Source organism: Streptomyces sp. IMTB 2501 (assembly GCF_001953885.1).
Taxonomy (GTDB): Bacteria; Actinomycetota; Actinomycetes; order Streptomycetales; family Streptomycetaceae; genus Streptomyces.
In genome coordinates this window covers 56,349-112,330 of sequence record NZ_MQUS01000031.1, presented here as the reverse complement: position 1 = coordinate 112,330, position 55,982 = coordinate 56,349, and the positions used below count along the sequence as shown (strand labels likewise).

Sequence of the window (55,982 nt, the reverse complement as noted above, 5' to 3'; positions counted from 1 at the left end):
CCGAACAGCCCGTCGTCATCGACGGCCATCCGGTGACCTTCTGGGAGGGATTGGCCGACGGCGACACGTACGCGAGTACGCGAGAGATGGGTGAACTGCTTCGGCGGCTCCACGAATTGGAGCCGCCGAATTTTTCGCTCCCCGAACTCCGACCCTTCGAGAAGGTGAACCAGCGGTTGCAGTGCGCTGCGATCCCGTCGGACACCCGGGCCTATCTCACCTCTCTGGCAGATGAGTTGGCGAGCGAGTACGACCGGCTAGCGTTCGCCTTGCCGACCGGTCACCTGCACGGAGATTTCAACGTTGGCAACGTCCTGCGGGATGCTGCGGGAGACCCGAAGGTTATCGACCTGGACGGCTTTGTGATCGGTCCGCGTGAGTGGGACCTGATGCAGACGGCCATGTACTACGACAGCTTCGGGTGGCATACAGAGGCCGAATACGCCGAATTTGTGGACGGCTACGGCTTCGACGTCCGGAAATGGTCTGGGTATTCCGTCCTGCGCAGCGTGCGCGAACTGCTGATGGTCACCTGGCTTTCCCAGAACGCTGGCACGAATCCGCGCGCTGCCGAGGAAGTTGAGAAGCGTGTCGAGACGCTGCGCTCGGGAGGCTCGCGCCGCGACTGGGCACCGTTCTAGGACTGTTCGTCGACCTGTCGCCAGAGGCGGAAGCCGCGGGCTTGTTCCGCGAACACCCGGAAATCCGCGGCTCGCTTCACGTCGTCTGTGATGCGGCCCTGAAACTCCCGTACATACTGCACGCAGCGCGCAGACTTCAGCCCTTCTCCGAGTTGCAGCGCATTGAGCGCGATTTCGAAGCCACGGCCGATCTCGCCCTGACCTAGGTACGAGTCTGCCTGCACCATGGTCGCGAAGAAATCGCTTCGGGTATTCAGGCCGTCCCCGACGATGGATCCTGCTCCCCGCTCCGTCGCCTGCACGGATCGTCCCAAGTCGCGGAAGCAATGGCCGATCTCGGCTGCAAGTTCAACCTCGTCGAAGTATGCGATGTACGCAGGATCGCTGTCGGCTGTCCGCTGGCTGAGCTTGCGTTCCGCCTCAACTAGGGCAAGGTCGCAGCCCCGATCATCGCCAAGTCGGGCAAGGGCCCGAGCCTCCATTGCGATGTGATGTGCGGCCATCGTGGGCCCCAGGCTGCCGGCGGGTCCTGTGTACGCCGCACGCGCCAGGGTTGCAGCGTCCTGGTACCGGCCGAGGAAGGTCGCCTGATGGCTCATCGCGGACAGGATGCTGCTACCGAGCAGGCGGTCGCCAGCCGCCTGAGCCATACGCAAGCCCTGAATGAAGTACCGCTGCGCGATGCCGTGTAGGCCGCTGTCGTACGACATGAATCCGGCGAGCAAGAGAGCTTCGGCTACGGCTGAGTGGAGTTGCTTGCCGACGGTGTCGGAGTACTTCCCGTCCAGCATCGGACGGACGTCCGTGTGAAGGTACTGAATCAGCGCCCGTCGGGCGTGGCCGCCGCCGAACTTCCCGTCAAGCATGCTGAACGCGTCGGCGGTTGAGCGCACCATCTCGATGTCAACCGCGCCGATCGCCCGGTTGCCCAGTCGCGTTAGCTCTCGGTCCGGAGGGGCGACGATCCACCGGAGGGATGCCGTGTTCCATGCGGCAGAGTCTGGGTGCGCTCGGACCAGAACCTCAGCCTCAGCAAGGTCGGCCCGCCATAGGTCGGTCACGGTCTTGGCTGTGGCTTCGGGCTTGTCTGCGAAGTCCAAGCCCAAGTCGGGTTGTACGGCAGAAACTGCCGCGTCGCCCATCCCGATGTCGTCGATGGTGAGTCGGCGCCCCAGCTTGCGCCCAATCGCATCGGCGATGAACTGCGGCATGTTGCCCCGCGGGATCGAGCCGTTGAGCCACCTGCCGACGTACGTGTGATCGCAGGTGACGTCTTCGCTTGATCGAGTGCCAGCGGCGATCACCGCGCGAGCAAGCGACTTGTTCGAGAAGTCAGCTTCCTGCATGAGCGCGGCCAGCCTGGCGTTCCGGTCTGCCATCGAACCCCCATGAGCGGCCGAAGTCCCAGCTTGACTCAACGTCACTCTACGCAGGTCAGGCCTGAGGTGCAGGGGGTGGGCACATCGGAGTGCACGAGTGCACCCCCAAGTGCACGCTCCCGAAGTGCCCTCCGCTTGGCGACAGTTGAGTCACCACCGCGAAGCAGGCGGTTCCGAGATCGAAAAAGCCAGAGCGCTTGACGACCCGGGATCGATCTGTCAGCGTGAGTGGTAGGTAATACACACCACGCATTGAGCGGGTGTGCAGCACCGATGTACGTCCGGCGGGTCCTGTGGCTTTGCAGCTACGGGAGCTCCTTCGAGGGGTTACCGCGCTCGTCGGAAGCGTTCGTTCCTTGACAACTGAATGGGGATCACGCCGCCTCTCCTCGGCCAAGTAGGCGGTCACGCGGGCTCCGTCCCGCGTGAGGTACAGCGCAACCCAACCTCTCGCAGCGCTCCGGCGCTGTGGCCCCGGTTTAGCCGTGAGGCGGCAGATCGAATCTGCCCCGGGGCGCTTCCCCGCCGCAGTCGCGGCCGGGGGATTCCGGAGTGGCCGTCGTCTCGCCAAAGGCCTGCGGCCCCTTCCGGCTCTCTGTCCCTCCGACTGAGGAACGCCCATGAATCAGAACGACCTCAACGAGATCGGTCACCGCATCGCGTCGGCCGCAGCGCAGTTCGCCCCTGGCCACCGGCCGACCGCCCATCAGGTGGCGGACGCCGCCGCGATTCTGCACGGCATGCTTCAAACGGCCGAGACCTACGGCGTGACGTTCGCGCACTTCGACGGCGTCGCCGACTTCCCGCGCATGGTCATTCAGCTCGTTCAGACCCGCGACGAGAGCCGGTGACCGCCGTGCACGCCGCCACCTTCGCCGCCGTGTTCATCGCCCTGTACGTCGCACACAGCGTGGGCGATCACTGGGTGCAGACCTCCCACCAGTCCGCGCACAAGGGCCGTCCCGGCTGGGTCGGCCGCCTCGCGGACACCCGGCATGTCGCCACCCTGACGCTCACCAAGGTTGCCGTCCTGTTGCCGGTCGTCTGGCTGCTGGACCTGCACCTGTCCGCGCTCGGCACCGTGCTGGGCTTGGGCGTTGACGCGGTCACTCACTGGTGGGCGGATCGCCGCAGCACGCTCGCCTGGCTGGCCAAGGTGACCGGTAAGGGCGAGTTCTACCGGCTGGGCGCCCCGCGCGCCGGCCGCGACGACAACCCGCACATCGGTACCGGCGCCTACGCCCTTGACCAGTCCTTCCACCACCTGTGGCTCCTGGTCGCCGCGCTCATCGTCGCCACCGTCTGACCCCGCATCACCGCCCCGGCATCTCGCCGTGAGGGCGCCGGATCGAATCCGGCCCGGGGCACTCACCCCGTCGCGCTCTGCGGCCGGGGCCCCGGAGCGGTCGCCGTCTCGCCAAAGGCCTGCGGCTGCTCCGCCTTCCCGTCCCTCCGATTCAGGAGCATCCATGCACACCTACATCGGCGGCCATCAGGCCGTGAACGACCTCGATTTCGTCGAACTCGCCCTGGGCACCCCGCTCGAACTCTGGCTCGGGGTGGACGGCGAAACCGCCGAGGAGCGAGCCGCCCGGCTGGACGCCGCGCGGGACATCCTCGCCGACAACCCGACCCTTCCCGACGACGTTAGCCGCATCGCCGCCGAGGCCATCGAGGCCTACGCGCCGGAGCTGTTCAACGTCCTGCCGCTGCCGCGTCCCACGCGGCGCCGCCGGAGCTCCCGGAAGGGGGCCGCGGCATGACCACCGTGACCGAGACGGAGACTGCACGGCCTGCCGTGCCTCCGCTGTCGAAACCTGAGCTGTGGCTGTTGGGTGCGGTCGCCGTGTTCGCGGCCGGGGTCGGCGGGCTGGGCCTGGCGTCCTCGTTCGAGGCGGTGTCGGCCGCGGGTGCCCGGTGGGGGTTCGCCTCCCCGTGGATGCTGCCGGTCGGTATCGACGTGGCCATTCCGGTGTTCACCGCGGCGTTCCTGCTGCTGATTCGCACGGACATGCCGTTGGGCTGGGTGCGGTTCGTGCCGTGGGCGCTGACCGGGGTGACGTGCTGGCTGAACATCGCGGCCGGGCAGTCGCTGTCCGCGAAGGTTGCCCACGGCACGATGCCGCTGCTGTGGGTGGTCCTGTCCGAGGTCGCCGCCCACGTCTACGCCTCCCGGATCGGCGCGGTGACCGGCCGGCGGATGGAGAAGATCCGGCGTTCGCGCTGGCTGCTCGCCCCGCTGTCCACCTTCGCGCTGTGGCGGCGCATGACCCTGTGGGAGATCACCTCGTACGGGGACGCGCTCGCCCGGGAGCGGGAACGTCAGCTGGCCCGCGCGCAGCTGCGGCAGCGCTTCGGCCGTCGGTGGCGCTCCAAGACGCCCCGGCCTGAGCGGGTGCTGTTGAAGCTGGGTGAGCTGGCCCCGGCCGCTGACGAGATGCCGCCCGTGCCGCCGCAGGATGCGGAGCCGCCGAAGCCGGAGGCGCCCAAGCCGCCGCGCAAGCGCACCAGCAAGGCCAAGCCGAAGACCGGCAAGGCGCCGCGGACCCCGGCGGAACTGCTCGCCGAGGCGCGCCAGGTCACCGCCGACTGGAGCGATGACGCGATCAACGCCGAGGCGCTGCGCACCACGCTGCACTGCTCGGCCGCCAACTCCCGTGTGCTGCGGGACCTGTTGCTGACCGAGCGGGCCGACGGCCGACGGCTGCACCCCATCGACGACACCGACGAGGGCGAGGGGGCCGCGGCATGAACACCCTCGCCACGGTCCTGCTGTCGGCGCTGCCGCTGGCCGCCGGGTGGGCCGTTCACGTGTGGTGGCTGCGAGGCTGCCTGAACACGGCCCGGCGTGACCCGCTGACCGGATTACGCACCCGCGACGGCTTCACCCGCCGCGCCACGGCCCTGCTCAAGGACCCGCGGGCAGTCGTGGTGCTGGCCGACGTCGACAAGTTCAAGCACATCAACGACACCCACGGGCACGCCGCGGGAGACGTCCTGTTGAAGGCGACCGCCGACCGGCTCGCCCACCACGTCGGCCGCTCGGGGGTCGCCGGACGGCTCGGGGGCGATGAGTTCGCCGCAGTCCTCATCGACGACCACGGCACCGCGGCCGACCTGCTCGCCGTGCTGCACGGTGTGCTGGCCCGGCCGGTCGACGGCCAGGACCCCGCCGTCCGCACGACCGTCTCGCTCGGCTGGGTGCGCGCCGCGGACTTCCCCGCCGACGACCTCTCCGGGCTGCTGCGGCGGGCGGATGAGGCGATGTACGCGGCCAAGCAGGCCCGCGCCGGAACCCGCCGCGCGGGGCTCGGCTGGCTGTTCGCCACCGTCACCGGACGCCGCGCCGGCCGGACCGGCGCCCGCACCGATGCGCCCGTGATCGAGGTGGCGGCATGACCGCCCCGCGGATCGGCTCGGTATGCACCGGATACGGCGGCCTGGACATCGCCGTCCAGGCAGTGTTCGGCGGGTCGTTGGCATGGGTGGCGGACAACGACCCCGGAGCCGCGCTCATCCTCGCTCACCACCACCCGAAGGTGCCCAACCTCGGGGACATCACCGCCGTCGACTGGCACGGCGTCGAGCCGGTCGACATCTACATCGGCGGCTATCCGTGCCAGCCGTTCAGCACCGCGGGCAAACGGAAGGGAACCTCAGATGCCCGGCACCTCTGGCCGCACATCGCCCGCGCCCTTGGGGTTCTACGACCCCGCCTCGCGGTCTTTGAGAACGTCGCAGGTCACCTTTCCCTCGGCTTCGACACCGTGCTTGGAGACCTTGCCGCCCTCGGGTTCGATGCGGACTGGTGCTGTGTACGCGCGAGCGACATCGGCGCCGCACACCAGCGCAACCGGCTCTTCTTCTACGCCTGGCCTGCCGACTCCGGCGGCCCGGGACTGGCGCGGGGGTGGGCAGAGAGGACAACTGCCCACCGCCGTGGCGCTGTTGCCGACGCCATCGACCTCGGAGAACACGGGAGCGGGGCACGCGGCACAGGGCGGGATGAACCTGCGGCACGTCGTCTCGCTGCTGCCCACCCCGCGGGCGTCGGCGAACGAGAACCGGCAGACCAAGCGCAGTCCCTCGCAGGAAGCGGGCAGGCACGGCAAGAGCCTGGCCGCGGAGGTGGGGGAGCTGCTGCCGACGCCGACCGCGACGGACGCGAAGAGCAGCAGCGGAGCGAACCCGGCCTGGGGACACGGCGAGACGCTGACGGACGCGGCCCGCAGCGTTGGGGGCCGTACGCCGCGGCGGTCGAAAGGTGGGCGCAGGTCATCGGCCGCCCCGCCCCCCGGCCAACTGACGATCTGGGACGGCTGAACCCGCCGTTCGTCGAATGGCTCATGGCCCTGGACGACGGCCACGTGACCGCCGTGCCCGGCCTGTCCCGCACCGCCCAGCTCAAGGCGCTCGGCAATGGCGTGGTCTGGCCGCAGGCCGTTGCCGCCCTGCGCATCCTGCTCGCCCGATCCGAGCCTGAGGCGTGGGGGAGGGCCGCGGCATGAAGTCACAACCTCTGGTCGGCGCCGCCGTGTTCACCGCGGTGATGCGCGCGGCCGGCTACCGCTGCCAGTGCGAGGGCCAGTGCGGCAACGCGCACGCCAAGGGCGACGGCCGGTGCCTGCACGAGCACGACGGCTACACCAGCAAGCACGGGCGCCGGGTGCGGCTGATGGCCGCCCCCGCCGACCCGCTCGCCTCGGACGTCGCCGCCGCCCGCCTGCCCGCGGGCGAACTGCGGGCCTGGTGCCCGGACTGCCACACCGCCGCCGCCCGCCGCGCCCGCGCCACGGCGCCCGTGGACGACGCGCCGGGCCTGTTCGACCTGTAACCCCATCTGCTCCCGGCGGGCCCTGCAGCCCGCCGCCAACACGCCATCCCCGAGGAGGGGTTGACCATGGCCAAGCCCAACACCAGCCGTCTGGACCGCGAGATCCGGCTGACGGAACGCAAGATCCAAGCGGTGCAGAAAGAGGAGTTTTGGCCGCTGACCGGTGCGGAGCGTCGCAAGGTCAGGGGTGCCCTGGTGGGCGGCTCCTACCGGGTACTGCGCGGTAAGAGCACCGGTCGCGCCGAACGCGCCCTGGAAGAGGCCTGGAACGCCGTCAACACCCGGCTGGGCGCCGAACTGGCCGCGCTGCAGAAGGAGCGGCAGCGGATCGTGGGCGAGGCCGCCGCCGAGAAGGCCGCCAAGAAGTCCTCGGGGTGGTGGTGATGTTCCAGGCCGGTGACATCGTCCAGGTCGTCTCGTGTGAGCGGGATTCCCGCCTGGTGGGCAAGCGCGGCCACATCATCGACGAGGAGCCGCCGTTCAACGGCGTCTGGTCGGTGCACGGCATGCCCGGCATCCTGACCGCCAACTCCGGCGGGTTCTACGCCCACGAGCTGCGCAAGGTCGGCCACGACCCCAGCAAGGCGCCCAAGCCCCGCAGGGAGTCGAAGTGGTGGTGAGCATGGACCGCCGCTGCCCCGCAGCTCACCCCGAGGACCCGACCGACTGCGTCGGCCCGGTCGTGGTGACCGTGCTCGACGCGGTCAACGCGGGCGCCGACGGGTGCGAGCACCACGGCGCCCGGCTGCTGGCCTCCCTCGACGGCGGACGCGTCTACGCCCTGCCGGACGCCCCGGCCGGTGCCGCGATCCGCGTCTTCAAGGCGGCCGACGGCATCCGCCCGTTCTGCTGGGTCGACGGCCCGCGTACCGAGCCGTCCCAGCTCAGCCACGCGGAGAACCGCGAGCGGCACGGCCGCTGACCCGCACCGCGCGGCATGCAGCCCCGGCAACCACGCCGTGAGGGCGCCGGATCGAATCCGGCCCGGGGCACGCACCACCGGCCCGGCCGCACAAGGCGAACACACTGTTCGCCCTCGTACGGCCCATCTGGGCTGACCCTCTCTCCATACGGGCCCGACCGCTCACCTCCTACAGCGTTCGGCCGGGCCCACCTCCCGCAGATCCGGAAGGACTCTCAGTGAAACACCCCGACGACGACAACGAACTCTTCAACCGGCTGGAAGCCGAGATGGCCGACCCCGGCACCCCCGCGCGGGGTGACGTGGTCGACCTCGACAAGGCACGCACCGCCCGGGGCGAGTCGGCCGACTCGACTGCCGACCGGTCGGCCGACTCCCGAGCCCCCGAGTCGCCCGACTCGCAGCCGACCGAGTCGGGCGAGGGTGGGCCGACTCTGGTCGACCAGAAGGTGCCGACGGTGTCGGGCCCGGGTCTGGTCGACCGCATCAAGAACTCCAAGCGGCTGGACGTCTTCCCGGCATGGACGAAGTCCCGGACGGAGTTCACCGAAGCGCTGGGCTGGCTGGCCGGGCACGTGGGCCACACCATCGCCTTCCACGCGGTGCGCGTCCCGTTCCTCTACCTGCCCAAGCTGGTCTGGCGCTCCCCGCGCGGGGCGCTCAATCTCCTGGGCCGGATCGGCCGTTGGGCCATGGACGCCGAGGGTGAACGCCTGCGCCAGTACACCGCCACGAGCGAGCAGGTCGACGAGTACCTGAAGCTGTCGAGGCAGCGCGACCGCCGGGTACGGCTGCGGACCATCCTCACCATCCTGGGCGGCATCGTCGCCCTGGGTATCGGCCTGTTCCTCGTCTTCGGGGCGCAGCCGATGACGCAGGTCATCGCCGCAACGCTGCTGGTGCTGGGCTGCGGAGTGGCCGGGGCGCCGGCCGATGCGCCGCTGGCCACCCGTGCGGTCATCAAGACCGAGGTGCAGAAGCTGACCAGCGACATCGTGGTCAAGGCCATGGCGTCCATCGGCATCGGGCAGATTGCCTCCGCGGTCGCCAAGGGGCAGGACGGCATCCGGTTCGTCGCCCCGATCACCCGCGAGGGGCCCGGCTGGCGCGCGGACATTGACCTGCCCTTGGGCGTGACGGTCGCCGACGTGGCCGACCGGCGCGCTCGACTCGCCTCCGGCCTGCGCCGCCCGCTGGGCTGCGTGTGGCCCGACGCCGACCCCAACGAGCACGAGGGGCGCCTCATCCTGTGGGTGGGGGATAGGGACCTGTCCAAGACCGGCATCGTCAAGTGGCAGCTGGCCAACGCGCGTCGGCACGACATCTTCAAGCGCAACCCGTTCGGCATCGACCCGCGCGGACGCGCTCAGTCGGTGCCGATGATCCAGCACAACATCCTGATCGGCTCGCTGCCGGGCCAGGGCAAGACCGCCTCGGTGCGGGTGCTGGCCTGCGGCGCCGCGCTGGATCCGTCGGTGGAACTGTGGCTGCACGAGAACAAGGGCACCGGCGACCTGGACTCCCTCGAATGCGTCAGCCACCGGTTCGTGTCCGGCATCGACGACGATTCGATCAAGTACGCGGCCGACTCGCTGAAGCTGCTGCGGGCGGAGGTCATGCGCCGCGCGGCTGCGATCAAGAAGCTGCCGCGGGACCTGTGCCCGGACAAGCGCATCACCCGGCAGATCGCCGACAAGCGCTCCCTGAAGCTGTGGCCGCTGGTCGGCGTGTTCGACGAGTGCCAGAACCTGTTCGCCCACCCCAAGTACGGCAAACAGGCTGGTGAGGACGCTGAGTTCATCATCAAGCTCGGCCGCGCGCTGGGGGTCATCCTGGTCCTGGCCACGCAGCGCCCGGACAAGGACTCGCTCCCGACCGGGATCAGCGGCAACGTGTCCATCCGCTTCGCTCTCAAGGTCGCCGGGCAGGTCGAGAACGACATGATTCTCGGCACGTCCGCGTACAAGAACGGCGTGCGCGCCACCTCGTTCCGCCCGGAGATCGACGCCGGTAACGGCTACCTCGCCGGAGCCACCGCGCTGCCGGTCGTGGTCCGCACCGCCTACCTGGACGACAACGCCACCCACGCCATCGCCCAGCGCGCTCACGCGCTGCGCAAGGCCGAGGGCACGCTGTCCGGGCACGCGCTCGGGGAGGAAGCCGAGAGCACGACCGGACCGTCCTACGACCTGCTCGCCGACGTCGCCGCCATCGTGCCGCCGACCGAGGAGCGGGTGTGGAACGAGCGGATCGCCGCCCGGCTGGCGGAGCTGCGGCCGGAGGTCTACGGCGGCTGGAAGGGCGAGAACGTCACCAGCGCGCTCAAGCCGCACGGCATCAAGACCCGCGACGTGGCCGGGACGACCGACGACGGCACCCGCACCACCCGCCGCGGCATCACCCGCGCCGACCTCCTCACCGCGATTGCGGAGCGTGACGAAAAGCGGGGTGCCGCCTAACCCAGCTCGGTGCTACCGGTAGCAGCCACACCTGCTACCGGTAGCACCCTCGCTAGCACCCCATATCGCATCTGATCTGCGAGCTAGTAAATAGCACCCCACCTGCGGAAACCCCGAAAACCGCCTGGGAGGGCCCCTCGTGACCCCCATAGTCCTTGCTGTCGCCTGCCTGATACTCGTCACTCTCGGTTACGCAAGCGTGTGTGCGGGCAGCCCGTTCGGCACCTGCCGCAAGTGCCACGGCTTCGGCTTCGCCACGACCACCGACCGCAAGGGACGCCCCAAGCGCGGCAAGACGTGTCGCCGCTGCAAGGGCCGCGGCAAGCGCGTCCGCGTCGGTCGCTGGCTCTACAACCGCGCCGCGCGGATCTACCGCGAAGGCACTCGCTGACCACCCCATCGACTCATCCAAAGGAGACCCGCCGGCATGGCCGTGACCATCTCCCTGCTTGTCATCTTCGGCGCTCTGCTCGTCATCCTGCTGCGCTCCCGCGCGCTGGGCTTCGGCTCCGCGTTCGTGGCCGCGATGTTCGGCTTCTACCTCGCCACCAGCGGCGCCGCCCCCACCGTCAACCACCTCATGCGCGCCCTCGTCGACGCGCTGCCCAACCTGTGAGGAACGCCGTGAACGAACCCCTCGTCGCCCGGCACTGGCTCACCATCGCCGCGCCCAAGGCCGCGCCCGCCGTCGCCACCACGACCGTGCTCGCGCTGGCCCGGATCTGGAACGCCAACGGCGCCGAACACTCCGTCGGCAACGCCGCCCTCATGACCGTGCTCGCCGCCGGGGCCGCGGCGGGCGGCGCCACCCTGGCCCGCGCCGGAGAGGGCGTGCTCGCCGCCGTCGGCTACGCCGCCTCCGGCAGCCTCGCCCTGGCCGGGGTCGCCGGATACGCCGACGGTCTGCCCCTGCCGCTGCTGCTGTGGGCGCTGGCCACCGTGCTCGCCTACTGCTTCGCCGCCCGCCACTGGCGCCAGGACCGGCGCGACGCCCTCGACCACGAGCGGCACATGGCCGAGCGGCGCGAGGAGTACGCCCACGTCGAGCGCGTCGAAACCCTCCGGGCCACCACGCAGGTTGAGGTGGCCCGCGCGGGCGCCGCCTACGCCGAACAGCTCGCGCAGGCGCTCGTCACCCGCGCCACGCTGCCCGGCTTCGACCCCACGGCGCTGGAAGCCGCGGGCCTGCCGGAGCTCCCGGCCGCGCGGGGTGAGCGGTGAGGTTCTACCTGACCACCCACAAGCGGCACTGGGTGCGGCTGACCCGTGTGCCGCTGTTCCTGAAGTCCGAGCACTTCGCCGCCGCGGTCAAGCTGCACCCGGCACAGGGCCCGTACGCGGTCGACTCCGGCGGGTTCACCGAACTCCAGCGGCATGGCCGCTGGACGCGCGCCCCGCGCCAGTACGTGGATGACCTGCGCCGCATATGGGAGTGCGTAGGCCCCTACGACTGGGCCGCACCGCAGGACTGGATGTGTGAGGACCTGATCATCCACGGCGGCACCGCGGGCCCGCTCACCTTTGCCGGGACTCGCCTGAGCGTGCGCGAGCACCAACGCCGCACCGTGGCGAACTTCCTGGAACTGCGCGCCCTCGCCCCCGAGTTGCGCATCATCCCCGTCCTGCAAGGCCGCACCATCGCGGACTACGAATGGTGCGCCGAGCGGTACGCGCGGGCCGGTGTCGACCTCGCCCGTGAGCCCGTGGTGGGGCTCGGGTCGGTGTGTCGGTTGCAGTCCACCCGCGAGGGCGCCGCGATCGTCACCGCCATGGCCGCGCGCGGACTGCGCCTGCACGGCTTCGGCTTCAAGACCCTCGGTCTGGAACAGGTCGGCCACCTGCTCGCCTCCGCGGACTCCGCGGCGTGGAGCTACCACGCCCGCAAGCGCCCGCCCATGCCCGGCCACACGCACAAGAACTGCGCCAACTGCCTGCCCTATGCCCTGCGTTGGCGCGACCGCGTCCTCAACGCCCTGCCGCCCTGGCACCAGCCCCCGCTGTCCTGAGAAGGGAGATCCAGCGTGTTCGAGATCCGCGTCATCTGCCCGCCGGGCGACGCCGACCGGATCAGTCAGGCACTGGCCGCCGCGTTCGACACCGGCCCGGCACGCCAGTACCCCACCCGCGACCGCAAGCGGCTGCGGCTGTACGTCACCGCCGACCACCGCACCTCCGGCACCAACCCGACCAACACCGAAAGCGAGTGATCCACATGTCCGTGGGAGAGACCCCCATCACCATCGTCGGCAACCTCACCGACGACCCCGAACTTCGCTACACCCCCTCCGGTGTGGCCATGGCCAAGTTCACCGTCGCCTCGACCCCGCGCTCCTACGACAAGACGTCGGGCCAGTGGCAGGACGGAACGGCGATGTTCCTGCGCTGCACCGGATGGCGGGAGCTGGCCAACCACATCGCCGACACGCTCGGCAAGGGCACGCGCGTGGTCGTGGTCGGCCGCCTGCGGCAGCACAACTGGGAGACCCCCGAGGGCGAGAAGCGGTCCATGCTCGCGCTGGAAGTCGACGACATCGGCCCGTCCCTGCGCTTCGCCACCGCCACGGTCGCCAAGGCGCAGCGCAACGGCGCCGCCCCGTCCGGCCCGGCCAACGACGCGTGGAACACCCCCGCCCCCGCCGGAGCCGCCCCGGCCAACGGCGGATGGGGCACGCCGGCCCCCGGCAACGAACCGCCGTTCTAGATACGCCCGGGGTGGGTGCCGTCTCGCCAAAGCCTGCACCCACCCCGGCTACTCCCGTCCCTCCAAGGAATCAGGAGAGCTACCAGCATGACGCAACCGCGCCCCTCCGACCAGCTCACCTCTGCGCTCGACGCCGCGTCGCGGGGCTGGCACGTCTTCCCCCTCATCCCCGGCGACAAGCGCCCCGCCGTCGCCGACTGGGAGACCCGCGCCACCACCGACCGCGAACGCATCACCCGGTGCTGGACGCACGCCCCCTACAACGTCGGCATCGCCACCGGCCCCTCCGGTCTGGTCGTCGTCGACCTGGACGTGCCTAAGGGCCCGAACGACACCCCGCCGCCCGCCTGGACGCACCCCGACATCCACGACGGGGTGGGCGTGCTCTTCGCCCTGCGCGAGCGCCACGGCGACGACGCCCCGCTCGTCGCGTGCGAGCCGCACGACGGCTTCGCCGAGCTGCTGCCCGCCGCGCACATCGTGAAGACTCCCAGCGGCGGCACCCACCTCTACTACGCCGCCCCTGAGGGCGAGCCGCTGCGCAACACCGCGGGCAAACTCGGCTGGAAGGTCGACACCCGCGCGGCCGGCGGCTACGTCGTCGCCGCGGGCAGCATCGTCAACGGCCGCCCCTACACGACCGTCTACGCCGCGCCTGTGGCCGCGCTGCCGGACTGGCTGACCACCTTGCTGCGGCCCGCCCCGCTGCCCCCGCAGCGCCCGGTCACGGTCCCGCTGACCACCCACGACCGGCGCGGCAAGTTCCTGAACGCCGCGCTCAACGGCGAGTTGGCCCGCGTCACCAACTCCGGCGCCCACCAGCACAACAACGCCCTGTATTACGCGTCCGTGGCGCTGGGTCAGCTGGTCGCCGGGGGAGAGCTGGACGCATACGAGGTGACCGAGAAGCTCACCGAAGCCGCGCTCAGCGTCGGCCAGGGCGAGCGCGAGGCACGCCGCACCATCGCCTCCGGCCTGCGAGCCGGAGCCAACCGCCCCCGGCAGGTCGCGGCATGAACAGCAACCCCATCCCCCCGCCCCCAGACGAGCCCGACAAGGGCCGCAACCCCATCCCCCCACTGCACCTCTACTCCGTGCCCAGCGACCCCGAGGCGGCCCCGCGGGAGCTGCCGAAGCGGGAGCGCCCGCGCACCGCATGGACCGCGGATCAGCTCATGGCCGCCGACTTCCCGGAGCCGAAGTGGGCCGTGCCCGGCATCCTCGCCGAGGGCGTCAACCTGCTCGCCGGACCCCCGAAGGTGGGCAAGTCCTGGCTGTCCCTCGGCCTGGCCCTCGCGGTCGCGGCCGGCGGGCACGCCTTCGACACGCTGCCGGTCGACGGCGGACCCGTGCTCTACCTCGCCCTGGAGGACACCCCGCGCCGTCTCCAGACCCGCATGGGCAAGATGCTCGGGGGACAGGCGGCCCCGGCCGGGCTGACGTTGGTCACCGAATGCCCGCCCTTCCCCCAGGGCGGCAGCGACGCCATCGCCAACTGGCTGGAGCGCAACCCCGACGCCCGCATGGTCGTCATCGACGTGTTCGCCAAGATGCGCGGCCCCGCCCCGCAGGGCGTGTCCGCCTACGACGCGGACTATGTCGCCGTCGGCTACGCCAAGCGGATCGCCGACCACTACGGCATCGCCGTGGTGCTCGTCCACCACGTCCGCAAGGCAGGCTCGGACGACTTCCTGACCGAGGTGTCCGGCACCAACGGCATCGCCGGAGCCGCAGACGCCACCCTCGTGCTCAAGCGGGCACGCGGGCAGGCAGACGGCATCCTGCACGTCACGGGACGCGACGTCGACGAAGCCGAGTACGCCCTGAAGTTCCAAGCCGCCTCTGGTGCCTGGCAGATGCTCGATGGGCCGGTGACGGACCACACCATCGGCGACACCCGCGCGGCCATCCTGCGGCACGTCCGCGAGAACCCCGGGGTCCGGCCGCGGGACATCGTCGCCGCGCTGCCGGACGTCGACGCGGACACCGTCCGCCGCTACTGCTCCCGCATGGCGGAGGTGGGACAGCTCACCAAGGGCGCTGGAGGCCGCTACTACGCGGACACCCCACCCCCGGAGGTGTCCTAGGTGTCCGACTGTCCGATTACCCCCTCTGACCTGCATGAACAGGCCGGACACCCCCAAACCCCCAGTGTCCGACTGTCCGACTCTCGGCCCGCCAACGAACCCTGGAAGGGAGCCGAACGTGGCGCGTGACCAAATGCTCACCATCTCCGAAGTCGTCGAGGAAATCGGAGTGCCTCTGTCGACCTTCCACCGGTGGCGTCAGCTGAGGAAAGGCCCGAGGGCAATCAAGCTCCCGAACGGCTCCGTACGGATACGTCGCTCCGAACTGGACCGATGGATTGCCGCGTTGGAGGAAACCGCGTGAACCACGGCACGACCGGTGGAACTCAGGGCGCTCACGGAAGTGAGCGCCCTGGCGCCAACAAGGAACGCGTCTTCTCTAATGACGTACGCGTATGGGGCATCAGCAAGGTGAGAAGTAAGAGCGCCCCATATCAACTCCGTTGGGCTGTTGCGGGCAAGCGTTGCTATGCATCGTTCGCCACCTTCACGCTTGCCGATAATCGCCGTTCAGAATTGCGGCAAGCCATGCGAAAGGGCGAATCGTTCGATGTGGAATCAGGCTTGCCTGAGTCGGAAATCCGGCAGGCGGAAGCGGCGGCTGCTCAGGCTGAGCAAAAGCCGGATCCCACTTGGTGGGAGTTCTCGCGGGAGTTCATGAAGCGTCGTTGGCGTACAGCAGCGGCAAAGACGCGAGAGGGGTTCGCCGACAGCCTTGCGTCTGCGGCTCTGGGGATGATCGGCGACAAACCAGATGCCCCGGATCTCCGGATCGTGCGGCGGGCCGTGAGGTGGGCTGTCGTACCGGCTCACGAGAACGAGGAGCCCCCGGCGGACCTGGAGAAAGCGTGCGCGTGGCTCGCGGCGAACTCCCTCCCTCTCTCGGCTCTGAGGGGAACCAGCATCGCTGAGGACGTCCATTACCGGCTGGCCTACAGGCTGGATGGAAAATTGGCTGCCAAGGACACATACAAGCGTCGTCGGCGCGGGTTCAACGCGGCCATGACCTACGCGAGCCAGAAGGGTTATCTGGATGAAAACCCGATCACCGGCTTGGAACGTTACGCCACTGCGGGCCGTGGTGCGGTGGATCCGCGTGTACTGATGAACGCAGTGCAGGGGCGGGAGTTCCTTGCCGCCGTCTCGTATGTGGGATCGGTGCACCGAAACCGGGGAAGGCGTCTGGTCGCCTTCTTCGGCTGCATCCTTTACGCCGCAATGCGCCCGGCGGAAGTCGTGGGGCTACGGCTGGACGACTGCCACTTGCCGGAAACGGGATGGGGCGTTCTCACTCTTCGGGAGACACGCCCCGTGTCGGGCAAGAAATGGACCGACTCAGGTGAGCGGCACGACAAGCGGGGGCTGAAGATGCGGGACCCCGAGACGGACCGGCCGGTGCCGATTCCGCCCATCCTCGTGGCGTTGCTCCGGGCGCACGTGAAGGAGTTCGGCACCGCGGCCGACGGCCGCGTGTTCCAGAACGAGCGGGGCGGCCTGGTGGGGACGTCCAGCTACTGGCGCGTCTGGGAGGAGGCTCGCCCCTTCGCTTTCCCGCCCCACAAGGTGGCGTCGCCGCTCGCTGGGAAGCCGTACGACGGCCGCGCCACGTGCATCACGGACTGGCTCCGTTCCGGCCTCCCGGTCGCGGAGGTGGCCCGCCGCGCGGGCACGTCCCCCGAGGTCATCGACCGCCACTATGCGGGCTGTCTCGACAACAGTGAGGAGGAGGACAACAGGAAGATCGAAAAGGCGATGGGGTGGGGGCCGTCGGACGCCGCGTGAGCCGTGCGTGGCTCACGCACTCCTCACGCACAATCAGTGAGAGAGAGTGAGAAAGGGCGGGAGTCAGTGAGACTGACTCCCGCCCTTTTCTGTCGGCATCCGCCCTGGTCAGACCGTGGTTTTGGGTCTCTGACCGGCGAGTGCCCCCGGCAGGATTCGAACCTGCGCACACGGCTCCGGAGGCCGTTGCTCTATCCCCTGAGCTACGGGGGCGTGTCGGCTGCGGAGCTCTTCGCTCGCGGCGACGGGTAGAACACTAGCAGGTCCGCAGGGGTGATCAGGAACCCGATTTCTTTGGCGGGCAACCGGGCCGGCCCCCGTGCCGGGCGGAGTGGAGCCGTTGTGCGGGTGGGGCGGGTCCGCTCCGTGGGGGGCGGTTCCCCTGTACGGGGTGGAAGTGGGGAAAACCCGGACGCGGTGGCTGGTCCCGACCTACTCTCGAGTTGTGCCAGGCGCCTCGGGTCGGGTGCTTGTTGTGGACGACAACAAGGTCATCCGGCAGCTGATCAGGGTCAATCTTGAGCTGGAAGGGCTCGAGGTCGTGACCGCGGCCGACGGTGCCGAGTGTCTGGACGTGGTGCACCAGGTGCGCCCCGATGTCGTCACGCTCGACGTCGTCATGCCCCGGCTGGACGGCCTGCGTACCGCCGCGCGCCTTCGCGCCGATCCCCGTACCCACCATCTGCCCCTCGCCATCATCAGCGCGTGTACGCAGTACGAGGTCGACACCGGCCTCGACGTCGGCGTCGACGCCTTCCTCGCCAAGCCCTTCGAACCCGCCGAACTCGTCCGGCTCGTCAAGCAGCTCATAGAGCGCGGGAGCGGTGAAGACGGCGGAGGCGGCGAGGACGGGGGACAAGGGCATCGAGGCGGAGGCGGGGGTGGGAGCGGCGGGGGCGGGGACAGTGACGAGGGGTCGGGGGGCGGGGGCGTCGGTGGGGTCTCCGGCGGAGTCTCCAACGGCGTACCTGGGCGGATTTCGTCCGGCGGTTAGAGCCGGTGGCCAGGTCGGGTAGTTGGGGCCAGGGGTCAGGGCCGGTGGTGGTGTCTGTCGCCCCCGCCCCGTCCCACACTGAGAACCACTTCGTCTACCCACCCCCACCCTCCCCTACGCTTGTCCCGTGACCCCCGTCGAGCTGTCCCGCACCGTGTTGCACGCGGTGCGTTGTGCTGTGGATGACGGGGAGCTGAGTGTGACCGTGCCCGAGCGGGTCGTGGTGACCGAGCCGGGGCCCGGGGGGTGCGGGGATTTCGCCACCAACGTGGCCCTGCAGCTCGCCCGGCCGGCCGGGCAGCCGGCGCTGCGGGTCGCCGAGGTTCTGCGGGCCCGGCTCGTCGGCGCCGACGGTATCCGCGACGTCGTCGTCACCGGGCCCGGCTTTCTCAACATCAGCCTCGACGCGCAGGCCGATCCCGTCACCGGGCTCGTCCAGGAGATCCGGGACCGCGGTGCCGAGTACGGGCACGGTGACGCCCTCGCCGGGCAGGTCGTCGCGCTGCGTGTGCCGTACGAGGTCCGGGCCGAGGTGGTCGCCGACGCCGTCGTACGGATCGTCGCCACGCAGGGGGCGCGAGGGACCGTCGAGCACGGTGAGCCCGTCAATCTGCGGCCCGTGCCCGCGCCCGAGGACCCCGCGCCGCTCGGGCCCGACGCCGCCCAGTGGGCCCTGCTTCACCCCGCCCCGCACGACCGGCCCCGGATCACCGCCGATCACCTGGTCCAGCGGGAGGGCAATCCGCTGTTCCGGGTGCGGTACGCCCATGCCCGCATCCGGTCCCTCAGCCGCAACGCCGCCCGCCTGGGCTTCACCGCCGAGCCCGGCCCGGTCCACATCGGCACAGGCAACGGCGCCATCGATGCCGGCGCCCCCGGCAAGACCGGTACCGGCGACACCCCTCACCCCCTCCTCACCCCCCTGGCCGACCACCCCCGCATCCTCGCCGCGGCCGCCACCCACCGTGCCCCGGACCGGCTTGCCCGGCATCTCGTCACCGTCGCCGATGCCGTGCTGCCCTTCCTGCCCCGTGTGCTTCCGTGCGGCGAGGAGAAACCCTCGGCCGCCCACCGCGCCCGGCTCGCCCTCGCCGAAGCCGCCGGGACGGTGCTGGCCGGTGGCCTGTCCCTGCTCGGCATCGACGCACCCGAACACCTCTGAGGGCCCTCGCGAGAGACGCCCCGGAGAGAGACAGAGAGTCTGAGAGTCACCGTCATGAGCCGTTCCGCCCACCCCGCCGGGCCCCGTCACGCCGACGTCCTGACCGAAGGGCACTACGCTGCGCCGCCCGCCGACCTCAACACCCTCGACCCGAAGGTCTGGGCCCAGACCGTCGCCCGTAACGCCGATGGTGTCGTCACCGTCGGCGGTGTCGACGTGAAGCGGCTCGCCGAGGAGTACGGCACCCCCGCCTACATCCTCGACGAGACCGACTTCCGGGCCCGGGCGCGCGCCTGGCGCACCGCCTTCGGAGCCGGCGCCGATGTCTTCTACGCCGGGAAGGCGTTCCTGTCCCGGGCCGTCGTGCGGTGGCTCCACGAGGAGGGGCTCAATCTGGATGTGTGCTCCGGTGGGGAACTGGCCACCGCCCTCTCCGCCGGGATGCCCGCCGAGCGCATCGCCTTCCACGGCAACAACAAGTCCGCAGAAGAGATCCAGCGGGCCATCGAGGCCGGCGTCGGGCGGATCGTGCTTGACTCCTTCCAGGAGATCGTGCGGGTCGCCCACATCGCGCAGTCCCTCGGCAAGCGGCAGAAGGTCCAGATTCGGATCACCGTCGGCGTGGAGGCTCACACGCATGAGTTCATCGCCACCGCCCACGAGGACCAGAAGTTCGGGATTCCGCTCGCCGGGGGGCAGGCGGCGGAAGCCGTGCGGCGGGCACTCCAGCTCGACGGGCTCCAGCTGATCGGGATCCACTCCCACATCGGGTCGCAGATCTTCGACATGTCCGGCTTCGAGGTCGCCGCGCACCGCGTCGTCGGGCTGCTCAAGGACATCCGGGACGAGCACGGGGTCGAGCTGCCGGAGATCGATCTGGGCGGTGGTCTCGGTATCGCCTACACCAGCGACGACGACCCGCGCGAGCCGCACGAGATCGCGAAGGCGCTCACCGAGATCGTCACGCGTGAGTGCGAGTCCGCCAGGCTGCGCACGCCTCGCATCTCCGTCGAGCCCGGGCGGGCCATCGTCGGGCCGACCGCCTTCACGCTCTACGAGGTCGGCACCGTCAAGCCGCTGGAGGGGCTGCGTACGTATGTCTCCGTCGACGGCGGTATGTCCGACAACATTCGGACGGCGCTGTACGACGCCGAGTACAGCGTCGCCCTCGTCTCCCGCACCAGCGACGCTGAGCCGATGCTCGCGCGTGTCGTAGGCAAGCACTGCGAGAGCGGGGACATCGTCGTGAAGGACGCGTTCCTGCCCGCCGATCTGGCGCCGGGTGATCTCGTGGCCGTACCGGCCACGGGGGCGTACTGCCGGTCCATGGCCAGCAACTACAACCATGTGCTGCGGCCACCGGTCGTCGCCGTGCAGGACGGCGAGGCCCGGGTGATCGTCCGGCGCGAGACGGAGGAGGACCTCCTGCGTCTCGACGTCGGGTGACCCGCACCCGCGGAAACACCGGGTGAAAGATCTGCGGTCTTCCACCCCCGTACAAATGAAATAGATGTCTCACGATCCGGACGAAGGGTAGAAACTCCCGTCCGGTGAGTGAGACTGGTCCAACCGTAGACGGTATGAGGAAACGAGGTCGGATGATGCGTACGCGTCCGCTGAAGGTGGCGCTGCTGGGCTGTGGAGTGGTCGGCTCAGAGGTGGCGCGCATCATGACGACGCACGCCGACGACCTCGCCCAGAGGATCGGTGCCCCGGTGGAGCTCGCGGGCGTCGCCGTACGGCGGCCCTCCAAGATCCGCGAGGGCATCCCGCAGGAACTCGTTACCACCGACGCCACCGCCCTCGTCAAACGCGGGGACATCGACGTGGTGGTCGAGGTCATCGGCGGGATCGAGCCCGCACGGACGCTCATCACCACCGCTTTCGAGCACGGTGCCTCCGTCGTCTCCGCCAACAAGGCGCTGCTCGCCCAGGACGGGGCCGCCCTGCACGCCGCGGCGGAGGAGAACGACAAGGACCTCTACTACGAGGCCGCCGTCGCCGGTGCCATCCCGCTGATCCGCCCGCTGCGCGAGTCCCTCGCCGGTGACAAGGTCAACCGGGTGCTGGGGATCGTCAACGGCACCACCAACTTCATCCTCGACAAGATGGACTCCACGGGCGCGGGGTATCAGGAGGCGCTCGACGAGGCCACCGCCCTCGGGTACGCCGAGGCCGACCCGACCGCCGACGTCGAGGGGTTCGACGCCGCCGCCAAGGCCGCCATCCTCGCCGGGATCGCCTTCCACACGCGCGTGCGCCTCGACGACGTCTACCGCGAGGGCATGTCCGAGGTCACCGCTGCCGACTTCCGCTCGGCGAAGGAGATGGGCTGCACCATCAAGCTGCTCGCCATCTGTGAGCGGGCCGCGGACGGGGAGTCCGTCACCGCGCGTGTGCACCCCGCGATGATTCCGCTGACCCACCCGCTCGCCTCCGTGCGCGGCGCGTACAACGCCGTCTTCGTGGAGTCCGACGCGGCCGGGCAGCTCATGTTCTACGGCCCCGGCGCGGGCGGCGCTCCCACCGCCTCCGCCGTGCTCGGCGACCTCGTCGCCGTCTGCCGTAACCGGCTCAACGGCGCAACGGGGCCCGGTGAGTCGTCGTATGCCGCCCTGACCGTCTCGTCCATGGGCGAGGTCGTCACGCGCTACCACATCAGCCTCGACGTCGCGGACAAACCGGGTGTTCTCGCCCAGGTCGCGACCGTGTTCGCCGAGCACGGGGTGTCGATCGATACGGTGCGCCAGCAGGGCAAGGACGGCGAGGCCTCCCTCGTCGTCGTCACCCACCGCGCGTCCGACGCCTCCCTGTCGGGGACCGTCGAGGCGCTGCGCAAGCTCGACACCGTGCGGGGTGTCGCCAGCATCATGCGGGTTGAAGGAGAGTAACCAGCAATGACCCACCAGTGGCGCGGAATCATCGAGGAGTACCGGGACCGGCTGCCGGTATCCGACACCACGCCGGTCGTGACGCTCCGCGAGGGCGGTACGCCCCTCGTGCCCGCGCAGGTGCTCTCCGAGCGCACGGGCTGTGAGGTCCACCTGAAGGTGGAGGGGGCCAACCCCACCGGATCCTTCAAGGACCGGGGCATGACCATGGCCATCTCCAAGGCCAAGGAGGAGGGGGCCAAGGCCGTCATCTGCGCCTCCACCGGCAACACGTCGGCGAGTGCCGCCGCCTACGCCGTGCGCGCGGGGATGGTTTCGGCCGTTCTCGTGCCGCAGGGCAAGATCGCGCTCGGCAAGATGGGCCAGGCCCTCGTGCACGGCGCCAAGATCCTCCAGGTCGACGGCAATTTCGACGACTGCCTCACGCTCGCGCGGGCGCTGAGCGACAACTACCCGGTGGCGCTGGTCAATTCGGTCAATCCGGTGCGTATCGAGGGTCAGAAGACAGCCGCCTTCGAGATCGTGGACATGCTCGGCGACGCACCCGACATCCATGTCCTGCCGGTGGGCAACGCGGGCAACATCACCGCCTACTGGAAGGGCTACAAGGAGTACGCCGCCGACGGCATCGCCTCCAAGACCCCGCGGATGTGGGGGTTCCAGGCCTCCGGCAGCGCCCCGATCGTGCGCGGTGAGGTTGTCAAGGACCCGTCGACCATCGCCACCGCCATCCGCATCGGCAACCCGGCCTCCTGGCAGTACGCCCTCGCCGCGCGCGACGAGTCGGGCGGTGCCATCGACGAGGTGACGGACCGTGAAATCCTGCGCGCCTACCGCCTGTTGGCCGCGCAGGAGGGTGTCTTCGTGGAGCCCGCCTCCGCCGCCTCCGTGGCCGGTCTGCTGAAGGCCGCCGAGCAGGGCAGGGTCGACCCGGGGCAGCGCATCGTGTGCACCGTCACCGGAAACGGCCTGAAGGACCCCGACTGGGCCGTCGCCGGCGCCCCGCAGCCGGTCACCGTGCCGGTCGACGCGGCCGCCGCGGCCGAGCGCCTCGGCCTGGCCTGAGCGGACACACCTCGCGAGGGGTGCACAGGGGGCTTACGACACGCATCGTGCGCCTCCTGTGCGCCCTATGTCGCCACAGAACCTTCCTTCGATAGGCTGTACTGAACCCGCCCCTTGCATATGCCCTCGCACAGGGGTGACGTCGCGCCGTCTGCGCGGCCTTCAGGGTCTTCACATACGTATCGAATGTCTTCGACAGTCACGCAGCTCAAGGAGAGTCAACGAGCGATGGCCGGTCCAGCGTTCCGCGCCGCCGCCGTCCGGGTGCGCGTTCCCGCCACCAGCGCCAATCTCGGCCCGGGCTTCGATGCCCTCGGCCTCGCGCTGGGGCTCTACGACGACGTGGTCGTCCGGGTGGCCGACTCCGGGCTGCACATCGACATCGCGGGGGAGGGCAGCGAGACTCTCCCGCGTGACGAGTCTCACCTCCTTGTCCGCTCCCTGCGCACAGCCTTCGATCTGCTGGGCGGACAGCCCCGCGGCCTGGAAATCGTCTGCGCCAACCGCATTCCGCACGGCCGGGGCCTCGGTTCCTCCTCCGCCGCCATCTGCGCCGGCATCGTCGCCGCCCGCGCCGTGACCATAGGCGGCGAGGCCCGCCTGGACGACGCGGCACTGCTGGAACTGGCCACGGAGATCGAGGGCCACCCGGACAACGTGGCCGCGTGTCTGCTCGGCGGTTTCACCCTGTCCTGGATGGAGTCCGGCGCCGCCCGGGCGATCAGGATGGAGCCCGGTGATTCCATCGTTCCGGTGGTTTTCGTGCCCGGAAAGCCGGTGCTGACCGAAACCGCGCGCGGTCTGCTGCCGCGCACCGTGCCGCACGTCGACGCCGCCGTCAACGCGGGCCGTGCCGCCCTGCTCGTCGAGGCCCTCACCCGGCGCCCCGAGCTGCTGCTGCCCGCCACCGAGGACCGTCTCCACCAGGAGTACCGCGCCCCGGCCATGCCGGAGAGCGCCGCGCTGGTGGAGCGGCTGCGCGCCGACGGCATTCCGGCCGTCATCTCGGGCGCGGGACCCACCGTCATGGCGCTGGCCGACGCCGACAGCGCCGACAAGGTCGCCCACCTCGCAGGTGCGGGCTGGGCGGCGAACCGGCTGGACCTCGATGTCCAGGGAGCGAGCGTGCTGCCGCTTGCGACCTGACACACGGTTGCCGGATTTCGAGAGGGGGAATGTTTGTTGGATCCGGTAGTGTTAACCTCAAGTCTGCACCCGACCCCACCATGGCGAGGTGCCTCGTGTCCCAGTCCGGGACAGACATTCTTCCGGGAGCCTCCCACGCCACTCCGTGTTCCGTGCGCCGTACCTGGGCAGTACGTCGTATGCGGACATTGAGCGGGCCGCCGGGCACGCTTCGGAATCGGTGCTACCACGCCAAGTGACACTGGGTGTCACGGCTCGCGGAAGCGCCATCACCGCACATTTCTTCCGCCGCTTTGGCGGACCACCGCCCCGGCACGGTTCACGGAAGACAGGACCGTAGCCGGACAGCACAACCGGTCGCCGAGCCAGACAGGCCGACGTCCGCTCCAGGGAAGGACCCTTCGTGAGCGACACCACCGATCTGATGGGCGCACGTGTCGAGGAGACCGCTGCCGCGCCCGCCACGGACGCCTCCGCGCCTGCCACCGGTGCCGGCTCCCGGCGGCGCCGCGGTACCGGCCTTGAGGGCATGGTGCTGGCCGAGCTGCAGCAGGTCGCCTCGGGCCTCGGCATCAGGGGCACCGCGCGGATGCGCAAGAGCCAGCTGATCGAGGTCATCAAGGAGGCGCAGGCCGCCGGGGGCGCCGCCCCCAAGGCCGAGCCGGCCACCGAGACCAAGCCCAAGCGCCGCGCCACCTCCAAGGCCCGTACGGGTGAGGCCGCCGTCGACGGCGAGAAGAAGGCCGAGGCTCCTGCCGAGAAGGCCGTGGCCCAGCAGCAGATCGAGATCCCCGGCCAGCCCGCCAGCGACGAGGCGCCGACCGAGCGCCGGCGCCGCCGCGCCACCGCCGAGGCCGGCAGCCCCGCCGCGAGCAGCGCCGAGACGGTCGCCGCCGAGGCCAAGGCCGAGCCCAAGGCTGAAACGCCGGCTCAGCAGCCCCAGCAGGGCGAGGCCGCCAAGGGCGACGCCGGTGACGGCGAGGGCCGTGGCCGCCGCGACCGCCGTGAGCGCGGCCGTGACCGCGACCGCGACCGTGACCGTCGTAGCAAGGGCGACGACCAGCAGGGTGGCCAGCAGCGTCAGCAGCAGGGCCAGCAGCAGGGCGGCCGTCAGGACCGCCAGCAGGACGACGACGACTTCGAGGGCGGCCGCCGGGGCCGTCGCGGCCGTTACCGCGACCGCCGTGGCCGCCGTGGCCGCGACGACGTCGCCGAGCCGCAGCTCGCCGAGGACGACGTCCTGATCCCCGTCGCGGGCATCCTGGACATCCTCGACAACTACGCGTTCATCCGGACGTCCGGCTACCTCCCGGGCCCGAACGACGTGTACGTCTCCCTCGCCCAGGTCCGCAAGAACGGTCTGCGCAAGGGTGACCACATCACCGGTGCGGTCCGTCAGCCGAAGGAGGGCGAGCGCCGCGAGAAGTTCAACGCCCTCGTCCGCCTCGACTCCGTCAACGGCATGGCGCCCGAACACGGCCGTGGCCGCCCGGAGTTCAACAAGCTGACCCCGCTCTACCCGCAGGACCGGCTCCGCCTGGAGACGGACCCGGGTGTGCTCACCACCCGCATCATCGACCTGGTCTCGCCGATCGGTAAGGGCCAGCGCGGTCTGATCGTGGCCCCGCCGAAGACCGGTAAGACCATGATCATGCAGGCGATCGCCAACGCGATCACGCACAACAACCCCGAGTGCCACCTGATGGTCGTCCTCGTCGACGAGCGTCCGGAAGAGGTCACCGACATGCAGCGGTCGGTCAAGGGCGAGGTCATCTCCTCGACCTTCGACCGCCCGGCCGAGGACCACACCACGGTCGCCGAGCTGGCCATCGAGCGGGCGAAGCGCCTGGTCGAGCTGGGCCACGACGTCGTCGTCCTGCTGGACTCGATCACGCGTCTGGGCCGCGCCTACAACCTGGCCGCGCCTGCTTCCGGCCGCATCCTGTCCGGTGGTGTCGACTCGACCGCGCTGTACCCGCCGAAGCGGTTCTTCGGTGCGGCGCGGAACATCGAGGACGGCGGCTCGCTGACCATCCTGGCCACGGCTCTTGTCGACACCGGGTCCCGCATGGACGAGGTGATCTTCGAGGAGTTCAAGGGCACCGGCAACATGGAGCTCAAGCTCGACCGGAAGCTCGCCGACAAGCGGATCTTCCCGGCGGTGGACGTGGACGCGTCCGGCACCCGTAAGGAAGAGATCCTGCTCGGCAACGAGGAGCTGTCCGTCGTCTGGAAGCTGCGGCGCGTGCTGCACGCGCTGGACCAGCAGCAGGCGATCGAGCTGCTGCTCGACAAGATGAAGCAGACGAAGTCGAACGTCGAGTTCCTGATGCAGATTCAGAAGACGACGCCGACGCCGGGTAACGGGGACTAGTCGCTCCGCTGCGAGAGCCGAAGAACTTCGCTGTCGAGGCCGCCCTCCGTCAAAACGTGACGGGGGGCGGCCTTTTGGCGCGGCCGGTGCCGGCGGTGCCGCCGTCGCCGCGCTGCTGACGACCTCCGCCGGCCGAGCACGGGCGACGTGTACCTGTACAAGGGCACCGGAATGGCCACAAGCGAGATCTTTGCCACAAGAATCCCGGCCGGTACCGGATTCCAGGCCGACGACATCTGGGACTGAAACCGCAGGTGAGCGGGGTGCGCCCGCCCGGAACGACTACACAGCGTGCCCGGCGCCGTACGCGGTGGGCACGCTGCCTTGTGCAACTCTTGCCCGAGTTTCTCCGTCTGACCATACGGAGCGACGATGGAGCGGTACTGACCGCGCCTGACCCTGAAAGCAGGGGGTAACCGACCGCGAGACCTAGGAGCGATGTGTCCGCCGAGAGCACGCCGGAGCCCGTCATATCCGAGCCGGGCGAGACCGGTCCCCGCAAGGGTGGCAAGGGCCGCCGCCGCAAGGCCCGCAGCAGGAGCCGCAAGGCCCTGCTCGTCACGGCCTGGACGGTCGCCGGTGTGGTCGTACTGGGCGGTGCGGGCTTCGGGTACGTGTACTTCAAGCTCAACGGCAACATCAAGAGCGTCGACATCGACCAGGCCCTCGGCAACGACCGGCCCAGGAAGATCGACAACGGCTCCGAGAACATCCTGGTCCTCGGCTCGGACAGCCGCTCCGGTTCCAACAAGAAGCTCGGCGGCGGCGTCGACGACGGCAGCGCCCGCTCCGACACGGCGATGATCGTCCATGTCTACGAGGGCCACAAGAAGGCCAGCGTGGTCTCCATCCCGCGGGACACCCTGATCGACCGCCCGGCCTGCACCGACAGCAAGGGCACCGCCCACGCCGCCGTGTCCGGCGCGATGTTCAACGAGTCCTACGGCACCGGCGGCGCGGCCTGCGCGGTGAAGACCGTCGAGTCGATCACCGGTATCCGCATGGACCACTACCTGGAGGTCGACTTCGCCGGCTTCCAGAAGCTCATCGACGGCCTCGGCGGCGTCCCGGTCACGACGACCAGGAGCATCGACGACCCGAACAGCCACCTGACCCTCCAGGCCGGCACCCACACGCTCGACGGCCAGCAGGCCCTCGGCCTGGTCCGCACCCGGCACGGCGTCGGCGACGGCTCCGACCTGGGCCGCATCCAGCTCCAGCAGGCCTTCGTCAAGGCGCTGCTCAACCAGGTCAAGAACGTCGGCGTCTTCAGCAACCCCAAGAAGCTGTACGACCTCGCCGACACCGCCACCAAGACCGTCACCACCGATTCCGACCTCGGCTCGGTCAACTCCCTCATCGACTTCGCGGACGGCCTCAAGGGCATCAGCACCAAGCACATGACCATGGTCACCATGCCGGTCCAGTACGACCCGGCCGACCCCAACCGGGTCCTTGTGGAGAAGACGAAGGCCCGGCTGGTCTGGGACGCCCTGAAGAACGACCAGCCGATCCCGAAGGCGGCGACCGAAGGCACGGCCACAGGCGAAGCCAAGGACGTGGTGAGCGGTTAAGGGGCGCGGGGCCGTACCGAGGCGGCCACCCACTCACCCGCAGGAATAGAACATCCGCACCCCCGGTTTGGGTGGATGGCACCAGTCCTGGCAGACTGGTACGTCGGCTCCGGTTCACGCTCCCGCACCCCGCGGCGGCGACCCGGCGCCCTCCCGAAACCTAGGAGACACCTTGAAGCGCGACATCCACCCCGCGTACGTCGAGACGCAGGTCAGCTGCACCTGCGGCGCGTCGTTCACCACCCGTAGCACCATCGAGTCCGGCACCATCCGGGCCGAGGTCTGCTCCGAGTGCCACCCGTTCTACACGGGCAAGCAGAAGATCCTCGACACCGGTGGCCGTGTGGCCCGCTTCGAGGCCCGCTTCGGCAAGGCTGCCGGCTCCAAGAAGTAGCGAGCCCCATTTCGCCGGTCCACGGCCGCACCCCGAGAGGGTGTGCCCGGGACCGGCGTTTTTGGTCGCCCGCCAGCCCTTCACCCGCAGTATCAGGAGCCCAAGATGTTCGAGGCCGTCGACGAACTCGTCGCCGAGCACGCCGATCTGGAGAAGAAGCTCGCCGACCCGTCGGTCCACGCCGACCAGGCGAACGCGCGCAAGCTGAACAAGCGCTACGCCGAGCTGACCCCGATCGTCGCCACGTACCGCTCCTGGAAGCAGGCCGGCGACGACGTCGAGACCGCGCGCGAGTTCGCCGCCGACGACCCCGACTTCGCCGCCGAGGTCAAGGAGCTGGAGAAGCAGCGCGAGGAGCTGACCGAGAAGCTGCGCCTGCTGCTCGTCCCGCGTGACCCGAGTGATGACAAGGACGTCATTCTGGAGATCAAGGCGGGCGCGGGCGGCGACGAGTCGGCGCTGTTCGCGGGCGATCTGCTGCGCATGTATCTGCGCTACGCCGAGCGCGCCGGCTGGAAGACCGAGATCATCGACGCCACCGAGTCCGAGCTGGGCGGCTACAAGGACGTCCAGGTCGCCGTGAAGACCAAGGGCGGCCAGGGCGCCACCGAGCCCGGCCAGGGCGTGTGGGCCCGGCTGAAGTACGAGGGCGGTGTGCACCGCGTGCAGCGCGTGCCGGCGACCGAGTCCCAGGGCCGTATCCACACCTCCGCGGCCGGTGTCCTCGTGACCCCCGAGGCCGAGGAGGTCGACGTCGAGATCAACCCGAACGACCTCCGGATCGACGTCTACCGGTCCTCCGGACCGGGTGGCCAGTCCGTCAACACCACCGACTCCGCGGTGCGCATCACGCACCTGCCGACCGGAGTCGTCGCCTCCTGCCAGAACGAGAAGAGCCAGCTGCAGAACAAGGAGCAGGCGCTGCGTATCCTGCGCTCCAGGCTGCTCGCCGCGGCGCAGGAGGAGGCCGAGCGGGAGGCCGCCGACGCCCGCCGCAGCCAGGTCCGCACGGTCGACCGCTCCGAGAAGATCCGCACCTACAACTTCCCGGAGAACCGCATCTCGGACCACCGCGTCGGCTTCAAGGCGTACAACCTTGACCAGGTCCTGGACGGCGACCTCGACGCGGTGATCCAGGCCTGCGTCGACGCCGACTCGGCGGCGAAGCTGGCAGCTGCATAAAGGCACGTACGAGTACCACACGGAGGACTTGCGTGAACCTGCTGCTCGCGGAGGTGGCCCAGGCCACCCAGCGGCTGGCCGACGCCGGCGTGCCCTCGCCGCGCAACGACGCGGAGGAGCTCGCCGCGTTCGTGCACGGCGTGAAGCGCGGCGAACTGCACTCCGTGAAGGACTCGGACTTCGACGCCCGGTACTGGGAGGTCATCGCCCGGCGTGAACAGCGCGAGCCGCTGCAGCACATCACCGGCCGGGCCTACTTCCGGTATCTGGAGCTGCAGGTCGGGCCGGGCGTCTTCGTGCCCCGGCCGGAGACCGAGTCCGTGGTCGGCTGGGCCATAGACGCCGTACGGGCCATGGACGTCGTCGAGCCGTGCATCGTCGACCTGTGCTCCGGCTCCGGCGCCATCGCGCTCGCCTTGGCCCAGGAGGTGCCGCGCTCCCGGGTGCACGCCGTGGAGCTGTCCGAGGACGCCCTGGTGTGGACGCGGAAGAACGTGGCGGGGTCCAGGGTCGACCTGCGCCAGGGTGATGCCCTCACCGCCTTCCCCGACCTCGACGGCCAGGTCGACCTGGTCATCTCCAACCCGCCGTACATCCCGCTGACCGAGTGGGAGTACGTCGCCCCCGAGGCCCGCGACTACGACCCCGAGCTGGCCCTCTTCTCCGGCGAGGACGGCCTCGACCTCATCCGCGGCCTGGAACGCACCGCACACCGGCTGCTGCGCCCCGGCGGCGTCGTCGTGATCGAGCACGCCGACACCCAGGGCGGCCAGGTGCCGTGGATCTTCACCGAGGAGCGGGGCTGGGCCGACGCGGCCGACCACCCCGACCTCAACAACCGCCCCCGGTTCGCGACCGCCCGCAGAGCGCTGCCGTGAGCACCCCCCAGGCAGTGTTTTCCGAAGTCCCGCATTACGTGTACGAGGAGGCCCGCTAGACATGGCACGGCGATACGACACCAACGACGCGACCGACCGCGCGACGGGTCTGCGCGAGGCCGCGTCCGCCGTCCGCCGGGGCGAGCTGGTGGTGCTGCCGACCGACACGGTGTACGGCATCGGCGCCGACGCGTTCTCCTCCGAGGCCGTCGCCGATCTGCTCTCTGCCAAGGGCCGGGGCCGCAATATGCCCACCCCTGTCCTCATCGGCTCCCCGAACACCCTGCACGGCCTCGTCACGGACTTCTCCGAGCTGGCCTGGGAGCTGGTCGACGCCTTCTGGCCGGGTGCCCTCACGCTGGTCGCCAGGCACCAGCCGTCCCTGCAGTGGGACCTCGGCGACACCCGCGGCACGGTGGCCGTCCGTATGCCCCTGCACCCCGTCGCGATCGAGCTGCTCACCGAGGTCGGCCCGATGGCCGTCTCCTCCGCCAACCTCAGCGGCCACCCGGCGCCGGAGGACTGCGACGCGGCGCAGGAGATGCTGGGCGACTCCGTCTCCGTCTACCTCGACGGCGGTCCGACCCCCGGCAACGTCCCGTCGTCCATCGTCGACGTCACCGGCCGGGTGCCGGTGCTGCTGCGCGAGGGCGCGCTGTCGCCGGAGGAGCTGCGCAAGGTCGTACCCGACCTCGAGGTGGCGAATTGACGGCCCCTGAAGCGGGGCGTGGCATAGGCATCGGGGACCGTCTCGCGGAGGAGACGACGACGTTCGGCTTTCCGCATGACACCTTCCGCATCCTCCACGTCAGCACCGGCAATGTGTGCCGCTCGCCCATCACCGAGCGGCTGACCCGCCATTTCGTGACGGAGCGGCTCGGCGTGCTCGGCGGCGGGCTGATCGTGGAGAGCGCGGGCACCTGGGGCCACGAGGGCGCGCCGATGGAGGCCAACGCCGAGACGGTGCTGGCCGAGTTCGGCGCGGACGCCTCCGGATTCGTCGGCAGGGAGCTGCTGGACGAGCACGTCATCAGGGCCGACCTGGTCCTCACCGCGACCCGCGACCATCGCGCCCAGGTCATCTCCATGGGCCATTCGGCGGGCCTGCGCACCTTCACCCTGAAGGAGTTCACCCGCCTGGTCCGCGCCATAGACCCGGCCACGCTGCCGCCCCTGGAAGACGGCGTGGTCATGCGCGCCCGCGCCCTGGTCCGCGCGGCGGCGGCCCTGCGCGGCTGGCTTCTCGCCCCGACCGCGGAGGCGGACGAGGTCTACGACCCGTACGGCGCGCCGATCACCTTCTTCCGGTCCATCGGCGACGAGATACGGGACGCGCTGGATCCCGTGGTGACGGCGCTGACGGGCGTCGCGGCGCGGGCGTAACGCCGACGCGCGTCCAGGGGCGCGGCGCTGTGGTCGATCGCCGCTCCGCCGCGATGGGGGAGCGACAAGCCACGACACAGCCGCAGCCGCCGTCTCCGCGGAACTCCCGAGTATCTCGTGCGGCTTCATTACCGGGCGCCCCACACATCCCCGGCCTACATTGGACGTACGTCACCGTCGACCGCCCGGGAGCCCGCCATGTCGGTCACCCCTACCCTCGAGACCGACGCCCTGCGGCGGCAGGACCCGGCGATGGCCGAGATCCTCCTGGCCGAGCTGCAGAGGCAGTCGACCACGCTGCAGCTGATCGCCGCCGAGAACTTCACCTCGCCCGCCGTGCTGGAAGCGCTGGGCTCGCCGCTCGCCAACAAGTACGCCGAGGGCTACCCCGGCGCCCGGCACCACGGCGGCTGCGAACTCGTCGACGTCGCCGAGCGGCTCGCCGTCGACCGGGCCAAGGCCCTCTTCGGCGCCGAACACGCCAACGTCCAGGCCCACTCGGGCTCTTCGGCCGTCCTTGCCGCCTACGCCGCGCTGCTGCGCCCCGGCGACACCGTCCTCGCCCTCGGCCTGCACTACGGCGGCCACCTCACCCACGGCTCGCCCGCGAACTTCTCCGGCCGCTGGTTCGACTTCGTGGGGTACGGCGTGGACGCGGAGACCGGGCTCATCGACCACGACCAGGTCCGCCACCTCGCCCGCAACCACCGGCCGAAGGCGATCGTGTGCGGCTCCATCGCCTACCCCCGCCACTTCGACTACGCCTTCTTCCGCGAGGTCGCCGACGAGGTCGGCGCCTATCTGATCGCCGACGCCGCGCATCCGATCGGGCTGGTCGCCGGCGGCGTGGCGCCGAACCCGGTGCCGTACGCCGACATCGTGTGCGCGACCACGCACAAGGTGCTGCGCGGGCCGCGCGGCGGGATGATCCTGTGCGGGAGCGAACTGGCCGAGCGCGTCGACCGGGCGGTGTTCCCGTTCACCCAGGGCGGTGCGCAGATGCACACGATCGCCGCGAAGGCCGTGGCGTTCGGCGAGGCGGCAACATCGGCGTTCGGCTCGTACGCCCATCAGGTGGTCGACAACGCGCGCATGCTCGCCGGTCAGCTGGCCGCCGAGGGTCTCGCCGTCACCACCGGCGGCACGGACACCCATCTGATCACCGCCGACCCCGCCCCGCTCGGTGTGGACGGCCGCACCGCCCGCGGCCGGCTGGCCGCCGCCGGGATCGTCCTGGACTGCTGTGTGCTGCCGCACGGCGACGGCCGAGGTCTGCGCCTGGGCACGGCCGCGGTGACCACGCAGGGCATGGGGGAGCCGGAGATGCTGCGGATCGCGGCGCTGATGGCGGCCGTGCTGCGCGGCACGACCGACCCGGCTCCGGCACGGGACGAGGTGCGCATGCTCACAGGCGATTTTCCGCCGTATCCGGGCTGAACGGGGGTAGGCGGTGTCCCGTACACCCTGATGTGCGCCATGGCTCACAGCCACACGTGCAACCATCGTCGCTACCCGGAAGTCCCCATCCATATACGTCCATCGCTAGGGTATGGGGCTGTGATGGCCAGCGAGACCTGTGGGGAAGCCTGTGCGTGAATACCTGCTGACGCTCTGCATCACGGCCGCGGTGACGTACCTGCTGACAGGGCCGGTACGGAAGTTCGCGATCGTGGCGGGGGCGATGCCGGAGATCCGGGCCCGTGACGTGCACCGGGAGCCCACTCCGCGCCTCGGCGGTATCGCCATGTTCTTCGGTCTGTGCGCGGGCCTGCTGGTCGCGGACCACCTGGCCAACCTCAACGAGGTCTTCGCGAAGTCGAACGAACCGCGGGCCCTGCTCTCCGGCGCGGCCCTGATCTGGCTGATCGGTGTCCTGGACGACAAGTTCGAGATCGACGCGCTGATCAAGCTGGGCGGCCAGATGATCGCCGCGGGCGTCATGGTCATGCAGGGTCTGACGATCCTGTGGCTGCCCATCCCCGGCGTCGGCAACGTGGCACTGACCCAGTGGCAGGGCACCCTGCTGACCGTCGCGCTCGTCGTCATCACGATCAACGCGGTGAACTTCGTGGACGGCCTGGACGGCCTCGCGGGCGGCATGGTCTGCATCGCGGCCGCAGCGTTCTTCCTCTACTCGTACCGGATCTGGTACTCGTACGGCATCGAGGCCGCCGCTCCCGCGACCCTGTTCGCGGCGATCCTGATGGGCATGTGCCTGGGCTTCCTGCCGCACAACATGCACCCCGCGCGGATCTTCATGGGCGACTCCGGCTCGATGCTGATCGGCCTGGTGCTGGCGGCGGGCGCGATCTCGATCACGGGCCAGGTGGACCCGGACGCCCTCGCGCTGTTCACGGGTTCGGAGAAGGCGGCGGTGCACCAGACGGTGCCGGTCTACATCCCGCTGCTGCTCCCGCTGACGATCATCGCGGTGCCGGCCGCGGACCTGGTCCTCGCGATCGTCCGGCGCACCTGGCGCGGCCAGTCGCCGTTCGCCGCGGACCGCGGGCATCTGCACCACCGGCTGCTGGAGATCGGCCACTCGCACAGCCGGGCCGTGCTGATCATGTACTTCTGGTCGGCCCTGATCGCCTTCGGCGCGCTGGCGTACTCGGTCAACTCGGCCTCGATGTGGATCGTGCTCGGCGTGGTGTTCCTCAGCGCGGTCGGTCTCGTCCTGCTGCTGCTCCCGCGCTTCACGCCGCGAGTGCCGGTCTGGGCGCAGCGGTTCGTGCCGCCGCGCTACCGCCGCCGGCGCCGTGCGGCCGAGGCCGCTGTGGCCATGGAGGCCGGTGAGCCGCAGGGGACGCGTCAGGTCCCTCACGAGACCGGGGAACGGGCCCCCGTCACTGCCGGAGTCTCGGGCGTCAACGGGGCGACCGCGATTGGCCCTCGTTCGCGTTTCCTTGATCGTCGCTGAGACGGACCAGGTAAGAATCTGACGAGAGCATTGCCAACTCGTGGGAGTGCAAAGCTCCCAATACCAGACAAGTGGGCGCGGTTTTTGCACAGACGGGCACTGTCACTCTCATGTGTGACAGCAAGCACACCCAGCGGGTAAAGACCTCATCAAATAGTTTGTGATACGGTTCACGAGAACCCGGGGTAGAGCCGAAGGACCGTAGTGCGACGGTCCATTGGCGTGAGGTCTCGATCACTCAGCCCGGGACTACGCTCGTCCATGACGACACCCTGCCCCCTTGTGAAAGCGGAGTTGCCGCCATGCCGTCCAAAGACGCCCGGAACCTTCTGCAGATCGCTGTGCCCACAGCGATCGCAGGCGTGATCGCTGTCGCCGTGAGCGCAGCGGTCGCAGGGGGCAAGGGTGCGATCGGCGCGGCCGTCGGCACGGCACTGGCCATCCTGTTCATGGGTATCGGCCTGTACGTGCTGCAGTGGACGGCAAAAACGCTCCCCCAGCTCTTCCAGGCGATGGGCCTCATGCTCTACATGGCCCAGCTGCTGCTCCTCTTCATCTTCGTCGCCGTCTTCAAAGGCACCTCCCTCTTCAATCCGAAGGCGTTCGCCGTGGCGATCGTGGTCACCACCGTCGTGTGGATGGCCGCGCAGGCCCGCGCGCACATGAAGGCCAAGATCTTCTACGTCGATCCGGACTCCGCGAAGAGTGAGAAGCCCGAGAAGACAGGGCCGTCGTCGTGAGGGGTAGGGGCGGGATAAAGGGCTGTGAGATCTCCTGCTATCGTCCGGTGCCAACTGCGGCATCGCGGGCGCGGGCATCTGAGCTGACGCCTGCTCGATCGCGAGGCTCGATGCCCCTCAGCCGCCCCCACATCCGTAACACCAGTCCGGTGCCGATCCGCGGCCGCGCGCCGCGCCGACACAACGAGGTTGCCGTACCCATGCGTCACGCCGAAGGAGCCCGTGGTGAGTGCTGACCAGACCCAGCTCGCCTTTGACTGGAGTTGTCGGATCATGTCCGACAACGGGTGTGGCTTCCCGGCTCCGGGTCTGCACTCGTTCCTGTTCAAGCCGATCGTCACCGTCGGGGGCTTCGACTTCAACAAGGTGATGCTGCTCGCGCTCATCACCACCGCTCTGGTGGTCGGCTTCTTCTGGGCCGCGTTCGGCAGGGCCAAGGTCATCCCGGGCAAGCTGCAGATGATCGGCGAGGCCGGTTATGACTTCGTGCGCCGCGGCATCGTGTACGAGACCATCGGCAAGCGCGAGGGCGAGAAGTGGGTACCGCTCATGGTGTCCATCTTCTTCTTCGTCTGGATCATGAACGTCTGGTCCGTGATCCCGCTGGCCCAGTTCCCGGTGGGCTCGATCATCGCCTACCCGATGGTGCTGGCCCTGCTCGTCTGGGTCCTGTGGGTGGGGCTGACCTTCAAGCGCCACGGATTCGTCGGGTTCTTCAAGAACGTGACGGGCTACGACAAGTCGCTCGGTGCGGTGCTCCCGCTCGTCATGGTCATCGAGTTCTTCTCGAACCTCCTCGTCCGCCCGTTCACGCACGCGGTGCGACTCTTCGCCAACATGTTCGCCGGTCACCTGATGCTGGTGATGTTCACCGTCGCCTCCTGGTACCTGCTGAACAGCTGGATGATCCCGGCCGCCGGCGTCTCCTTCGTGATGACGATGGCCATGATCCTCTTCGAACTTTTCGTCCAGGCCGTCCAGGCGTACGTCTTCGTGCTGCTGGCCTGCTCCTACATTCAGGGCGCTCTCGCCGAGCACCACTGAGCCCCACCCCACCCCTGGTCGTCCGGTGGCCAACCCCCACCGGTCCGTAAAGAGAAGGAAGATTCAGCATGGCTGCCACTGAGACCCTCGCCGCTGTCTCCGGTTCCATCGGTTCTGTCGGTTACGGCCTCTCCGCCATCGGCCCCGGCATCGGCGTCGGCATCATCTTCGGTAACGGCACCCAGGCGCTCGCCCGTCAGCCCGAGGCCGCGGGTCTGATCCGCGCCAACCAGATCCTCGGCTTCGCCTTCTGTGAGGCGCTCGCCCTCATCGGCATCGTCATGCCGTTCGTGTTCGGTACGAAGTAAGACCTCCGTACCCCACACGTATCGACGAAAGGCACTGATGTGATCGCCAACCTGGTTCAGCTGGCGGCCCCGGAGAAGGGCGGGAACCCGCTCCTTCCCGAGGGTCCGGAGCTGCTCGTCGGCACCATCGCCTTCGCCATCGTGTTCTTCTTCTTCTGGAAGAAGCTGCTTCCGAACATCAACAAGGTTCTGGAGGAGCGCCGAGCGGCGATCGAAGGCGGTATCGAAGAGGCCGACGCCATGAAGGTCGAGGCCCAGAGCGTCCTTGAGCAGTACAAGGCCCAGCTCGCCGAGGCCCGGCACGAGGCCGCGCGCCTGCGCCAGGAGGCGCAGGAGCAGGGTGCCGCGCTCATCGCCGAGATGCGGGCCGAGGGCCAGCGGCAGCGCGAGGAGATCGTCGCCGCCGGTCACACCCAGATCGAGGCCGACCGCAAGGCCGCCGCGCAGACGCTGCGTCAGGACGTCGGCAAGCTCGCCACCGAACTGGCCGGCAAGCTCGTCGGCGAGTCCCTTGAGGACCACGCCCGCCAGAGCCGTGTGATCGACCGCTTCCTCGACGAGCTCGAGGAGAAGGCCGAGGCCACGCGATGAACGGAGCGAGCCGCGAGGCCCTGGCAGCCGCACGTGAGCGTCTCGACGCGCTGACGGACTCCACGTCCGTGGACGCCGGGCAGCTCGCGGACGAGCTGGCGGCCGTCACCGCGCTGCTCGACCGCGAGGCCGGCCTGCGCCGGGTCCTCACCGACCCGGCGCAGCCCGCGGAGGCCAAGGCGGAGCTGGTCCAGCGTCTGATCGGTGGCCAGGTCAGCGGTGCCGCCGCCGACCTGGTGGCCGGGACGGCGCGCTCCCGCTGGTCGCAGCCCCGCGACCTGGTGGACGCGCTGGAGGAGCTGGCGAGCATCGCCGACCTCACGGCCGGGGAGAAGACGGGCACCCTCGACGATGCCGAGGACGAGCTGTTCCGGTTCGGCCGGATCGTCTCCTCCAGCACCGAGCTGCGCGCCGCGCTGACCGACCGCGCCGCGGGTACGGCGGCCAAGACCGAGCTGCTGCACCGGCTGCTCGGCGGCCGGGCCAAGCCCGTCACCGAGCGACTGGTGACGCGCCTTGTGACCGCGCCGCGTGGACGTAGCCTGGAAGCGGGACTGGAGTCCCTGTCCAAGCTGGCCGCCGAGCGCCGGGACCGCATGGTCGCCGTCGTCACCTCGGCGGTGCCGCTGAGTGATGGCCAGAAGCAGCGCCTCGGCGCCGCCCTCGCCAAGCTCTACGGCCGCCGGATGCACCTCAACCTGGACGTGGACCCCGAGGTCGTCGGCGGTATCCGGGTGCAGGTCGGTGACGAGGTCATCAACGGCTCCCTCGCGGACCGCCTGGACGACGCCGCCCGCCGCATGGCGAGCTGAGCGACGCTCGGTATTCGAGAACAGCAGTAGTACTCAGAACGGCCCTGGTTGGGCCGTGCAGAAGAATCCTGGGGGTCGCCCCCAGACCCCCAAAGTGAAACTTCGGGCCCAACAAGGAGAGCAGGGAACCCAGATGGCGGAGCTCACGATCCGGCCGGAGGAGATCCGGGACGCGCTGGAGAACTTCGTCCAGTCGTACAAGCCGGACGCGGCCTCGCGCGAGGAGGTCGGTACGGTCACCCTTGCCGGCGACGGCATCGCGAAGGTCGAGGGTCTTCCCTCGGCCATGGCCAACGAACTGCTGAAGTTCGAGGACGGCACCCTCGGCCTCGCCCTCAACCTTGAGGAGCGCGAGATCGGTGCCATCGTCCTCGGTGAGTTCAGCGGCATCGAGGAGGGTCAGCCGGTCACGCGTACCGGTGAGGTCCTCTCCGTCGCGGTCGGCGAGGGCTACCTCGGCCGTGTCGTCGACCCGCTCGGCAACCCGATCGACGGCCTCGGCGAGATCGAGACGTCCGGCCGCCGTGCGCTGGAGCTGCAGGCCCCCACGGTCATGCAGCGCAAGTCGGTGCACGAGCCGATGGAGACCGGCTACAAGGCCGTCGACGCGATGACCCCGATCGGCCGTGGCCAGCGTCAGCTGATCATCGGTGACCGCCAGACCGGCAAGACCGCCCTGGCCGTCGACACGATCATCAACCAGCGCGACAACTGGCGCTCGGGCGACCCGAAGAAGCAGGTCCGCTGCATCTACGTCGCCATCGGCCAGAAGGGCTCCACCATCGCCGGCGTGCGCCGCGCGCTGGAGGAGAACGGCGCCCTGGAGTACACGACCATCGTCGCCGCCCCGGCGTCCGACCCGGCCGGCTTCAAGTACCTTGCGCCGTACACCGGTTCGGCCATCGGTCAGCAGTGGATGTACGAGGGTAAGCACGTCCTCATCATCTTCGACGACCTGTCGAAGCAGGCCGACGCCTACCGCGCCGTGTCGCTGCTGCTGCGCCGCCCGCCGGGCCGTGAGGCCTACCCGGGTGACGTCTTCTACCTGCACTCCCGGCTGCTGGAGCGCTGCGCCAAGCTCTCCGACGACATGGGTGCCGGCTCGATGACCGGTCTGCCGATCGTCGAGACCAAGGCCAACGACGTCTCGGCGTTCATCCCGACCAACGTCATCTCCATCACCGACGGCCAGTGCTTCCTGGAGTCGGACCTGTTCAACGCCGGTCAGCGCCCCGCGCTGAACGTCGGTATCTCCGTCTCCCGAGTCGGTGGCAGCGCGCAGCACAAGGCGATGCGCCAGGTCTCCGGCCGCCTCCGTGTCGACCTCGCCCAGTTCCGTGAGCTGGAGGCCTTCGCCGCCTTCGGTTCCGACCTGGACGCGGCCTCCAAGGCGCAGCTGGAGCGCGGTTCGCGCATGGTCGAGCTGCTGAAGCAGGACCAGTACCAGCCGATGGCCACCGAGGACCAGGTCGTCTCCGTCTGGGCCGGCACCAACGGCCGTATGGACGACGTCCCGGTCGCCGACATCCGCCGCTTCGAGAAGGAACTGATCGACTTCCTGCACCGGAAGCACCAGGGCCTGATGACCTCCATCAAGGAGGGCGCCAAGATGTCGAACGACACGATCCAGGCGGTCGACGACGCGGTGGCCGAGTTCAAGAAGCAGTTCGAGACCTCGGACGGCAAGCTGCTCGGCGAGGACGTTCCTGCCGCTGCCGCCAAGTGACGTAAGGAAGGGACCTGACTCATGGGAGCCCAGCTCCGGGTCTACAAGCGTCGCATCCGATCCGTCAGCGCGACCAAGAAGATCACGAAGGCGATGGAGATGATCGCCGCCTCGCGCGTCGTCAAGGCGCAGCGCAAGGTGGCGGCCTCCACGCCGTACGCGACCGAGCTGACGCGCGCGGTCACGGCGGTCGGCACCGGCTCGAACACCAAGCACCCGCTCACCACGGAGGCGGAGAACCCGGCCCGTGCCGCGGTCCTGCTCCTCACGAGCGACCGCGGCCTCGCCGGCGCCTTCAACTCCAACGCCATCAAGACGGCGGAGCAGCTGACCGAGCGCCTGGAGCGCGAGGGCAAGCAGGTCGACACGTACATCGTTGGCCGGCGCGGTGTCGCCCACTACAACTTCCGCGAGCGCAAGATCGCGGAGTCGTTCACGGGCTTCACGGACGAGCCGACGTACGCGGACGCCAAGAAGGTCGCGGCGCCCCTGATCGAGGCCATCGAGAAGGAGACGGCCGAGGGTGGTGTGGATGAACTCCACATCGTCTTCACCGAGTTCGTCTCGATGATGACGCAGACGGCGCTGGACGCCCGGCTGCTGCCGCTGCGCCTCGAAGAGGTCGCCGAGGAGGCCGCCCCCAAGGGCGAGATCCTCCCGCTGTACGACTTCGAGCCGTCGGCGGAGGACGTCCTCGACGCCCTGCTGCCGCGCTACGTGGAGAGCCGTATCTACAACGCGCTGCTCCAGTCGGCCGCTTCGAAGCACGCCGCCACGCGGCGCGCGATGAAGTCGGCCACCGACAACGCGGGCGAGCTGATCAACAACCTCACCCGTCTTGCCAACGCGGCCCGCCAGGCCGAAATCACCCAGGAAATCAGCGAGATCGTCGGTGGCGCGAGCGCCCTGGCCGACGCGACCGCGGGGAGTGACCGATAATGACCACCACTGTTGAGACCGCGACGGCTACGGGCCGCGTCGCCCGGGTCATCGGCCCGGTCGTCGACGTGGAGTTCCCCGTCGACGCGATGCCGGACATCTACCAGGCCCTGCACGTCGAGGTCGCCGACCCGGCGAACGCGGGCGAGAAGAAGACGCTGACCCTGGAGGTCGCCCAGCACCTGGGTGACGGCCTGGTCCGCGCCATCTCCATGCAGCCGACCGACGGTCTGGTCCGCCAGGCCCCGGTCATCGACACGGGCGCCGCGATCTCGGTTCCCGTCGGCGACTTCACCAAGGGCAAGGTGTTCAACACCCTCGGTGAGGTGCTGAACGTCGACGAGACCTACGACGGCGAGCGCTGGCCGATCCACCGCAAGGCCCCGAACTTCGACGAGCTCGAGTCCAAGACCGAGATGTTCGAGACGGGCGTCAAGGTCATCGACCTGCTCACCCCGTACGTCAAGGGCGGCAAGATCGGCCTGTTCGGCGGCGCCGGCGTCGGCAAGACGGTGCTCATCCAGGAGATGATCTACCGTGTCGCAAACAACCACGACGGTGTCTCCGTGTTCGCCGGTGTCGGTGAGCGCACCCGTGAGGGCAACGACCTCATCGAGGAGATGACCGACTCGGGCGTCATCGACAAGACCGCGCTGGTCTTCGGTCAGATGGACGAGCCCCCGGGCACCCGTCTGCGCGTCGCGCTGGCCGGCCTCACCATGGCCGAGTACTTCCGTGACGTCCAGAAGCAGGACGTGCTGTTCTTCATCGACAACATCTTCCGCTTCACGCAGGCCGGTTCCGAGGTCTCCACGCTGCTCGGCCGTATGCCGTCCGCGGTGGGTTACCAGCCGAACCTGGCCGACGAGATGGGCCTCCTGCAGGAGCGCATCACCTCGACCCGCGGTCACTCGATCACCTCGATGCAGGCGATCTACGTCCCCGCCGACGACCTGACCGACCCGGCCCCGGCGACCACCTTCGCCCACCTCGACGCGACGACGGTTCTGTCCCGTCCGATCTCCGAGAAGGGCATCTACCCGGCCGTGGACCCGCTGGACTCCACGTCCCGGATCCTGGACCCGCGCTACATCGCGCAGGACCACTACAACGCGGCCATGCGTGTGAAGAACATCCTGCAGAAGTACAAGGACCTGCAGGACATCATCGCGATCCTCGGTATCGACGAGCTGGGCGAGGAGGACAAGCTCGTCGTCCACCGTGCCCGTCGGGTGGAGCGCTTCCTGTCCCAGAACACCCACGTCGCCAAGCAGTTCACCGGCGTGGACGGTTCGGACGTCCCGCTGGACGAGACGATCACGGCGTTCAACGCGATCTGCGACGGTGAGTTCGACCACTTCCCGGAGCAGGCGTTCTTCATGTGCGGTGGCCTGGAGGACCTCAAGGCCAACGCCAAGGAGCTGGGCGTCTCCTGAACTCCCTGAGTTCGTAAGAGGGGCGCGGGCCCATCCCTTTCGGGGTGGGTCCAGCCCCTCTCGCCACGCCTACTAGAATTGACCCCAACACCCGGCAGAACCGCCGGGTGGTGACCCGAGGAGCCACCCTTGGCTGCTGAGCTGCACGTCGCGCTGGTCGCTGCCGACCGCCAGGTCTGGTCCGGTGAGGCCACCCTGGTCGTCGCGCGCACCACGTCCGGCGACATCGGCGTCATGCCCGGTCACCAGCCGCTGCTCGGTGTGCTGGAGTCGGGCCCGGTGACCATCCGTACGAGTGAAGGTGGAACGGTCGTCGCCGCGGTGCACGGCGGTTTCATCTCGTTCGCGGACAACAAGCTGTCCCTGCTGGCCGAGATCGCCGAGCTGTCGGACGAGATCGATGTCCAGCGCACGGAGCGGGAGCTGGAGCGCGCGAAGGCGGAGGGCGACGCCGCCGCCGAGCGCCGCGCAGACGTCCGCCTGCGCGCGGCGGCGGCCCGCTGAGCCCACAGCAAGCCGCCGTGTGACGTCACTCAGCCGCGGCCGGCCCGGAGCAATCCGGTGCCGGTCGCGGCTGAGGCAGATGTGGGTGTTTTTCCGGTTTCATTACTCAGTGACAGAAGCAGTTCCACTACCTGGGAGACGAGGAGGTCGGTGCCGATGGTCCTCGCTCTGACTGTGTGCGGGATCGTGGTCGCGCTCGTGGTGGTGGGGCTGTTCCTGTTCGGGCTGCGCCGCAGACTCATCCAGCGCTCCGGCGGCACCTTCGACTGTTCCCTGCGCTGGGACGTGGCCGAGAAGCCGGACGCCAACGGCAAGGGCTGGAGCTATGGTGTCGCGCGCTACAACGGCGACCGCATCGAGTGGTACCGCGTCTTCTCCTACGCCCCCCGACCCCGCCGCACCCTGGAGCGCGCGCAGATCGAGGTGGCCGGCCGGCGGTTGCCCGAGGGCGAGGAGGAACTGGCGCTGCTCTCCGACGCGGTGGTCCTCGCCTGTACGCATCGGGGCACGCGCCTCGAACTCGCGATGAGCGAAGACGCGCTGACCGGTTTCCTCGCGTGGCTGGAGGCAGCCCCGCCCGGGCAGCGCGTCAACGTCGCTTGAAGCTCACTTACAGGTTGCTGCTGATGGCGTTCACCAGTTCGCCGTCGCCGGTGTCGCCGCTGAACTCCCAGAAGAACGCGCCGCCGAGGCCCTGGGACTTGGCCCAGCTCATCTTCCCGGCGATCGTCGACGGGGTGTCGTACGACCACCAGTTGCTGCCGCAGTGCGCGTACGCGGTGCCCGCGACGGTGCCGGTCACCGGGCAGGACGTCTTGAGCACCTTGTAGTCCTCGATGCCCTGCTCATAGGTGCCGGCCGCGGGTCCCGTTGCCGTGCCACCCGGGGCGTCCTGGGTGACGCCGGTCCAGCCGCGGCCGTAGAGGCCGATGCCGATGAGCAGCTTGGACGCGGGCACCCCGATGGACTTGTACTTGGCGATCGCGTCGGCCGTGTCGAACCCGGCCTTCGGGATGCCCGAGTACGAGGTGAGCGGGGAGTGCGGGGCCGTCGGGCCCTGGGCGTCCCAGGCGCCGAAGAAGTCGTACGACATCACGTTGTACCAGTCGGCGTACTGGGCGGCACCCGCGTAGTCCGCGGCCTCGATCTTGCCCCCGGAGGAGCCGTCGGCGGTGACCGCGGCCGTGACCAGCTTGCTCGCACCGAACTTGGCGCGCAGTGCGGCCAGCACGTTCTTGAAGGCCGCCGCCCCGCTGGTGTCGCAGGACAGACCGCAGGCGTTCGGGTACTCCCAGTCGATGTCGATGCCGTCGAAGACATCGGCCCAGCGCGGGTCCTCGACCAGGCTGTAGCAGGAGTCGGCGAACGCGGTCGGGTTGGCGGCCGCCTGTGCGAACCCGCCGGACCAGGTCCAGCCGCCGAAGGACCACAGCACCTTGAGGTTCGGGTACTTGGCCTTCAGCTCGCGCAGCTGGTTGAAGTTGCCGCGCAGCGGCTGGTCCCAGGTGTCGGCCACGCCGCTCACCGACTGGTCGGCGGTGAAGGCCTTGTCGTAGTCGGCGTAGGAGTCGCCTATCGCGCACTGGCCGTTCGTCACGTTGCCGAAGGCGTAGTTGATGTGCGTGATCTTCGCCGCGGAGCCGGACGTCACCAGGTTCTTGACGTTGTAGTTCCGGCCGTAGATGCCCCACTCGGTGAAGTAGCCGAGTTTGACCTTGTCGCCGGTGGTCGGGGGAGTGGGGGTGCCGCCGGTGGTGTGCACCTTGACCGCGCCGCTGACCGGGCCGGTCTGGTCGGCGGTGTCGCGGGCCTGCACGGTGTAGGAGTAGTCGGTGCCGGCGGTCAGGCCGGTGTCCGTGTACGACGTGGCCGTGACGGTGGAGACGACCTTGCCGTCGCGCAGGACGTCGTAGTTCTTCACGCCCTTGTCGTCGGTGGCCGCGCTCCAGCCGAGCTTGACCGAGGTGTCGGTGATGCCGGAGGCGGTGGGGGTGCCGGGCGCGCTCGGCGGGTTGTCACCGGGGACCGTCGTGCCGTCGCAACTGTCGCCGTTCAGCTTGCAGTTGGACGGGGAGCCGGGGCCCGCGCCGTTGAAGCCGAAGGAGACGGTGGCGCCGGGGGCGACGGTGCCGTTGTAGGACTTGTTCTTGGCTGTCCAGTGGGTGCCGGAGCTGGTCACGTCCGCGTCCCAGGCGGAGGTGACGGACGTACCGGAGGGGAAGTCCCACTCGACGGTCCAGGAACTGATGCTGGAGGTACCGGTGTTCTTGATGGTCCACTGACCGCCGAAGCCGGTGCCCCAGTCGCTGGTCTTGGTGAAGCTCGCCGTCGCGGTGGCCGCGGCCTGGGCGGGGCTCGCGAGACCGACGAGGCCGGCCAGGGGGAGCAGCAGGGTCGCGAAGCCCGCCGCGGCTCTGCGTCTGAGTCCGAAGCGCATGTGCGCCTCCTCGATATGGGGAATGTTGGGGAGTCAAGGGCATGACTGAGCCTTCACGCCCACGGTGCTGTGAGAGTAGAAAGGTCTGGACCACAGGTCAATAGGTCTGGACCAATCCAGCCTCGTGCCCGACTAGACCCCCAACTCCTGGGCCAGTACGGCCGCTTGGACCCGGCTGCGCAGCTCCAGCTTGGCCAGCAGCCGGCTCACGTGCGTCTTCACCGTGCCCTCCGCCATCTGCAGCCGCGCGGCGATCTCGGCGTTCGACATCCCCTGGCCGACACAGGACAGCACCTCCCGCTCGCGCCGGGTCAGCCCCTCAAGGACGGCCGGATCGGCCTTCGGCTCCCGCACCGGACCGGCCGCGAACTCGGCGATCAGCCGTCGGGTCACGGCCGGCGCGACGGTCCCCTCCCCACGCGCCACCGTCCGCACCGCCTCCAGCAGATCCCGCGCCTCGGTGTTCTTCAGCAGAAACCCGGCCGCCCCCGCCCGCAGTGCCCCGAACACATACTCGTCCAGATCGAAGGTGGTCAGCACGAGCACATCCGCGAGCCGCTCCGCCACGATCTGCCGGGTCGCCGACACCCCGTCGAGACGCGGCATCTGTATGTCCATCAGCACGAGATCCGGCCGCAGTTCCCGGGCCAGCTCCACCGCCCGCTCGCCGTCCGCCGCCTCGCCGGCCACCTCGATGTCGGGGGCGCTGCGCAGGATCAGGACGAGTCCGGCGCGCACGGCGGACTGGTCCTCGGCGACGAGAACCCGGATGGGCCGGTTCATGCGGAGGCTCCTTCGACGAGTGGAAGACTGGCGCGTACGGCCCACAGGCCGGCCTCGGGTCCGGCAGTGAAGCCGCCGCCGAGCAGCGTCGCCCGCTCCCGCATCCCGGTCAGCCCCGAGCCCGAGCCGGGGGCGCGCGGGGTGTCGCCGGGCCGGTAGGGGCTGGTGACCTCGACGCGCAGGGCGCCGTCGGTCTGCCGCAGGGTGACCCGGACGGGTCCCGGCGCCGCGTGCTTGAGCGCGTTGGTCAGCGACTCCTGCACGATCCGGTACGCGGCCAGCTCCACCGGCGCAGGCACCTGGCCGTGCCCGGCGTCGAGCCGGACGTCCAGGCCGTTGGCGCCGGCGCCCTTGACCAGGGTGGCGAGGCCGTCGAGCGTCGGTGTCGCGGCCGGTTCCAGATCGCCGCTGCTGTCCCGCAGGATGCCGATCAGCCGCCGCATCTCGGCGAGCCCCTCCACGCTGTTCTCCCGGATCACGCTCAGCGCGTCCCGGGAGGTCCGCGGATCGTCGAGGGACAGCGCGGCCGTGGAGTGGATCGCGATCGCGGACAGATGGTTGGCGACCATGTCGTGCAACTCCCGTGCCATCCGGGCCCGTTCGGCAGTCACCGCCTGTGTGCGGTCCATCTCGGCGAGCAGCGCCGTCTGTTCGGCACGCAGCCGGGCCGCCTCGGCCGCGTCACGGTGGTTGCGCACCACCCAGCCGGTCGCGGCGGGAGCGAACGCGACCACGCCGATGCCCACGCCGATCAGCAGACCCTGGGGATCACGCCAGAGCGCGGCGGGCACGACCCCGCCGACCACCGTCATCATCCCGGTGGTCCAGGGGATACGACGGGCCGAGGCGGGGCTGCCGTACAGGACGGCCGCGTACATCAGGTCGGTGAACATGACGATGGTGACGACGTTGCCCAGCGTCACGGTGTCCAGGGTCAGCGCGAGCGTGCCGACCAGCAGACCGATGCGGGGCCGGATGCGGCGCAGCGGCTCGCACGCGGCGGTCGCCAGCAGCGGCAGCAGCGGGGCCCAGGGCGCGTGCCACAGCACCAGCGGGTCCGAGGGCACGCGCGGATGGATCCCGAGCAGCCACAGCAGTGCCCCGCCGAGCAGCCCGCCCGCGGCGATCCGCATGTCGTCACGGTGGGGGCGGGGGAGTGCGAGGGCCATGCGTCCATCCAACACGGCCCGCGCCCGGCCCGCGTGCTCCCCGGGCAGGGTCCTGGACTGCAACTTTCGCTTACGCCGAGTTCGCCCGCACCGACGACGAACCGCGTCCTCGCCGCCGGGACCCTGGAGGGGTGAACGAGGGGAGAGAACCATGATCGTCGGGTTGGTCATCGCCTGTGAGGTGGGGTTCTGGGTGCTGCTGGCGGCCGGACTGACGTTCCGGTACGGGCTGCGGATGCCCCGGACCGGACTGGCGCTGCTGCTGTGCGAGCCGCTGCTGGAGGTCGTGCTCTTCGTCGTCACCGCGATCGACCTGAGGAACGGTGCCCACCCGGACTGGCGGCACGGCCTGGCCGCCGTCTACATCGGCTTCACGGTCGGGCTCGGCCACTCGACGATCAAGTGGGCCGACGCCAGGGTCGCGCACCGCTTCGCCGGCGGCCCGACCCCGGTGAAGCCGCCGCGCTACGGCAGGGCCCGCGCCGTCCACGAGTGGAAGGTCGCGGCCCGCTGGATCCTGGCCTCCCTGGTCGCCCTCGCCCTGCTCCAGTCCGCCGTCTGGTACGTCGGCTCCGCCGGCGACACCGGTTCACTGCGCCAGTGGCAGGTGCGGATGCTGTGGCTGATGGGCATCAACGTGATCATCGCCGGCAGCTACACCCTCTTTCCGAAGCGCGAGCGCTAACGCTCCCCGCCGGGTACCCAGAGGACATCGCCCACTTCCTTGTTGGCGGTGCGGGCCAGGATGCTGCATTTTCCGGGGGACAACCCCTGGACCCCCGGCCGGGAGGCGTTTTCATCCACGTTCCCCGCCGGGTACCCAGAGGACATCGCCCACCTCCTTGTTGGCCGTGCGGGCCAGGATGAAGAGGAGGTCGGAGAGACGGTTGAGATAGGTGGCCGTCAGGTGGTTCATCGTGTCGCCGTGGACCTCCAGGGCCGCCCAGGTGGAGCGTTCGGCGCGGCGTACGACCGTGCAGGCCTGATGGAGGAGGGCCGCGCCGGGGGTGCCGCCGGGCAGGATGAAGGAGCGGAGCTTCTCCAGCCGCTCGTTGAAGCGGTCGCAGTCCGCCTCCAGCCTGTCGATGTAGAACTGCTCCACCCTCAGCGGCGGGAACTCGGGGTTCTCCGCCACCGGCGTCGACAGGTCCGCACCCACGTCGAACAGGTCGTTCTGGACGCGCGTGAGGACCTTGACGACCTCCGCGTCCAGCCCGCCCAGCGCGATCGCGGTACCGATCACCGCGTTGGCCTCGTTGGCGTCGGCGTAGGCCGAGATCCGGAGGTCGGTCTTGGCGACTCGGCTCATGTCACCGAGCGCGGTGGTGCCCTTGTCGCCGGTCCTGGTGTAGATGCGCGTCAGATTGACCATGAAGCCAGCCTAGTTACGCCCCGGCCGTCCGGAACACTCGTGTGCCCACCGTCACCGCCAGCGCCGCGAAGCCGACGGCGACGAGAGAGCCGTAGAGCATGTGGGCGGTGGCGTAGTGGCCGACGTAGGCGTCGCGCACCGCGTCCACCAGATAGCGGAACGGCACGAAGTGCGAGAGGACGTTCAGCCAGGTGGGCGCGAGGGTCATCGGGAGCATCAGACCGGACAGCAGCATCGACGGCATCGACACCATGTTGATCAGCGGGCCGAACTCCTGCGGGGTGCGGACCTTCATGCCGAGCGCGTACGACAGCGAGGCCAGCGAGAGCGTGAGCAGGGCGACGAACGCGAAGCCGATCAGGATGCCCGCGAGCGGCGCGCGCAGGCCCATCACCAGCGCGGCCAGCACCAGCAGCACCGCCTGGAAGACGAAGACCGTGGCGTCGCGCAGTACCCGGCCGAGGAGGAGGGCGAGCCTGCTGACCGGGGTCACGCGCATCCGTTCCACCACCCCCTGCCCCTTCTCGACGATCACCATGAACCCGGCGAACAAGGCGCCGAACAGGCCGAGTTGGAGCAGCAGGCCGGGCACGAGCATCTGCCAGGAACTGCCCGTGCCGCCGAGCGGCAGACGGGTGAGCAGCGGGCCGAAGAAGAGGAGATAGAGGAGCGGGGTGAGCACGCCGAAGAGCAGCGCGAAGCGGGAGCGCAGGGACTGGCGCAGATAGCGGCCGTAGACGAGGGCCGTGTCGTGAAGAAGCATCTGTCTCTTTGTCCTGTACGGCCTATACGGCGACGGGGGTGGTGTCGGCCGGGGCGGGCCCGCGGCCGGTGATGGCGAGGAAGGTGTCCTGGAGGGTGGCGTCGAGCGAGCCGCCGTGCTTCAGCTTGAGCGCGCTCGGTGTGCCCTCGGCGGCGACCGAGCCCCGGTCGACGATCACCAGACGGTCGGCGAGGGCGTCGGCCTCGTCCAGGTAGTGGGTGGTCAGGAAGACGGTCGTACCGCGCTCGTCGCGCAGCCGGCGGACCAGGTCCCACAGGTCGGCACGGCTGCCCGGGTCGAGTCCGGTCGTCGGCTCGTCCAGGAACAGCACCTTCGGCCGGTGGGTGAGGGCCATCGCGATGTCCAGCCGGCGCCGCTGCCCGCCGGAGAGGGCGCCGGCCTTGCGGTCGAGGAAGTCGGTGAGATCCAGCTCCCGTGCCAGCTCCTTTGCTCGCGCCACCGCGTCGGTCTTCGGCAGGCGGTACAGCCGGCCCTGGGTGACCAGCTCCTCCCGCACGGTGATCTGCGGATCGACGCCGCCGGACTGGGCGACGTATCCGCTCGCCGCGCGCACCCCGGCCGGATCCGTCGCCAGATCGTGCCCGGCGACGGTGGCGGCGCCGCCGGTCGGCTTCAGCAAGGTGGTGAGCATCCGCAGGGTGGTCGTCTTGCCGGCGCCGTTGGGTCCGAGGAAGCCGAGGATCTCGCCCTCCCGGACGGCGAGGTCGATGCCGCGCACGGCCGCCACGGGCCCGGCCTTGGTCTGGAAGGTGCGGGCGAGTCCCGCCGCGCTGATGACTGCTGCCATGCCCCACAGAAAAACAGAGTCCCTGAAATTTTGCAATGCCACCAAGTTTCTTCCAGCTCCAAGTTTCCAGTGGACCCAGCGAAGTTAGGATGCGGACATGGCAGAGGGGCTCAGGGAGCGGAAGAAGCGGCAGACCAGGCAGTACATCTCGGATGTCGCCACGGGGCTGTTCGTCGGGCGCGGCTTCGACGCGGTGACGGTCGCGGAGATCGCCGAGGCGGCGAACGTCTCCGTCAACACTGTCTACAACTACTTCCCGGCCAAGGAGGACCTCTTCTTCGACCGCTCCGCCGGTATGATCGACCGCCTCGCCCGCTGGGTCCGGGGCCGGCCCGAGGGTGAGTCGGCCGCCGTCGCCGTCCTGCGCGAGCTGCGTGAGGAGGTCGAGGCGGTCTCCCCCCGGGTCGGCCTGCTGTCCGGCTACGCGGCCTTCATGAAGGTCATCGAGGAGGCCCCCGCCCTGCGCTCCCGCCTCTGGGCCATCGCCCAGGAGGTCCAGGCCAACCTGGAACAGGCCCTGCGCGAGGAGACCGGCGCAGCCGACGGCGACGAACTACCCCATCTGATGGCCGGTCAGATCAGCTGGATCCACAGCACGGTCTCCGCGGTCATCGGGCGCGAGATGGTCAAGGGCCGCGAACCGCGCGAAGTGTCCCGAGAGGTACTAGCCCTCCTCGACGACATCGAGGACCTGTTGAGCGAGCGGGTCCTGAACTACGCCGTCAGAGGGGAGGCCTGAGCGTGCTGCTGGCGGATGCCTCACGGCGACACCGTCGGAGCGAAGAACGCGCTGACCCGAGGGCACGCGGGTCACGGGGCGTGGAGACCTCGGCGCCGGCCGGTCTGTGAAGCGCCAACCAGCGTGGACCCGCGAGGTATTGGCGCTCCGGCCATCGCGGCCGGAATCCCGCCGGATCGGCCGGTGGGAGGATCGCCAAGTCCGGCAATTGAGACGTGACCGGTGTCTCACCCCCTGAGACCGTGACACGCGTTACTAACCGCTCACACACCGGCTCCGGAGCGCTATGGTCCGCCGGAGAAGCAGACTTGGAGCGCGTTCGAGGGAGTCGTCAGTGGCACGGAAGCTTGCCGTCATCGGGGCCGGTCTCATGGGGTCCGGGATCGCTCAGGTCGCCGCGCAGGCGGGCTGGGACGTCGTTCTGCGCGACGTCACCGACGAGGCACTGAAGCGTGGCACCGACGGTATCAGGGCCTCATACGACAAGTTCGTGAGCAAGGGGAAGATGGAGGCGCACGACGCCGACACCGCCCTGGCCCGTATCACCGCGACCACCGACCTGGACGCCGCCGCCGACGCCGACATCGTCGTGGAGGCCGTCTTCGAGAAGCTGGAAGTGAAACACGAGATCTTCCGCGCCCTCGACAAGATCGTGCGCCCGGACACCGTGCTCGCCTCCAACACCTCCGCCATCCCGATCACCAAGATCGCGGCCGCCACCGAGCACCCCGAGCGGGTCGTCGGCGTCCACTTCTTCTCGCCGGTGCCGATGATGCAGCTCGTCGAGCTGGTCCGCGGCTACAAGACCAGCGACGAAGCCCTCGCCACCGCACGGGAGTTCGCCGAGTCCGTCGGCAAGACCTGCATCGTCGTCAACCGGGACGTGGCCGGGTTCGTGACCACCCGGCTGATCTCCGCCCTCGTGGTGGAGGCGACCAAGCTCTACGAGTCCGGTGTCGCCACCGCCGAGGACATCGACCTCGCCTGCAAGCTGGGCTTCGGCCACGCCATGGGCCCGCTCGCCACCGCCGACCTCACCGGCGTCGACATCCTGCTGCACGCCACCAGCAACATCTACACCGAGTCCCAGGACGAGAAGTTCGCGCCGCCGGAGCTGATGCGCCGGATGGTGGATGCCGGTGACATCGGCCGCAAGAGCGGGCAGGGCTTTTACGCGTACTGAGATTTCGTCAGTACGCCGTACCGAGAACCATCAGCACGCCCCAGCGAGACCCACCCGTACGCGCACACGCCGGACATTCACCCCGGGAACATCACTCCCCGGGGTGAATTCGGTATCGGTTCGCTTACAAGCAGCAACCGCACCACCACTCACGCAGTCAGACGGTGCACAGCATCGTCACCATCGTCACCGAGTACGCCAACCGCACTCAACGGGGAGCGCATATGCACATCAGGGGCGACCATGCCGAGCTGGTCGTCGGGGGCCGCCTCGACGTCCGCAGCGCGGCGGACGCCCGTACGGCCCTGCACTCGGCCGTCGACACCGGAGTCGGCGACCTGGTGCTCGACCTGTCCGAACTGGACTCCTGGGACGCCACCGGACTCGGGGTGATCATGGGTGCCCATCGGCGGGCCGGCCGCTGCGGTCGCCGTCTGGTGCTGCGCGGTGTCCCGCCGCAGATGCAGCGCCTGCTGGTGGCCACCCGGCTGCACCGCATCCTCGCCATCGAGGGCGGCATCGGGGTCGAACCGCTGCCCCGGGCCTGACCCGGCGAGCGGCCGGTGCGCGGGCGGTGGCCCGGGGGACACGCGCGACGGGGGAGAACCGGACGCAGCCGCCGAAGCGCACGTCGGGGGCAATCCTCACCGGACTGTGACGTCTCGGACCGCGCGGCACCCCGCCCTGTCGGAGATACTGAGCGAAGGTTTAGGGTTCGGTCGCCCGCCGCCTCGCAACCCTCGACCGAGCGGGCCCGGACCAGAAGCGACAGCGCGGTGTGCGACAAGGCCGGGAGGGGCCGGAATCACGGGCACACAACGCTTTTGGGGGGCTGAACCCATGGAACGCATGGAACCCTTGGACCCGATCAACCCGGGACCCGAGGAGCACGGCCAGGCGCACAGCCGCCGCCCGCCCCGGGAATCCCTCACCTCCGACTTCGGTCAGAGCACGCCCGCGCTCGCCCGTACGGCGCAACTCGTCACCGGCGACCTGCTGCTGACCGTCAACCCCGTCGACGGCAGCGAGATAGAGCTCTGCCCGCCGGCCCAGCGGCCGGAAGGGCCCCGCAAACGAAGCGCCGCCGAGCGTGCCGAGACCGAGCGTGCCGCCCGGCCGCCCGTGCCGCCCGGCCCCGCCCAGCCGGCGCCCTCCCTGCTGGAACGGCAGGACGAACGCGAGCGTCTGGTCCGGCTGCTGGCCCGCGGCCGCACCGTCCGGCTCACCGGCCCCGGCGGCTCCGGCCGCACCGCCCTGCTGGACCTCGTCGCCGAGGACTGCCAGGACCTCGCCCCCGACGGCGTGGTCCGGCTCACCGGCTTCCACCGCACCACCGCCGACCTCCTGGACGACCTCTTCCACGCCGTCTACGACGCCCCGCGCCACCACCCCGAACCGGACGAGCTGCTTGCCCTCGTCCGCGAGATCGGCGCGGTCGTCGTCCTGGACGACATCGAGTTCGGCGGCTCCGCCCTCGACGAACTGCTCGACGCCACCCCCGAGTGCGCGTTCCTGATCGGCGCCACCCCCGACGTGCCCGCGCCGTCTGCCGAGTCCGCGGTCGAGGAGGTCTTCCTCGGCGGTCTCGACCGCGCCGCCGGTGCGGAGATCCTGGAGCGGACCATCGGCCGTGTCCTCACCGAGGAGGAGGCCAACTGGGCCGGCGATCTGTGGTTCGAGTCCGAGGGGCTGCCGCTGCGCTTCGTCCAGGCCGGCGCGCTGCTCAGGCAGCGGGACGAACTGCGGGCCGGCGCGGGGGCCGTGGACGAGTACGGCGTCTTCGAGGACGTACGCGAACCGGCCGAGCCGGCCCTGGAGCCGGCGGACCAGGCCCCGCTGCCCTCCCTCGGCGAGGCCGCCGCGCCCGCCCCGCTGCTCGCCTCCCGGCTCAGCGCCTCCGCCCGCGCCACCCTGCGCTTCGCCGTCGCCCTCGGCGGCGAGGTGCCGCACCAGGCGCATCTGCCGGCGCTGATCGGCGACACGCACGCCGACGCCGCCCTCGGTGAGCTGGCGGGCTGCGGACTGGTCTCCCCGGTCGGCGCCCGCTATCGCCTCGCCGCCGGTGTGCAGACCCAGCTGGAGGCCGCCGGGTACGCCGCTGACGCAGACGCCCAGGCACTGGCCGCCGCCGACCACTACGCGTGGTGGTCCGGGCATCCCTCGGTCACCCCCGAGCGGGTGTGCGCGGAGGCCGACGCGGTGCTGGCCGCGCTCGCCGCGATCGTCCCGCAGACCGTTCCGTCCGCCGAGGGGGAGACGAGCCACGCGGTACGGCTCGCCCGTACGGCCGCGCCCGCCTTCGCGGCCGGGCTGCACCGGAGCGCCTGGGAACGGGCCCTGCGCTCCGGCGCGGAGGCCTCCCGGCTCTCCGGCGAGGTGCACGAACAGGCCTACTTCCACCATGAGTTGGGCGTGCTCGCGCTGTGCGCGGGACAGCTCGACCGGGCTCGCGCCGAACTGGAGGCGTCCATCGGGCTGCGCGGCGCGCTCGCCGACAAGCGCGGCACCGTCGCCGGGCGCCGTGCCCTCGCGCTGGTCGCCGACCGCTCCGGGGAGGTGCCCGGCATCGCGGCGACGGCGGGGGAGGAGCCGCCGGAGATTCGGTACGAGGAGTCGGCGCCGCCGCCGTACGTGCCCCTCGGCGAGCCCCTGGTCACCCAGCGGCTCCCCGCCGCCACGACGCGCGGCGCGGGCCTGAGGCGGCTGGCCCGCCGCAACCTCGTGGCGGTCGGCTCCGGCGCGCTGCTCGCCGCCGTGCTCGGTACGGTCGTCACGCTCGGCATGACCTCCAACGAGAACGCCGACAAGAACCCGGCCGGCAAGGTCGACGTCAATCCGTCGGCGAGCCAGGGCACGGGCGACGGCAGCCTCGGCGCGGACCCGAAGAAGGACCCGGCGGCGGGCACCGGTTCGGCCCCGGCCCACGGCCGCCCGGCGCATCCGGGCCCCGGCGGTACGTACGGCACGACGGACGCCCCGACGCCGTCGGGCCCGGCCACGACTCCTTCGGCAGACCCGAGCGGCACCCGGAGCACGGGCGGCGGGGGAGACACGTCTCCGACGCCGTCCAAGTCCCATACGACCAAGCCGGGTTCACCGACGCCGACGACCTCGCCGACGCCGACCTCGCCCAGCGGATCGCCCACCACGCCCACCTCGCCGCCCCCTCCGACCAAGACGAGCACGACCCCGACCACGACGAACTCGGCAAGCGGACCGACGACGCCGCAGACGTCGGGGAGCGCGTCGAAGTCTCCGGGCTCGGTGATGTGACTACTTGCGGGGTGACGGTGCTCGGCCCGAGTGCCGTCACCCCGGAAAGCGAGGCAGGACGGGAAACCGCTCAGAACAAGCGGAGCTTGTCGTCCTGGATGCCGCGGAGGGCGTCGTAGTCGAGGATCTGGCAGTTGATGCCGCGGTCGGTGGCGAGGACGCGGGCCTGGGGCTTGATCTCCTGCGCGGCGAAGACGCCACGGACCGGTGCCAGATGCGGGTCGCGGTTCAACAGCTCCAGATAGCGGGTGAGTTGCTCCACACCGTCGATCTCGCCCCGGCGCTTGATCTCGACAGCGACCGTCTGGCCGTCCGCGTCCCGGCACAGGATGTCCACCGGGCCGATGGCCGTCATGTACTCGCGGCGGATGAGCGTGTACCCCTCGCCAAGGGTCTCGATGCGATCGGCGAGCAGCTCCTGCAGGTGCGCTTCCACGCCGTCCTTGATCAGACCCGGGTCCACGCCGAGTTCGTGCGAGGAATCGTGGAGGATCTCCTCCATCGTGATGATCAGTTTCTCGCCCGTCTTGTTGACGACGGTCCAGACACCCTTGTCATCGCCGGTCCCCTCCTTCAGCGTGCAGGGC

Annotated in this window: 60 protein-coding genes and 1 tRNA gene (2 of these 61 cut by a window edge); 52 read left to right on the top strand and 9 right to left on the bottom strand. The window is 69.9% G+C overall.

Annotated elements, in window-relative coordinates; all coding sequences use genetic code 11:
* Positions 1-641: the 3' portion of a phosphotransferase enzyme family protein gene (locus tag AV521_RS37595; protein ID WP_076095155.1), read on the top strand. Its footprint begins 262 nt before the window's first position; the window shows 641 of its 903 coding nt (coding positions 263-903); its start codon lies beyond the left edge, outside the window; it ends in the stop codon at positions 639-641.
* Here AV521_RS37595 and AV521_RS37590 read toward each other — a convergent pair.
* Positions 638-2,020 (bottom strand): hypothetical protein, encoded by a 1,383-nt coding sequence (locus AV521_RS37590; protein ID WP_076095153.1) that lies wholly within the window; start codon positions 2,018-2,020, stop codon positions 638-640. The genes AV521_RS37595 and AV521_RS37590 overlap by 4 nt on opposite strands.
* A 620-nt stretch (positions 2,021-2,640) precedes the next feature.
* Here AV521_RS37590 and AV521_RS37585 point away from each other — a divergent pair.
* From AV521_RS37585 to AV521_RS37485, 21 genes are all read left to right on the top strand, one after another.
* On the top strand, positions 2,641-2,871 hold the full coding sequence (locus AV521_RS37585) for a hypothetical protein (RefSeq protein ID WP_076095151.1): 231 nt from the start codon (positions 2,641-2,643) through the stop codon (positions 2,869-2,871).
* A 5-nt stretch (positions 2,872-2,876) separates the two neighbouring features.
* Positions 2,877-3,326, top strand: coding sequence for a DUF3307 domain-containing protein (locus tag AV521_RS37580; protein ID WP_076095202.1), 450 nt, complete (start codon positions 2,877-2,879; stop codon positions 3,324-3,326).
* Positions 3,327-3,489: 163 nt separating this feature from the next.
* Entirely contained in the window at positions 3,490-3,783 is a 294-nt protein-coding gene (locus tag AV521_RS37575) for a hypothetical protein (RefSeq protein WP_076095149.1), read from the top strand.
* Positions 3,780-4,772, top strand: coding sequence for a DUF2637 domain-containing protein (locus AV521_RS37570; protein ID WP_076095147.1), 993 nt, complete (start codon positions 3,780-3,782; stop codon positions 4,770-4,772). Before AV521_RS37575 ends, AV521_RS37570 begins: the two co-directional genes overlap by 4 nt.
* On the top strand, positions 4,769-5,419 hold the full coding sequence (locus AV521_RS37565) for a GGDEF domain-containing protein (RefSeq protein ID WP_076095145.1): 651 nt from the start codon (positions 4,769-4,771) through the stop codon (positions 5,417-5,419). Before AV521_RS37570 ends, AV521_RS37565 begins: the two co-directional genes overlap by 4 nt.
* Positions 5,416-6,528 carry a DNA cytosine methyltransferase gene (locus tag AV521_RS37560; RefSeq protein ID WP_076095144.1) on the top strand — a complete coding sequence of 371 codons (1,113 nt, stop codon included), beginning with the start codon at positions 5,416-5,418 and terminating at the stop codon, positions 6,526-6,528. Before AV521_RS37565 ends, AV521_RS37560 begins: the two co-directional genes overlap by 4 nt.
* Positions 6,525-6,854 carry a hypothetical protein gene (locus AV521_RS37555; protein ID WP_076095200.1) on the top strand — a complete coding sequence of 110 codons (330 nt, stop codon included), beginning with the start codon at positions 6,525-6,527 and terminating at the stop codon, positions 6,852-6,854. Before AV521_RS37560 ends, AV521_RS37555 begins: the two co-directional genes overlap by 4 nt.
* 66 nt (positions 6,855-6,920) lie before the next feature.
* Complete coding sequence (locus AV521_RS37550; RefSeq protein WP_076095142.1) at positions 6,921-7,238, top strand: hypothetical protein; 318 nt, start codon at positions 6,921-6,923, stop codon at positions 7,236-7,238.
* Positions 7,229-7,474: a hypothetical protein gene (locus AV521_RS37545; RefSeq protein ID WP_076095140.1), complete on the top strand. Its 246-nt coding sequence runs from the start codon at positions 7,229-7,231 to the stop codon at positions 7,472-7,474. The genes AV521_RS37550 and AV521_RS37545 overlap by 10 nt, the downstream gene beginning before the upstream one ends.
* 2 nt (positions 7,475-7,476) lie before the next feature.
* A complete protein-coding gene (locus AV521_RS37540) occupies positions 7,477-7,776 on the top strand; it encodes a hypothetical protein (RefSeq protein WP_079249600.1) in 300 nt (99 codons plus the stop codon).
* A 218-nt stretch (positions 7,777-7,994) separates the two neighbouring features.
* The gene (locus tag AV521_RS37535; RefSeq protein WP_179023681.1) at positions 7,995-10,235 is read left to right on the top strand and encodes an FtsK/SpoIIIE domain-containing protein; all 2,241 of its coding nucleotides are present in this window, start codon (positions 7,995-7,997) and stop codon (positions 10,233-10,235) included.
* A 139-nt stretch (positions 10,236-10,374) separates the two neighbouring features.
* Positions 10,375-10,626, top strand: coding sequence for a hypothetical protein (locus tag AV521_RS37530; protein WP_076095138.1), 252 nt, complete (start codon positions 10,375-10,377; stop codon positions 10,624-10,626).
* Between the two features lie 36 nt (positions 10,627-10,662).
* Positions 10,663-10,851, top strand: a complete 189-nt coding sequence (locus AV521_RS37525) for a hypothetical protein (RefSeq protein ID WP_076095135.1) — start codon at positions 10,663-10,665, stop codon at positions 10,849-10,851.
* 8 nt (positions 10,852-10,859) lie between these two features.
* Positions 10,860-11,456, top strand: coding sequence for a hypothetical protein (locus AV521_RS37520; protein ID WP_076095133.1), 597 nt, complete (start codon positions 10,860-10,862; stop codon positions 11,454-11,456).
* On the top strand, positions 11,453-12,241 hold the full coding sequence (locus AV521_RS37515) for a hypothetical protein (RefSeq protein WP_076095132.1): 789 nt from the start codon (positions 11,453-11,455) through the stop codon (positions 12,239-12,241). Before AV521_RS37520 ends, AV521_RS37515 begins: the two co-directional genes overlap by 4 nt.
* 15 nt (positions 12,242-12,256) lie before the next feature.
* Positions 12,257-12,442, top strand: a complete 186-nt coding sequence (locus AV521_RS37510) for a hypothetical protein (RefSeq protein ID WP_076095129.1) — start codon at positions 12,257-12,259, stop codon at positions 12,440-12,442.
* Between the two features lie 5 nt (positions 12,443-12,447).
* Positions 12,448-12,936 (top strand): single-stranded DNA-binding protein, encoded by a 489-nt coding sequence (gene ssb, locus AV521_RS37505; protein ID WP_076095194.1) that lies wholly within the window; start codon positions 12,448-12,450, stop codon positions 12,934-12,936.
* 87 nt (positions 12,937-13,023) lie between these two features.
* On the top strand, positions 13,024-13,953 hold the full coding sequence (locus AV521_RS37500; RefSeq protein ID WP_076095127.1) for a bifunctional DNA primase/polymerase: 930 nt from the start codon (positions 13,024-13,026) through the stop codon (positions 13,951-13,953).
* Positions 13,950-15,023, top strand: coding sequence for an AAA family ATPase (locus AV521_RS37495; protein ID WP_076095125.1), 1,074 nt, complete (start codon positions 13,950-13,952; stop codon positions 15,021-15,023). Before AV521_RS37500 ends, AV521_RS37495 begins: the two co-directional genes overlap by 4 nt.
* 133 nt (positions 15,024-15,156) lie before the next feature.
* Positions 15,157-15,327 carry an AlpA family transcriptional regulator gene (locus AV521_RS37490; protein WP_076095192.1) on the top strand — a complete coding sequence of 57 codons (171 nt, stop codon included), beginning with the start codon at positions 15,157-15,159 and terminating at the stop codon, positions 15,325-15,327.
* Positions 15,324-16,805, top strand: a complete 1,482-nt coding sequence (locus tag AV521_RS37485) for a site-specific integrase (protein ID WP_256725843.1) — start codon at positions 15,324-15,326, stop codon at positions 16,803-16,805. The genes AV521_RS37490 and AV521_RS37485 overlap by 4 nt, the downstream gene beginning before the upstream one ends.
* A gap of 141 nt (positions 16,806-16,946) precedes the next feature.
* Here AV521_RS37485 and AV521_RS37480 read toward each other — a convergent pair.
* Positions 16,947-17,018: transfer RNA gene (locus AV521_RS37480), tRNA-Arg, on the bottom strand.
* 184 nt (positions 17,019-17,202) lie between these two features.
* On the opposite strand from AV521_RS37480, the gene AV521_RS37475 reads away from it, so the two are divergent.
* The 25 genes from AV521_RS37475 to AV521_RS37355 all read left to right on the top strand — a co-directional run bounded on the left by AV521_RS37475 (position 17,203) and on the right by AV521_RS37355 (position 43,471).
* On the top strand, positions 17,203-17,799 hold the full coding sequence (locus tag AV521_RS37475; protein ID WP_079249599.1) for a response regulator: 597 nt from the start codon (positions 17,203-17,205) through the stop codon (positions 17,797-17,799).
* A 127-nt stretch (positions 17,800-17,926) separates the two neighbouring features.
* Positions 17,927-18,961: an ArgS-related anticodon-binding protein NrtL gene (gene nrtL, locus AV521_RS37470; protein ID WP_076095120.1), complete on the top strand. Its 1,035-nt coding sequence runs from the start codon at positions 17,927-17,929 to the stop codon at positions 18,959-18,961.
* Between the two features lie 54 nt (positions 18,962-19,015).
* Positions 19,016-20,407 carry a diaminopimelate decarboxylase gene (gene lysA, locus AV521_RS37465; RefSeq protein ID WP_076095118.1) on the top strand — a complete coding sequence of 464 codons (1,392 nt, stop codon included), beginning with the start codon at positions 19,016-19,018 and terminating at the stop codon, positions 20,405-20,407.
* A 152-nt stretch (positions 20,408-20,559) separates the two neighbouring features.
* Positions 20,560-21,852 carry a homoserine dehydrogenase gene (locus tag AV521_RS48200; RefSeq protein WP_076095116.1) on the top strand — a complete coding sequence of 431 codons (1,293 nt, stop codon included), beginning with the start codon at positions 20,560-20,562 and terminating at the stop codon, positions 21,850-21,852.
* Positions 21,853-21,858: 6 nt separating this feature from the next.
* Positions 21,859-22,917: a threonine synthase gene (gene thrC, locus AV521_RS48195; protein WP_076095114.1), complete on the top strand. Its 1,059-nt coding sequence runs from the start codon at positions 21,859-21,861 to the stop codon at positions 22,915-22,917.
* Positions 22,918-23,145: 228 nt separating this feature from the next.
* Positions 23,146-24,063, top strand: coding sequence for a homoserine kinase (gene thrB, locus AV521_RS37450; protein WP_023546746.1), 918 nt, complete (start codon positions 23,146-23,148; stop codon positions 24,061-24,063).
* A gap of 403 nt (positions 24,064-24,466) precedes the next feature.
* On the top strand, positions 24,467-26,437 hold the full coding sequence (gene rho, locus AV521_RS37445) for a transcription termination factor Rho (RefSeq protein WP_076095112.1): 1,971 nt from the start codon (positions 24,467-24,469) through the stop codon (positions 26,435-26,437).
* 440 nt (positions 26,438-26,877) lie between these two features.
* A complete protein-coding gene (locus AV521_RS37440; protein ID WP_076095110.1) occupies positions 26,878-28,011 on the top strand; it encodes an LCP family protein in 1,134 nt (377 codons plus the stop codon).
* Positions 28,012-28,183: 172 nt separating this feature from the next.
* Positions 28,184-28,405, top strand: a complete 222-nt coding sequence (rpmE, locus tag AV521_RS37435) for a 50S ribosomal protein L31 (RefSeq protein WP_030740744.1) — start codon at positions 28,184-28,186, stop codon at positions 28,403-28,405.
* A gap of 105 nt (positions 28,406-28,510) precedes the next feature.
* Positions 28,511-29,587, top strand: coding sequence for a peptide chain release factor 1 (prfA, locus tag AV521_RS37430; protein ID WP_076095108.1), 1,077 nt, complete (start codon positions 28,511-28,513; stop codon positions 29,585-29,587).
* Between the two features lie 32 nt (positions 29,588-29,619).
* On the top strand, positions 29,620-30,465 hold the full coding sequence (gene prmC / locus AV521_RS37425; RefSeq protein WP_076095105.1) for a peptide chain release factor N(5)-glutamine methyltransferase: 846 nt from the start codon (positions 29,620-29,622) through the stop codon (positions 30,463-30,465).
* A 61-nt stretch (positions 30,466-30,526) separates the two neighbouring features.
* Entirely contained in the window at positions 30,527-31,174 is a 648-nt protein-coding gene (locus AV521_RS37420; protein ID WP_076095103.1) for an L-threonylcarbamoyladenylate synthase, read from the top strand.
* Positions 31,171-31,848 (top strand): protein-tyrosine-phosphatase, encoded by a 678-nt coding sequence (locus AV521_RS37415; protein ID WP_076095101.1) that lies wholly within the window; start codon positions 31,171-31,173, stop codon positions 31,846-31,848. The genes AV521_RS37420 and AV521_RS37415 overlap by 4 nt, the downstream gene beginning before the upstream one ends.
* A gap of 198 nt (positions 31,849-32,046) precedes the next feature.
* On the top strand, positions 32,047-33,285 hold the full coding sequence (glyA, locus tag AV521_RS37410) for a serine hydroxymethyltransferase (protein ID WP_076095100.1): 1,239 nt from the start codon (positions 32,047-32,049) through the stop codon (positions 33,283-33,285).
* 151 nt (positions 33,286-33,436) lie between these two features.
* Positions 33,437-34,768: an MraY family glycosyltransferase gene (locus tag AV521_RS37405; protein ID WP_076095097.1), complete on the top strand. Its 1,332-nt coding sequence runs from the start codon at positions 33,437-33,439 to the stop codon at positions 34,766-34,768.
* A gap of 302 nt (positions 34,769-35,070) precedes the next feature.
* Entirely contained in the window at positions 35,071-35,508 is a 438-nt protein-coding gene (locus tag AV521_RS37400; protein ID WP_076095095.1) for a hypothetical protein, read from the top strand.
* 273 nt (positions 35,509-35,781) lie between these two features.
* Positions 35,782-36,552 carry a F0F1 ATP synthase subunit A gene (gene atpB, locus AV521_RS37395; protein ID WP_076095093.1) on the top strand — a complete coding sequence of 257 codons (771 nt, stop codon included), beginning with the start codon at positions 35,782-35,784 and terminating at the stop codon, positions 36,550-36,552.
* 68 nt (positions 36,553-36,620) lie between these two features.
* Positions 36,621-36,860, top strand: a complete 240-nt coding sequence (locus tag AV521_RS37390; protein ID WP_053670587.1) for an ATP synthase subunit C — start codon at positions 36,621-36,623, stop codon at positions 36,858-36,860.
* A 39-nt stretch (positions 36,861-36,899) separates the two neighbouring features.
* Complete coding sequence (locus AV521_RS37385; RefSeq protein WP_076095091.1) at positions 36,900-37,451, top strand: F0F1 ATP synthase subunit B; 552 nt, start codon at positions 36,900-36,902, stop codon at positions 37,449-37,451.
* Positions 37,448-38,263: a F0F1 ATP synthase subunit delta gene (locus AV521_RS37380; protein WP_076095089.1), complete on the top strand. Its 816-nt coding sequence runs from the start codon at positions 37,448-37,450 to the stop codon at positions 38,261-38,263. The genes AV521_RS37385 and AV521_RS37380 overlap by 4 nt, the downstream gene beginning before the upstream one ends.
* Before the next feature lie 133 nt (positions 38,264-38,396).
* Positions 38,397-39,989, top strand: coding sequence for a F0F1 ATP synthase subunit alpha (gene atpA, locus AV521_RS37375; RefSeq protein ID WP_076095087.1), 1,593 nt, complete (start codon positions 38,397-38,399; stop codon positions 39,987-39,989).
* A gap of 21 nt (positions 39,990-40,010) precedes the next feature.
* Positions 40,011-40,928, top strand: a complete 918-nt coding sequence (locus AV521_RS37370) for a F0F1 ATP synthase subunit gamma (protein WP_076095085.1) — start codon at positions 40,011-40,013, stop codon at positions 40,926-40,928.
* A complete protein-coding gene (atpD, locus tag AV521_RS37365) occupies positions 40,928-42,364 on the top strand; it encodes a F0F1 ATP synthase subunit beta (RefSeq protein ID WP_076095083.1) in 1,437 nt (478 codons plus the stop codon). The genes AV521_RS37370 and atpD overlap by 1 nt, the downstream gene beginning before the upstream one ends.
* Before the next feature lie 129 nt (positions 42,365-42,493).
* Positions 42,494-42,868 (top strand): F0F1 ATP synthase subunit epsilon, encoded by a 375-nt coding sequence (locus tag AV521_RS37360; RefSeq protein WP_076095081.1) that lies wholly within the window; start codon positions 42,494-42,496, stop codon positions 42,866-42,868.
* 156 nt (positions 42,869-43,024) lie between these two features.
* Positions 43,025-43,471, top strand: a complete 447-nt coding sequence (locus AV521_RS37355) for a DUF2550 domain-containing protein (RefSeq protein WP_076095079.1) — start codon at positions 43,025-43,027, stop codon at positions 43,469-43,471.
* Positions 43,472-43,478: 7 nt separating this feature from the next.
* Here AV521_RS37355 and AV521_RS37350 read toward each other — a convergent pair whose 3' ends face one another.
* The 3 genes from AV521_RS37350 to AV521_RS37340 all read right to left on the bottom strand — a co-directional run bounded on the left by AV521_RS37350 (position 43,479) and on the right by AV521_RS37340 (position 47,257).
* Complete coding sequence (locus tag AV521_RS37350) at positions 43,479-45,305, bottom strand: glycoside hydrolase family 18 chitinase (protein WP_076095076.1); 1,827 nt, start codon at positions 45,303-45,305, stop codon at positions 43,479-43,481.
* Between the two features lie 132 nt (positions 45,306-45,437).
* Positions 45,438-46,088 (bottom strand): response regulator transcription factor, encoded by a 651-nt coding sequence (locus AV521_RS37345; RefSeq protein ID WP_076095074.1) that lies wholly within the window; start codon positions 46,086-46,088, stop codon positions 45,438-45,440.
* Complete coding sequence (locus AV521_RS37340; protein ID WP_076095072.1) at positions 46,085-47,257, bottom strand: sensor histidine kinase; 1,173 nt, start codon at positions 47,255-47,257, stop codon at positions 46,085-46,087. The genes AV521_RS37345 and AV521_RS37340 overlap by 4 nt, the downstream gene beginning before the upstream one ends.
* 151 nt (positions 47,258-47,408) lie before the next feature.
* Here AV521_RS37340 and AV521_RS37335 point away from each other — a divergent pair, with 151 nt between their 5' ends.
* Positions 47,409-47,942, top strand: a complete 534-nt coding sequence (locus AV521_RS37335; RefSeq protein ID WP_076095070.1) for a hypothetical protein — start codon at positions 47,409-47,411, stop codon at positions 47,940-47,942.
* Between the two features lie 111 nt (positions 47,943-48,053).
* On the opposite strand, the gene AV521_RS37330 is transcribed toward AV521_RS37335, so the two are convergent.
* The 3 genes from AV521_RS37330 to AV521_RS37320 are packed head-to-tail and all read right to left on the bottom strand — an operon-like array spanning position 48,054 to position 50,200.
* Positions 48,054-48,629 (bottom strand): cob(I)yrinic acid a,c-diamide adenosyltransferase, encoded by a 576-nt coding sequence (locus AV521_RS37330; RefSeq protein ID WP_076095068.1) that lies wholly within the window; start codon positions 48,627-48,629, stop codon positions 48,054-48,056.
* 13 nt (positions 48,630-48,642) lie between these two features.
* A complete protein-coding gene (locus AV521_RS37325) occupies positions 48,643-49,392 on the bottom strand; it encodes an ABC transporter permease (protein ID WP_076095066.1) in 750 nt (249 codons plus the stop codon).
* Between the two features lie 22 nt (positions 49,393-49,414).
* Entirely contained in the window at positions 49,415-50,200 is a 786-nt protein-coding gene (locus tag AV521_RS37320) for an ABC transporter ATP-binding protein (RefSeq protein WP_076095064.1), read from the bottom strand.
* Between the two features lie 97 nt (positions 50,201-50,297).
* On the opposite strand from AV521_RS37320, the gene AV521_RS37315 reads away from it, so the two are divergent.
* The 4 genes from AV521_RS37315 to AV521_RS37300 all read left to right on the top strand — a co-directional run bounded on the left by AV521_RS37315 (position 50,298) and on the right by AV521_RS37300 (position 55,395).
* On the top strand, positions 50,298-50,939 hold the full coding sequence (locus AV521_RS37315) for a TetR/AcrR family transcriptional regulator (RefSeq protein WP_076095062.1): 642 nt from the start codon (positions 50,298-50,300) through the stop codon (positions 50,937-50,939).
* Positions 50,940-51,273: 334 nt separating this feature from the next.
* The gene (locus AV521_RS37310) at positions 51,274-52,122 is read left to right on the top strand and encodes a 3-hydroxyacyl-CoA dehydrogenase family protein (RefSeq protein ID WP_076095060.1); all 849 of its coding nucleotides are present in this window, start codon (positions 51,274-51,276) and stop codon (positions 52,120-52,122) included.
* Positions 52,123-52,346: 224 nt separating this feature from the next.
* Positions 52,347-52,670, top strand: coding sequence for an STAS domain-containing protein (locus tag AV521_RS37305; protein ID WP_031224821.1), 324 nt, complete (start codon positions 52,347-52,349; stop codon positions 52,668-52,670).
* 292 nt (positions 52,671-52,962) lie between these two features.
* Positions 52,963-55,395, top strand: a complete 2,433-nt coding sequence (locus AV521_RS37300) for an ATP-binding protein (protein ID WP_256725841.1) — start codon at positions 52,963-52,965, stop codon at positions 55,393-55,395.
* A gap of 70 nt (positions 55,396-55,465) precedes the next feature.
* On the opposite strand, the gene nucS is transcribed toward AV521_RS37300, so the two are convergent.
* Positions 55,466-55,982, bottom strand: partial view of an endonuclease NucS gene (nucS, locus tag AV521_RS37295; RefSeq protein ID WP_076095058.1) — the 3' portion only. It continues 155 nt past the right edge of the window; the window shows 517 of its 672 coding nt (coding positions 156-672); its start codon lies off the right edge, out of view; it ends in the stop codon at positions 55,466-55,468.

Bases quoted from the DNA above. Each gene is read 5' to 3' on its own strand.
- AV521_RS37590 (WP_076095153.1), bottom strand. From the start codon at position 2,020: ATGGCAGACCGGAACGCCAGGCTGGCCGCGCTCATGCAGGAAGCTGAC.
- AV521_RS37585 (WP_076095151.1), top strand. From the start codon at position 2,641: ATGAATCAGAACGACCTCAACGAGATCGGTCACCGCATCGCGTCGGCC.
- AV521_RS37575 (WP_076095149.1), top strand. From the start codon at position 3,490: ATGCACACCTACATCGGCGGCCATCAGGCCGTGAACGACCTCGATTTC.
- AV521_RS37570 (WP_076095147.1), top strand. From the start codon at position 3,780: ATGACCACCGTGACCGAGACGGAGACTGCACGGCCTGCCGTGCCTCCG.
- AV521_RS37565 (WP_076095145.1), top strand. From the start codon at position 4,769: ATGAACACCCTCGCCACGGTCCTGCTGTCGGCGCTGCCGCTGGCCGCC.
- AV521_RS37560 (WP_076095144.1), top strand. From the start codon at position 5,416: ATGACCGCCCCGCGGATCGGCTCGGTATGCACCGGATACGGCGGCCTG.
- AV521_RS37555 (WP_076095200.1), top strand. From the start codon at position 6,525: ATGAAGTCACAACCTCTGGTCGGCGCCGCCGTGTTCACCGCGGTGATG.
- AV521_RS37550 (WP_076095142.1), top strand. From the start codon at position 6,921: ATGGCCAAGCCCAACACCAGCCGTCTGGACCGCGAGATCCGGCTGACG.
- AV521_RS37540 (WP_079249600.1), top strand. From the start codon at position 7,477: ATGGACCGCCGCTGCCCCGCAGCTCACCCCGAGGACCCGACCGACTGC.
- AV521_RS37525 (WP_076095135.1), top strand. From the start codon at position 10,663: ATGGCCGTGACCATCTCCCTGCTTGTCATCTTCGGCGCTCTGCTCGTC.
- ssb (WP_076095194.1), top strand. From the start codon at position 12,448: ATGTCCGTGGGAGAGACCCCCATCACCATCGTCGGCAACCTCACCGAC.
- AV521_RS37500 (WP_076095127.1), top strand. From the start codon at position 13,024: ATGACGCAACCGCGCCCCTCCGACCAGCTCACCTCTGCGCTCGACGCC.
- AV521_RS37495 (WP_076095125.1), top strand. From the start codon at position 13,950: ATGAACAGCAACCCCATCCCCCCGCCCCCAGACGAGCCCGACAAGGGC.
- AV521_RS37490 (WP_076095192.1), top strand. From the start codon at position 15,157: ATGCTCACCATCTCCGAAGTCGTCGAGGAAATCGGAGTGCCTCTGTCG.
- lysA (WP_076095118.1), top strand. From the start codon at position 19,016: ATGAGCCGTTCCGCCCACCCCGCCGGGCCCCGTCACGCCGACGTCCTG.
- AV521_RS48200 (WP_076095116.1), top strand. From the start codon at position 20,560: ATGATGCGTACGCGTCCGCTGAAGGTGGCGCTGCTGGGCTGTGGAGTG.
- thrC (WP_076095114.1), top strand. From the start codon at position 21,859: ATGACCCACCAGTGGCGCGGAATCATCGAGGAGTACCGGGACCGGCTG.
- thrB (WP_023546746.1), top strand. From the start codon at position 23,146: ATGGCCGGTCCAGCGTTCCGCGCCGCCGCCGTCCGGGTGCGCGTTCCC.
- prfA (WP_076095108.1), top strand. From the start codon at position 28,511: ATGTTCGAGGCCGTCGACGAACTCGTCGCCGAGCACGCCGATCTGGAG.
- AV521_RS37420 (WP_076095103.1), top strand. From the start codon at position 30,527: ATGGCACGGCGATACGACACCAACGACGCGACCGACCGCGCGACGGGT.
- glyA (WP_076095100.1), top strand. From the start codon at position 32,047: ATGTCGGTCACCCCTACCCTCGAGACCGACGCCCTGCGGCGGCAGGAC.
- AV521_RS37400 (WP_076095095.1), top strand. From the start codon at position 35,071: ATGCCGTCCAAAGACGCCCGGAACCTTCTGCAGATCGCTGTGCCCACA.
- atpB (WP_076095093.1), top strand. From the start codon at position 35,782: ATGTCCGACAACGGGTGTGGCTTCCCGGCTCCGGGTCTGCACTCGTTC.
- AV521_RS37390 (WP_053670587.1), top strand. From the start codon at position 36,621: ATGGCTGCCACTGAGACCCTCGCCGCTGTCTCCGGTTCCATCGGTTCT.
- AV521_RS37380 (WP_076095089.1), top strand. From the start codon at position 37,448: ATGAACGGAGCGAGCCGCGAGGCCCTGGCAGCCGCACGTGAGCGTCTC.
- atpA (WP_076095087.1), top strand. From the start codon at position 38,397: ATGGCGGAGCTCACGATCCGGCCGGAGGAGATCCGGGACGCGCTGGAG.
- AV521_RS37370 (WP_076095085.1), top strand. From the start codon at position 40,011: ATGGGAGCCCAGCTCCGGGTCTACAAGCGTCGCATCCGATCCGTCAGC.
- atpD (WP_076095083.1), top strand. From the start codon at position 40,928: ATGACCACCACTGTTGAGACCGCGACGGCTACGGGCCGCGTCGCCCGG.
- AV521_RS37355 (WP_076095079.1), top strand. From the start codon at position 43,025: ATGGTCCTCGCTCTGACTGTGTGCGGGATCGTGGTCGCGCTCGTGGTG.
- AV521_RS37350 (WP_076095076.1), bottom strand. From the start codon at position 45,305: ATGCGCTTCGGACTCAGACGCAGAGCCGCGGCGGGCTTCGCGACCCTG.
- AV521_RS37345 (WP_076095074.1), bottom strand. From the start codon at position 46,088: ATGAACCGGCCCATCCGGGTTCTCGTCGCCGAGGACCAGTCCGCCGTG.
- AV521_RS37340 (WP_076095072.1), bottom strand. From the start codon at position 47,257: ATGGCCCTCGCACTCCCCCGCCCCCACCGTGACGACATGCGGATCGCC.
- AV521_RS37335 (WP_076095070.1), top strand. From the start codon at position 47,409: ATGATCGTCGGGTTGGTCATCGCCTGTGAGGTGGGGTTCTGGGTGCTG.
- AV521_RS37330 (WP_076095068.1), bottom strand. From the start codon at position 48,629: ATGGTCAATCTGACGCGCATCTACACCAGGACCGGCGACAAGGGCACC.
- AV521_RS37325 (WP_076095066.1), bottom strand. From the start codon at position 49,392: ATGCTTCTTCACGACACGGCCCTCGTCTACGGCCGCTATCTGCGCCAG.
- AV521_RS37320 (WP_076095064.1), bottom strand. From the start codon at position 50,200: ATGGCAGCAGTCATCAGCGCGGCGGGACTCGCCCGCACCTTCCAGACC.
- AV521_RS37315 (WP_076095062.1), top strand. From the start codon at position 50,298: ATGGCAGAGGGGCTCAGGGAGCGGAAGAAGCGGCAGACCAGGCAGTAC.
- AV521_RS37305 (WP_031224821.1), top strand. From the start codon at position 52,347: ATGCACATCAGGGGCGACCATGCCGAGCTGGTCGTCGGGGGCCGCCTC.
- AV521_RS37300 (WP_256725841.1), top strand. From the start codon at position 52,963: ATGGAACGCATGGAACCCTTGGACCCGATCAACCCGGGACCCGAGGAG.